This is a genomic window from Acinetobacter sp. CAU_H_60 (assembly GCF_058599385.1).
Map to the genome: position 1 here is coordinate 2479173 of NZ_CM178653.1, position 57671 is coordinate 2536843.

Sequence of the window (57671 nt, forward strand, 5' to 3'; positions counted from 1 at the left end):
AGCGTTTAATGTCAGCTCTCCTAAACAGGTCGGTGAAGTTCTGTTTGACAAACTGGGCCTGAAAGGTGGCAAAAAGACCTCTACCGGTCAGTACAGCACCAGTGAAAGTGTACTGGAAAAGCTGGAACACCCGATTGCTGAACTGATTCTAGAATATCGCGGTCTGTCCAAACTGAAAAGCACCTATACCGATGGTCTATGCAAGCAGGCCAATAATGAGACTCATCGTGTACATACCAGTTATCATCAGGCACTCACAGCCACTGGCCGTTTATCGTCTACTGATCCAAACTTGCAGAACATTCCAATTCGTGCGGAAATCGGACGTCAGATTCGTAAGGCCTTTATTGCGCCCGAAGGTCGTGTCTTACTCGCAGCCGATTATTCACAGATTGAATTGCGTCTGATGGCACATTTATCTCAGGATGATGCGCTAGTAGATGCCTTTAACCATGGACAGGACGTACATCGCCGTACCGCAGCTGAAGTTCTGGGCATCCCGCTCGAAGAAGTAACCAATGATCAGCGTCGTCAGGCTAAAGCCGTGAACTTCGGTCTGCTCTATGGCATGTCTGAATTTGGCCTGACTCGTCAGTTAGGTTTTACTCGTCAGGAATCCCAGGAATATATCAAACAGTATTTCCGTCGTTATCCGGGGATTTATGAATATATGCAGCGTACCCGTCAGGTGGCATTGGAACAAGGCTTCGTTGAAACCATTCTAGGCCGCCGTTTATACACACCTGATATCGATGCCCGTAACATGATGGTCCGCAAAGCCGCTGAACGTGCTGCGATTAATGCACCATTACAAGGTTCGGCTGCAGACATCATTAAAATGGCAATGATTGAGGTTGATAAAATGCTACCTAAAGATCAAGCCAAAATGCTGCTACAAGTGCACGATGAACTGGTATTCGAAGTTGATGAAGCGATTGCAGATGAACTGGCACCTCAACTGGCTGAAGTGATGCAATCTGTGATTGAAATCTCTGTGCCTCTGGTCGTGGAAGTCGGTAAAGGCATGAACTGGGATGAAGCGCATTAATACTAAAGGTCCTTCCTCCTTTTAGGAGGAAGGTTGGGATGGAGGTTATTTAAATTTATAGACCTCACCCTAACCCTCTCCTACAAGGAGAGGGAATTTTCTTGAAATAAAAAAGGACGCCTAAGTGTCCTTTTGATTTGGAATCTGATTAAAGACCGGTTAGCAACACAATTGCCACCTGGTTCATAATCATTTCAATTACGATCAGTGCCAAAATTGCCAGAATTGGAGACAGATCGATCATTCCCATATTCGGCATGATACGGCGGAACGGTGCTAATAATGGTTCTGCAAGTTCTTGAACCACTTCAATATAAGGTGAGCGGGATTGCGTAAACATCACCACCCAGCTCAAAATAATCGTTGCAAAAATCAGGTAACGACAGAAGCGGATCAAATCCTGCATCATGGTGACGAAGGTTAGAATAAGCAAATGGATTGGACCATTTGGCATTCCCCCGGACAAATACATGATGCCAAAAATTTTCAGCAAATACAGCACGACTAAAAGTGCCAGTGCAGCAGTATTCACCCGGCCTTTACCTGCGGTTGGGAAAATACGCCCAAACACATCTACAATTTTAGTCGCTTTGACAGTAGATAGAACGACAGGATTATAAGGACTCACCGCGGCCAATTGCATTAAAAAGCGGAAGAATACGAGCAAAATCGCGACGTTAATGATAATGCCAAAAATTAGCGCAGAATTTGCACCCATACTTGAACGTTCCTAAAAATTAAACTGATAGATTATTTGCTATTGTCACTGAGCTCTTGGGCCAGTTCCTGACTACGTTTTTGCGCAGCAGCAAGCGCTGCCTGAATATTCTGAGAAATCTGCGCGCGATCAAACACTTCCAATGCCGCTTGAGTTGTACCATTCGGAGATGTGACATTCTTACGCAGCTCTGCTGGTGTATTAGAACTGGTGATCGCCATTTGCGCTGCCCCCAAAGCAGTTTGCAATGTCAATGCAGTGGCTACTTTTTCATCCAGACCTAAATTCTTGCCTGCACGAATCATGCTTTCCATCATATAGAAGAAATAAGCAGGTCCTGAACCAGACACAGCAGTTACGGCATCAATCTGAACTTCTGAGTTTACCCAAATTGTCAGGCCGGTAGAAGCCAAAACCTGACTCGCCAGCTCACGGTCTTCTGCACCCACTTCTTCATTAGCAAATAAACCATGTGCACCTGTCTGTACCAGTGCGGGTGTATTCGGCATCACACGGACAATACGGTCAGTGCCCAATAGCGCAGATAGTGTTGCAATCTCGGCACCCGCAACGATTGAAATCACCAGCTTGCCATCAAGTAAACCTTGAAGTGGTTTTAACACACCAGCTAAAACCTGTGGTTTGACTGCAAACAGGACGATATCTGCATCTTTAATAGCAGCAATATTATCATCGGTGACATTCACTGCTTTTTCTGCAAGAAGTAAGCGTACTTTCTCAACCGGATCAGAAACTGTAATACGCGTTGCTGGCAACCCCTGCGAAATCAGCCCGCCGATCAAGGCTTGAGCCATATTACCGCCACCAATAAAACTAATATTACAATTTAAAGCTGCACTCATGTTTAATGCTCGTCGTTGAATTCTAAAGTTGAAGAAACCGAAATGGGTAGCCACCCCCCTGCTTCACAATATGCAGATTGAGCTAACCAAAATCCTTTAGGTGTAAACACGCCTAGCATAACATTATCTGTGCTTAATATTTGAATAGTATGCCGAGTCCAGGGAAATATTTGCGCTTCCTGAATGGCTTTTTTGAGCGGCCAGTGCCCCACCCGGCCATAGAGATGAATTTTTTCACCCCCCTTCCGTTGCCGCAAATACAAGGGTTGTCCTAATAAAGTGGGAGATAATCCTATCTCAGCCCTTTGAATCCCGAATTGACCAGAAGGAAGATGAATCTGATCTTTATTCTGTAAAATGATCTGCTGTTCGGCTACGTTTAGCTGTTGGTCAGCCAGATAAACTTCAGCTTTTAGTCGATGCAACTGCTGCTGATAACGCACATAGTAATAACCCGACCAATGTAGCGCTGCCTGAGCATCTGGTTTCGCTTCGATTACTTCGGCCTGTACACGCTCCACCATGTCCAGAGAGGGACGATATTGTCCCTTGCCTTTCATCCAGACCGAGAGTAACTGGCGCTGCCGTGCTTTGGATAAACTTGAGAGAGGAGATAAATTGAGAATTTCGTCGTTACCACAGAGTTTCAGATCCTGCTCCAATACTTCTTGCAGAATATTTTGTGCATCCTGCATCAGTTCACTAGTACGTGCCAAGGCAGATTGCATTTTCGGGTAACGATGACTTAATACTGGCCATAGCACCTGACGTGCCCAAGCCCTATCATAATGAGTATCCTGATTGGTCGGATCTTCAATATTCTGGATATTTAAATCTGCTGCCCATTGGCAAATCTGCTCACGGGAAATATCCAGCAGTGGCCGCCAAATGGTTAAATCGTGGCGGATATCGATCGCTTTCATCGCAGCCAGACCATCAATCCCTGCCCCAGAAAGTAAGCGCAACATCAAAGTCTCTGCCTGATCCTGCTGATGGTGAGCCAAGACCAGAATTTCATTAGGTTGGAGATGCTGTAGATAAGCTTGATAACGCGATTGGCGAGCCTGAGATTCCAGATTACCACTGGCAATATGGACGGGCTGAATGATGCAAGGAATATTTAGTTGCTGACACTGATGCTGGACAAAAGTGCCCCATTCAGCACTAACACTTTGCAGTTGATGATCAACATAGATCGCGCGGATTTTTTCCGGGCACAAAAAAAACATCAGATGCAGCAACAGCATAGAATCCACGCCGCCACTGCATCCGATTAAAAATTTTGTTTCTACAGGAAATTCCTGCAGTTGCTTTAAGATGCCAGACCTAAATTGTCGCTGCCAAACTTCATTAAACGCTGGTAACGTGCTTCGCATCGTGCTTGTGGTTCCATTGCTTGCAGTTCATTTAAAGCTTCTTTCAGGACTGCTTTCAGTTGGTACATGACTTCATCCGGATCCAGATGTGCACCTTCACCTTCATCAACGACGTATTCAACAATGCCCATCTTTTGCAATTTTTCTGCAGTCAATGCCAAAGCTTCACTGGCCTGTTCGGCTTTTTCTGCAGTTTTCCACAGAATTGAGGCACAGCCTTCTGGTGAAATCACTGAATAAATACTGTGAGAGAGCATCACCACACGATCTGCCACACCAATCCCAAGTGCACCACCGGAACCGCCTTCACCCAGAACAGTGGCAATTACAGGCACTTTCAGATTAGAAAGTTGTGCCAAACTTGACGCAATCGCTTCAGCCTGACCACGCTCTTCTGCACCCACACCTGGGTAAGCACCCATGGTATCAATAAAGGTAAAGACTGGCAGATTAAAACGTTCCGCCATATCTAACAGACGCTGAGCCTTACGGTAACCTTCCGGGTTACTCATGCCAAAATTATGCTGTAATTTTTCACGGGTACTACGACCACGGTGCTGACCCACGATCATCACTGGTTGTCCATCGAAACGTGCCAGACCACCGATCATTGCGCCATCATCACCATAGAGACGGTCGCCATGCAAAGCATCAAATTCAGTGAATATTTCACCTACATAGTCCAGAAATTGTGGACGTTCCGGATGACGAGCAATCTGTACTGTCGTCCATGCTTTTGATGGGGTAGCTTTATTTTTCATAGGTCAACCGTTTTCATCCCTATAAAGGTATTAATTAACAAATTGTTCAGATTGAACCGAGAGCTCGATCTCCCAATTTTTAAACTGCACCTGTTCATCATGCAGTTCAGCAATCAGTAATGGCCATTGTTTGGCATCACCAGAAATGCTGAGCTGCCATTGTTGCGCATTCTTGACCTTAAGTTCAATGGCAGGAAGCATCTCATCGCTACGGCTGTGATTGACCAAAACCGCCAGACGTAACAGCAAACACAGCTGTAAAAGTTTAGTTCCGCCGACTTTCATCACATCATGCTTGGCATCAGCGCGCAATTTACGGCGATGATGTGCGACCAAATGTGACAAATAATTCTGATCTACCTGCGAAAAACCGGCAATGTCAGAATGTTGCAATAAATAGGCACCGTGGCGGTGATAACCGCTATGACTGATCGCCAAACCAATTTCATGCAAATAAGCGGCGCGACGGAGTAAATCACTATCTTCACTATATAGACCAAGATCAGCTGCTACATCATCAAACAGTTTTTGTGCAGTCTGCACTACACGTTCGGCCTGCTTGGCATCGGCATTATAACGACCAATTAAGGCATGAACAGAACGATCACGGATATCTTCATGCTTGAAACGACCCAAGAGGTCATACATCACGCCTTCACGCAATGCGCCATCTGAATAGACCAGATGTGGGATATTCAGTACATCAAATACTGCATATAAAATGGCAATTCCTGCAGGTAAAACTGCACGACGGTCATCTTTCAGACCTTCAAACTCCATGTCCGAAACATGCTTATATTTGAATAATTTATCTTTAAGTTTTTCCAGACCTTCACGGGTGAGCTGTTCTTTATCATTGCTCCAGCCCATATTGACACAGATCTGACGACAGGCTTTGATCGTACCACTCGAACCAACGACTGCATCCCAACCGGCAGATTTATAAGTATTGGCAATGCCTGAAATTTCTTTACGTGCCGCAGTCACTGCCTTATCAAAGGCTTTATGGGTGATTTCACCATCAGCAAAGAATTTCTTGGTAAAAGTCACACATCCCATCTGCACAGATTCGGTATGAATGGGTTCGAATTCTTCCCCAATAATCAGTTCAGTCGAACCCCCACCGATATCTACCACCAGACGACGGCCAGTATTGGCCATGGTATGTGACACACCGAGATAAATTAGACGCGCTTCTTCGCGACCAGCAATAATTTCAATCGGTTTTGGTAAAATTTCAGCTGCTTTCTGAATAAATTCATGACCATTTTTGGCCTGACGCAAAGCATTCGTTGCCACAATCCGTAAACGGTTCGGTTGTACCGATCCCAAGCGTCCGACAAAACGGGCCAGACAAGCCAAACCGCGCTGCTGTGCGGCTTCAGTCAAATTTTTATTTTCATCCAGTCCCGCAGCAAGTTGAACCTTTTCTGACATTGATGCGACTTTTTTCACTTCGCCATGATCCACCCGGGCAATCGCCAAATGAAAACTGTTTGATCCCATATCGATGGCTGCGAGTAATTCTTCATCAATCAAAAAATCAGACATTCTAGAAATAAACCTTTTAAGAATTGTGCTTAGAGTAATTCACAACCATGCAATTTAAAAGCCATTTGTCAGGACAATTTCGCGTAATTATTTTTTTCATTTATAGGACAATTGTATGAGGCGATGGTGACTATCGTGATCATCCATTAGACAAAACAACATTAAAGCTTGAAAATTTACAGATTCCCCTACATTGTTAAAGATGGCTATGTAATACTAATAATTATAGTTATCTTTATAAAATTAATTCTGGAGCACTCCATGTCTGGCAACATCGTAAACACTACTGACGCAAACTTCGAAGCAGACGTTCTTCAATCAGACGTTCCTGTACTGGTTGATTTCTGGGCTGGCTGGTGTGCGCCATGTAAAGCTATTGCCCCTGTACTTGAAGTATTGGCTGATGAATATCAAGGCAAAGTAAAAATTGTCAAAGTTGACGTAACATCTTGCGAACAAACTGCTGTGAATTTCAATATCCGTAACATTCCAGCTTTATTGATGTTCAAAAATGGTGAAGTGGTAGCGACTCAAGTCGGTGCAGCACCAAAATCTAAATTAACTGCATTTATTGATCAAAACATCTAAGCATAAAATGCTCAACTAAAAATACGCGACCAAAGGTTGCGTATTTTTTTCGTCTATAAATTGACAAAAACCCGTTTCTCTCTTATATTTCAACTTCAAGAGATAAAGGATGCTAAATCCTGTCAGTTTCTTACAAGACACATTACATAACATGCCGCTCGGCAATAGAAATTGTTTTCACATTTCTCTTTGAAACAATCAAACAGACCTCTGAATTGTTCTTGTGCAAATTCAATTGCTTTCGTTTGAATGCTTATATGCGGCCGAATGTTACTCCCTTTCTAACCTATACCTTAGAACTTTGATTCTATCTGACCACCTATGAATTTAACCGAACTCAAGAAAAAACCGATTGGCGAACTCATCAAGATTGCCGAGTTTATGGGCCTTGAAGGTATGGCTCGTAACCGTAAGCAAGACATTATTTTTGCCATCTTAAAACGCCATGCGATGAATGGCGAAGAGATTTTTGGTGATGGCGTTCTAGAAATTTTGTCAGATGGTTTTGGCTTCTTACGCTCTGCAGCAGGTTCTTATTTGGCAGGTCCTGACGATATCTATGTCAGCCCATCACAAATTCGCCGCTTTAACCTGCGTACTGGTGACACCATTACGGGAACCATTCGTCCGCCTAAAGAAGGTGAACGTTATTTTGCTTTGCTTAAAGTCAATCAGATTAACTACGATACCCCGGAAAATTCACGTAACAAGATCTTGTTCGAAAACTTGACTCCATTGTTCCCTACTGAACAATTAGTGATGGAACTTGGTAATGGTACGACTGAAGATTTAACTGCACGTGTGGTCGATCTAGTGGCACCAATTGGTAAAGGTCAACGTTCGATTATCGTAGCACCACCAAAAGCTGGTAAAACCATGCTGTTACAAAACATCGCTCAATCGATTGTTCGTAATAACCCTGAATGCTTCCTGATTGTCCTTCTGATTGACGAACGTCCTGAAGAAGTCACCGAAATGGAACGTACTGTTCGTGGTGAAGTGGTCGCTTCTACCTTTGATGAATCGCCTGCCCGTCACGTTCAAGTGGCTGAAATGGTGATTGAAAAAGCTAAGCGTTTGGTCGAGCACAAGAAAGATGTGGTGATTCTGCTGGATTCGATTACCCGTCTGGCACGTGCATACAACACTGTGATTCCTTCATCAGGTAAGGTATTAACTGGTGGTGTAGATGCACATGCACTTGAACGTCCAAAACGTTTCTTTGGTGCGGCACGTAATATTGAAGAAGGTGGTTCACTAACTATCATTTCTACAGCACTGATTGAAACCGGCAGTAAAATGGATGAAGTGATCTACGAAGAATTCAAAGGTACCGGTAACCAGGAAATCACGCTGGATCGTCGTATTGCAGAAAAACGCGTCTTCCCTGCGATGAATATCAAAAAATCGGGTACGCGTCGTGAAGAACGTTTGATGTCCGAAGACAAACTGCGTAAAGTTTGGATTTTACGCAAACTTCTGCATACCCAAGATGAACTGGTCGCGATGGAATTCCTGCTTGACCGCATGAAAGAAACCAAAACCAATGATGATTTCTTTGATCAGATGAAACGCAAAGCGTCGAATTAAAATTATCGGAAAGGTCACCATTCAAGGTGGCCTTTTTTATGGTTGACGTATGTTACACAATGAAACAATGTACTGAGATATCTGTAAACTTATTTTTAAGTTTTTGATTATTAAAATAAACAGATAAATAACTGTATAATTTTTATAAGCTTAATAAGCCTTTCTCCAATCTATATCTTTCAATTAATTGTTATTTTCTGTTAAAAAACCCTTAATTTTTATCGTTTTTTCACTGTTTTTGATGTTCCCCTAGTAGCAATTAAAAATGCGCAGTGATAGCATATTTGCAGACCAGTTAGACTGCTCCTGCGTTGTTAGTCCCTAACACTATTAGGAATAATAAAAGCATATTACAGCCTGACTTTGGTTTTTTTTAATCTCAATTTTTTAGAGAGTGATGCCATGTTATTCAAAAAAATCGCTATTGCTGCTGCAGTTGCTACTACTTTAGCTTTCGTTGGTTGTGCTAAAAAAGCTGACGACGCTGCTGCTGACGCTAACCAAGCTGCTTCTGAAGCTGTAGAAGCTGCTTCTGAAGCTGAAGCTGCTGCTGACGCTGCTGCTGTAGAAGCTACTTCTGAAGTTGCTGCTTCTGACGCTGCTGCTGTTGCTGAAGCTGACGCTGCTGCTGCTGTTGCTACTGACGCTGCTGCTGACGCTACTGCTGCTTCTGAAGCTGCTGCTCAATAATCTTTACGATTATTCAGTACAAAAAAGAGAGCCTTTGGCTCTCTTTTTTTATGTAATAAATAAAAATTTTAGGTATAAAAAAAGCAGATCAATTGATCTGCTCATTCCCCACACGTTGACGGAACTTCTGCCCCGCGCGGAACGTAACAACACGGCGTGCAGAAATCGGAATCTCTTCACCCGTCTTCGGGTTACGGCCTGGACGTTGGCGCTTATCACGTAACTCAAAGTTACCGAAACCCGATAATTTTACTTGTTCGCCCGAGATTAGCGCTTGGCTAATCTCGTCGAAAAACAACTCGACCATTTGTTTAGCTTCACGACGGTTTAAACTCGTGAGCTCACTTAAATGATCAGCCATTTCTGCTTTTGTTAATGCTGTCATGAAGCCCTCAATGTCGCTTGGTAAGTGTTTTCCAACACCTGAAGGATATTATCCATACCTGATTTAATTTCAGCATCTTCCAGTGTACGGCTTGGATGCTGCCAGAGAAGTGCAAATGCCAGTGAGCGTTTCCCTTCTTCTACTCCTTGTCCAGTGTACACATCGAACAACCATGTCGAGCCTAGAAGCTCTCCACCTGTTTTTTCGATAAGTCCCTGAATTTCGCTAACATTAATCTTATCACTAATTAAAAGCGCAATATCACGTCGAACCGATGGAAAACGTGATAATTCTGTAAAATTAGATACATAAGTTTGCAAAACAGCCGATTGATCTAATTCAGCGACCCAAGTCGTCGCCAAATCGAGCTCGTCTTCAAGTGAGGGATGTAAACGACCTAAATAACCAATTGACTGACCATTCACTAAAATTTCAGCAGATTGACCAGGATGTAACCAGCTACGTTCAGAACGTACATATTCCACATTCAGACGCGCAGCTGCCAGAATTTCCTCAATATCACCTTTGAAGTCAAAGAAATCCATTGACTGCGCTTTACCATGCCAAGTTTCAGGCGTACGTGAACCAGTAGCAATCAAGGCAAAAGTTGGAATCTGTTTCAGATCATGAATTGAAGCCGCATCCTGATAATCAAATCGCAAACCGAGTTCGAAGAAACGTACACGGTTCTGCTGACGGTTAACGTTGTACTGTACGCATGGAATCAGGCTAGACAGTAAAGTTGAACGCATCACCGCCAAATCGCTTGAAATTGGGTTCGCCAAAGCTAATGGATTGACTTCTGGATTTAACTGTTTTTCCAGTTTCAGGTCGGCAAAACTGAAGCTGATCGCTTCCTGATAACCCAAGGTTACGGCTGTTTGACGAAGCTGAGTCAGTTCGAATTGGTCTTCATATTTCGCCAGTTTCACATCGATCACAGGCAAGCTGATTTGAATATTGTCATAACCGTGAATACGGGCAACTTCTTCAATCAGGTCTTGGTAAATTGCCATGTCATAACGGTGTGACGGAGGAACCACTGACCACTGACCTTCAGCTTTTACAGTGACGCTACAGCCTAAACGCGTTAAAGCATCTGTAATGAAATCTGATTCAACTGTATAACCTAATAGTTGATCGACCTGCGCTTGTTCTAACTCAATCGCTTCACGCTTTGGTAACAGCTCTGTTTTTTCAGCTACAATAATTGGACCAAACTCACCGCCTGCAAGCTCAGCAATCAACTGAGAAGCACGATGCATTGCAATCATAGGCAATTCGAAATCGACACCACGTTCATAACGTTGTGACGCATCAGTATGTAGACCGAAACGACGGGCACGGCCAGCAATATGCAATGGCGCGAAGAATGCTGATTCTAGGAAGATTTCAGTAGTTTCATCAGTTACTGATGAAGACAAGCCCCCCATAATCCCTGCAATCGCTAATGCTTTTTCAGCATCTGCGATCACCATCACGTCGTCTTGCAGTTCAACTTCCTGTTCGTTAAGCAGAACAAGTTTTTCACCTGCTTTGGCTTGACGTACATGCACTGAACCCTGAACCTTGCCACCATCAAATGCATGCAGAGGTTGACCCAGTTCCATTAATACATAGTTAGTGATATCGACCAAAATGCTGTGTTGACGGATGCCAGCACGTACTAAAGCTCGTTCCATCCACTCAGGGGTTGGTGCTTTGGTATTGACGTTTTTGATCACACGACCGAGGTAACGTGGACAACCTTCAGTTTCAACAACGACTTGCTTTTGATCGGCGATGGTTGCAGCTACTTCTTTAATTTCAGATGGAGTTACCGGCAACTGGTTAATCACACCAATTTCACGTGCGATCCCGCGAATGCTGAAACAGTCACCACGGTTCGGGGTGATGCTGATATCAATCACGTTGTCATCAAGGTCTAAATATTCACGAACATTTACACCGACTGGTGCATCTGCAGGAAGCTCTAACAGACCATCAATTTTGTCTTCAAGATCGATTTCTGAAGCGCCACATAGCATACCTTGTGATTCAACACCACGCAGTTTGCCTTTCTTGATTTTAAAATCGCCTGGTAATACTGCACCGATAGTGGCTACGGGCGCTTTCATACCGGCACGTACGTTAGGTGCACCACACACGATTTGCAAAGGCTCACCTGAACCAATGTTTACAGTGGTAACACGTAAACGGTCTGCATCCGGATGCTGTTCGACTGTCAGGACTTCACCAACAACCACACCTGTAAACGGTTTTGCCGCAGGTGCAATTTCATCCACTTCAAGACCAAGCATAGTCAGTTGGTCAGACAGTTTTTCGCTATCGATGGCTGGGTTAACCCATGTGCGCAGCCAATTTTCGCTAATTTTCATTTATAAAAACCTGTAATTTCAATCTCTAGAATCCCCCTCTGACTCCCCCTTTTTCAAAGGGGGAGAACTCCTATCTTTTCTCAGAGTCCCTCTCCTTTTTTAAAGGAGAGGTTAGGAGAGGATTAAATAAAAGTTTTAAGCAAACTGGCGTAAGAAACGCACATCGTTTTGATAGAACATACGCAGGTCATTAATGCCATAACGCAACATTGCAAAACGTTCTACACCTAAACCAAATGCAAAGCCTTTGTATTTGTCTGGATCAATGCCCGCAGCGCGAAGTACATTTGGATGCACCATACCGCAACCCAAAACTTCTAACCATTTGCCACGCTCATCCATAATGTCCACTTCAGCACTTGGCTCAGTGAACGGGAAATAAGACGGACGGAAACGCACTTTCAAATCTTTTTCGAAGAATTCGTTTAGCAGGTTTACCAATAAACCTTTTAATTCAGCAAAGCTGGTATTTTCAGCAACGTATAAGCCTTCGATCTGATGGAACATTGGTGAATGTGTCTGGTCAGAGTCACAACGGTATACACGGCCTGGGCACACGATACGAATTGGTGGCTGCTGGGTTTCCATGGTACGAATCTGCACACCTGAAGTATGCGTACGCAATAGATGGTTTACATCAAAGTAGAAAGTGTCATGCATGGCACGTGCAGGGTGATGGCCTGGAATATTCAATGCTTCGAAGTTGTGATAGTCATCTTCAACTTCTGGACCAGTCGCTACTGTGAAACCTGCTTTGGTAAAGAATTGACAGATACGTTCTTGTACTTGGGTCACTGGGTGGATGCTGCCCACCTGTTGGCCACGACCGGGCAAGGTAATATCAATTGTTTCACTAGCAAGCTTTTGCTCTAGTGCAGCTTTTTGCAGTTCAGCCTGACGTTGTGTCAAAGCACTAGTGATGGCTTCACGAACTGCATGAATTTGTGCCCCGAACGCTTTACGTTGTTCAGGATCCATTTTCCCCAGCGACTTAGATTGTTCCGCGAGCTGGCTTTTTTTCCCCGTAAATTGCACTCGTACTTGATCAAGTGCAGCAAGGTCTTGAGCTGCTGCAATCGCAGCGAGCGCTTCAGTGGTCAGGGCTTCCAGTGACATAGTAACTCTCAAAGCAACAGGTTAGAAATATTTTTAAAAACCCCATATTCTAACAGTTTTTAGGCGAGTTGATGAAGTGCGCTTTTAATGAAAATTAGAATAGCATCATGAATTATAAAAAGTATAAGATAAACATAATATCAATCAGATCAAATCACTATGGCACTCGATCAAATTTGGAAACAGCAACTGACCCTCGTCACTTATGGCAATGAGTTTTTAACTCAGGATCTCAGTTTCAGCCGCTGGCTGAATCACTCCATTTTTAATCAGCACCATTTAACTTTCCGTGATCTGATTTCCCAGCATTTACTGGCACAGCACTTTCAAATCTGGCTAGAAGGACTGAAAAAACAAGGGGTTCGTCGTATTAGTCTGCATTCTTCACATTTACTGGAAGATGAAAATAACCCTAATGCCAATGTCGAACTGGTTCCTTTGGCTCATGTGATTATCAGTCATCATGCTCAAGGTAAAACCGCCTGGATGATCGGTAAGGAACTGGCTGAATGGTATACCGCTGATAATGATTATGAAGCACCGGAAGCCCAACAGTCGCCTTTACGTCATGAAGTATTCTGGCGTTATGAACTGAATAATAAACTGGCCAAAAGAATTGATGCTGATCTGGTACAACCAAACTGGGATGATATTCATACCTATACCGAACAGGAATTATTTGAACATCATTTAGCTCAAGGATTCACTGAGCCTGCTTATACTGGTTTGCCTTATTACGATACTACCCCAACGATTCAGTCTCATGCAGAAAATCCGAGTCATCTTGCTTTAATACCAACGGATTATTCATCTGATTATGCTCATCAGACCTTGTACCGTCTGGATGCATTAAGTGATTTTATTCAGACGAAGATTCAACACCCTTATAACGATGATGGTCAGGTACTGAATCCAGAGCAGCAATTAAATCTGCGCCACTTTGCACAAAAAATCGATGAAATCAGTGCCAAGTTTATTGTGAAAGTGGCCAATCATTATAAAACTGCACAACTCACTCCTAAAGTGGCGCCTGATCCTTTTGCGGGCATGAATACTGAAGATCGCGCGGTTAAAGTCTCTAAAGCTGAACGACCACAAAGTCATCATAAAACCGGTGCTTCAAGTGTGATCAAACTGATTCTGATCACGATTGTGATCTGTCTGATTGGCTACTATTTCGGGCTTTAATAAAATATATTGTCTATAATAAATAATCACTTTGGCTTGGTGGAGAATTAATCTCCACCAAATCAATAAATAAATGATTTAAAAAATCAAAGATCCCACTGATTTTATTTAAGCATAAAAAAAAGACCGCTTTTAGCGGTCTTTTTTCTAAGTCATAAAGACTTATGCAGCCAACGCATCTTTAGCTTTAGAAGCTAGAGCTGCAAACGCAACTGCGTCATGCATAGCGATGTCAGCAAGTACGCGACGGTCGATGATAACCTGAGCTTTTTTCAAGCCAGCGATCATACGGCTGTACGATAAACCGTTTTGACGTGCACCAGCGTTGATACGCGCAATCCATAGAGCACGGAATTGACGTTTCTTCTGACGACGGTCACGGTAAGCGTATTGACCAGCTTTGATTACCGCTTGGAACGCTACGCGGTAAACGCGTGAACGAGCACCATAGTAACCTTTAGCGCGAGCAAGAATTTTTTTGTGACGGCGATGAGCCTGTACACCACGTTTTACACGAGCCATTTATAATCTCCTTAGATGTACGGGCACATACGACGAACTGAAGCAACGTCACTTACGTGAACCATTACACAGCCGCGCAATTGACGAATACGCTTAGCAGATTTTTTGGTCAAAATGTGGCGTTTGAACGCTTGTTTACGCTTAAAACCGTTAGCAGTCGCTTTGAAGCGTTTAGCTGCACCACGGCGAGTTTTCATCTTAGGCATAACAACCTCTTTTGAACACCTGTTCGGCACGTCTGCACCATTGCAAGAACGCCCTGCAGGTAAGGGAGCCGATATTCTAATGCATCTTTGCTTAAAACAAAAGCACTAGTCTTTTTTTCTTGATGAATCTGCAAACTTAGCATTTTTTACGATAAGAATTGAATGATGAATTTATATACTGCTTGCGATATCACTTTATAATTTGTCAATTTTTTCAGTTGCAGCTCTTTATGCACATTCAGCCCGATGCGTTTGCCGCACTCCGTTATCGAGACTTTTCTATTGTTACCTTAAATCAGTTTTGCCTGACTTTAGCCATTCTGATTCAGGAAATTATTGTTGCCTATTCTCTATATCAGATTACCAAAGACCCGCTAACCTTAGGACTGATTGGTCTGGCAGAAGCCATTCCTTTTATTTCCCTCTCCTTATGGGGCGGATATGTCGCGGATCGCTTTAATAAACAGACTATTATGAAAATCTGTTTATTTTTCGCCATTCCGATGCCTCTCATTCTCTGGTCACTGTTTCATTATCACGGCTTGGGAAACCTCGGCACCAGTCAATTATCTTGGGGAATTTATGCTGTCATTTTCTGTCTGGGTACCATTCGTGGCTTTTATAATCCTTCAGCAACTTCACTGAAACCCTTTCTGATTCCACGTGCACTCTATGCCAATGGTGCAACCTGGACCACAATTGGCTGGCAAAGTGGGGTAATTATCGGACCAATGCTCGGTGGTTTTATGCTGGCATTTTTAGGTCGGGAAACCAGTCTTCTAACTGTCGCAGTACTGGTCAGCATCTGTTTTATTCTGATTAACTTACTGCAAAAGCGCGATTTTCCTAAAATTGAAACTGAAAATGTCCTGCATAGTCTGGGCGATGGTTTCCGTTTTATCTGGAACAGCAAAATTGTACTGTGGTCGATTTCCCTAGATCTGGTTTCGGTACTGTTTGGTGGGGTGATTGCCCTCTTACCGATTTTTGCAGAGGATATTTTAAAGGTTGGCCCGGAAGGTTTGGGGTATTTACGGGCTGCCCCGTCCATTGGCGCACTGATAACCATGATTGCCCTAACCCGCTTTCCGCCTACGCAACATGCCTGGCGTAATATGCTGCTTGCAGTCGCAGGTTTCGGTGTCTTTACCTTGCTATTCGCTTTTTCCAACTCGATGTGGCTATCTCTGTTTGCTCTTGCCATGACTGGTGCATGTGACAGTATTTCAGTAGTGATTCGCCAGACGATTTTACAGATTTACCCACCCGATAATATGCGTGGTCGGGTTGCTGCAGTAAACGGCATGTTTGTCTCATCCAGTAATGAACTGGGTGCTTTTGAGTCTGGTCTGGCTGCGAAATATATGGGCACGATTATGGCTACAGTGTTTGGTGGCAGCACGACCCTACTGGTGGTTGCCATCAGCTGGGCGAGAACCAAGGATCTGTTTGGAGTTGATATTACCAAAGGGACTGAAAAGTAATTTTTAGTTCTGATGCACGTAGGATCTTTAATCAGGAAAATCCTGCGCGCTAATGATGAATACAAATAAAAAGAGGCTTTATGCCCACTGCTGTCCCATAGTTTGCTTTAAATAAAAAAACCTGAGCCCTAACAGTTAAAATATGAGTGCAAACAAACACTTTAACGACCAGGATTCAGGTTTTGTCACATCAGAATACCGTATTTCATGAGCTAATTAAACCTGTTGTGCGACAGGATTTTGAACAACTTGCTAAAGTACACCATGTTGGACAGAAATTTAGAGCAGCTTCCCGGTGGGATCAGTTTATTGCCATATTGATGTCTCAATTCTCTTGTAGGCAAAGTCTGAGAGATATTCAATCCAATTTGGAGTGCCAACAGGAAAAGCTAAGTCATCTCGGAGCAAAGTCTATTCCCCGAAGCACGCTGGCACGAATCAATGAGCAGCAGCCTGCTGCCTTGTATCAACAGCTATTTTACAAGTTGCTTAAATACTATGAACACTCAAAAGTCGCTCATAAATTTCGCTTTAAGAATCCCTTGTATTCCTTGGATGCCAGTCATATTGACCTGTCGCTTTCCTTATGTGAATGGGCCAAAGTTCACGACTCAAAAGCCAGCATGAAACTCAGTATAGGATTGAATCACAGCAATGATATTCCTGAGTTTGTTGCAGTTGAAAATGGCAAAGAAAATGACATGGTACAAGGCCGCAAATTCCAGTTTCCTGCTGGCAGCATTGTAGTTTTTGATAAAGGCTATGTCGATTACCAATGGTATGCAAATCTGACTGCTCAAAACATTGGATTTGTCACACGTTTTAGGCCTAAATCTGTGTATCAGGTGATCCAGCAACATCCAGTGCTTGAATCCAAAGGTATTCTAAAAGATGAAACCATTCAGCTGAATAGCGCACATGCCCTAAAAAGAAAAGCCCCAGTGTTAAGAAGAATTGAATATAGAGATCAGCAAAGTGGCAAGCACTTTAGCTTTCTCAGCAATAACTTTCATTTAGCCGCCTCCACCATTGCGGCGATTTATAAAGATCGTTGGAAAGTTGAGCTGTTCTTTAAGGCGATTAAGCAGAATCTCAAATTAAAAGCGTTTCTAGGCCGCAGCAGGAACGCAATTCAGACACAAATCTGGATTGCGATGATCGCCTATTTATTGGTGAGTTTCGCTCAACATTTAGGAAAAACAGGTTGGACAGTTCAACGTTTACTCAGAATAATTCAAGTGAATTTGTTTGAAAGAAGAACTTTAAAAGCTTTATTTTCACCCGATAAAATACCCATAAAACAAGAGGAAGCTCATTTGAGCTTCCTCTTGTGAAAAATTGTGGGACAGCAATGGCTTTATGCCTCTTTTTTTAAAACATCGCATACGCCCAATAGACAAACAGATAACGTCCAATTTTGGCAATACTGACTATCAAGATAAAACGGGTAAAATTTTCCTTGAGCAAGCCGGCAATTAACGTAATTGGATCGCCAATAATCGGCACCCAGCTCAGCAATAATGACCAATAACCATATTTCTGATAAGTACGTTGAGCTTTAAGCATCTGCTGCTCAGAGACTGGAAACCACTTTTTATGCTTATATTGTTCAATCTTGAATCCCAGATACCAATTCACACAGGAACCCAAGATATTTCCAGCACTTGCGATCATGATGAGCAAGGCCGCCGAATAGCTCCCTTGCCATAATAAACCCAGCAAAACCGCTTCCGACTGCAGCGGTAATAAAGTGGCTGCACCAAAAGCGGCAAGAAAGAGCAGAAACAGGGACATCCCGAGACTAACGGCTTAAACCCAGTTTTTTCTTGGCTTTAAGATATTCCCAATTAGCCCAGACTATAGCCATAACCATGACCAAAATACGTGACCATTGATATTTCTGGGTAATCGGCTCAAGAGCTGTATTTAAAATCTGACGATCTTTGGTATTCAAGGCACTGATCACCTGATCCACATGCACAATTTCAGCAACGAACAGCAGCAGACAAGCTGCGATACCGAAAATAATACTCCAGTAAATTCGAGGATTCGTTTCCACGATTTTAGTAAAGTTCAGGAAAAAATCTTTCATATACTCACCCAATAAAAAACCACCCAAAGGTGGTTTAATCTACTTTTATCTAGTTTAGCACAAAGGCCAGACTTATCTGACCTGTATTGCTAACGCTCTTTGCACCGCTGGACGCGCAGTCAGGCGTGTCACATATTCCTGTACTTCCGGATAATCAGCCAGATCAATCTGCTGCCATTCATGACGTAGCACCCATGGCAAAATAGCCATATCCGCAATCGAATACTCACCAGCTACATATTTCTGACCAATCAGCTGTTTGTTCAGAACCCCGTATAGACGCTTGGTTTCATTGACATAGCGATCAGTGGCATACGGGATACGCTCAGGAGCAAAACGGCTAAAGTGATGATTTTGCCCCAGCATTGGACCCAAGCCACCCATTTGCCACATTAGCCATTGCTCAACTTCAACACGTTGCTGCTCATCATCCGGATAAAACAGGCCGGTTTTACGACCCAAATATTGCAGAATCGCGCCAGATTCAAAGACTGAAATCGGTTCACCACGCGGGCCATCCTGATCCACAATCGCAGGAATTTTGTTATTTGGAGAGATACGTAAAAAATCAGGTTGAAACTGGTCATTTTCCAGAATATTGATCGGGAAAATTTTATACTCCAAGCCCATTTCTTCTAATGCGATGGTAATTTTATGGCCATTGGGCGTTCCCCAATAATAGAGATCAATCATGTTATTACCTGTTACCTTTTCGTTTTTACATGACATTATTGAAATTTGATCTAGTTATAGCATGATTTAAAGCCTTACTTCCGCATATTTTGTTATCGATTCAGCAGTAAAATCGCTAAATTCAAAGCATTATTTTTAGCTCAAGATGGGTTCAAATATTTTTAAATCTTGAGGCTTGAAAAGCTTCGCCTCAATCCTATATTAGAAATAGAGCAATGATCTATTCAGGAGATTGTTTCTAATCACTGAGTTCATATTGAAGAATTGCATGTTGTTTAAAAAAACTTTTCTGAGATCAGGAGGTAAGATCAATGAGCAATTTTAGTCTTAGCCCACTATTCCGTCGTAGTATCGGTTTTGACCGCTTTAATGACCTTTTTGATTATGCAATGCAAAGTGAGGCACCGAACTATCCACATTACAACATTGAAAAAACCGGTGACAACAATTACCGCATTGTGGTTTCTGCTGCCGGATTCAATGAAGACCAGCTAGAGATCAATCTGGAAAATCAGGTTCTGACCATTAGCGGTAAAGCGGTGGAAGAAAATTCAGATACGACTGTGGAATTCCTGCATAAAGGCATCGCCCACCGTTCATTCAAACTGTCTTTACGTCTGGATGAACATGTAGAGGTACAACAAGCTGAATTTGAAAATGGTTTATTGAAAATCGAATTGCAGCGCAATGTACCGGAAGAAAAATTGCCTCGTCAGATTCCGATTGGCAAAAAACTGTTAGCTGAAAAAAATGAATCTAACGAGCAGCAAAGCTAATCACCTGCCAAAAGAAAGACCCGAATGGGTCTTTCTTTTTTAGGACAGAATCCTTAAGCTTGAAAGTGTTCAATTTTCACTCATTATAAAAATAATAATATGAGCACATCAGATATTATTCTGTTTCATCAAAGTGCCCAGACGATGAAACATATGGGACTTCTCCTTCTTTGCTATCCCATTGGAATTTTGATGACCTTATACCTTCATACTCCAGATCCTCCTTCCAGTTTTATTCGAGGATTGGTATTTTTATGGCAGGAGTCTCCAAGCTTTTATGGCTATATGCTGGGTTTCCTGATGCTATCGCTCTTGGTATATAGCATTAAACTAAAAATCACCTCGCGGACAATTTATTACACTTTGGCAGGTTACCGGATCAGCCTGTGTTTATATCGTGAAGCCGTCCATTATAGCTTTATCAATCCTCAATATGATTCAATTAAAGCCCGTACCAAACGTTGGCTAACCAGACTTCCCGCTCATCAAATTAATCAGCGGGATGGCACTCTCGATTTTATTCTTTGTCAGCCCAGTTGGCGCGACCGACTCTGTTTAAGATTATTCCGGATTCATTTATCGATGTTTTCCCGCCAGCAAGCCAAGGAAATTATTCAAGCCATGTACAGTGCTTGGAATTTAAGATCATAAAGGCTGATTCAAAAGCAATTTTAATCATGAAGTTTAAGCTGAAAGAAATTTATCTCATCAGATTTCAAAGCGCGGATTCAAATCCCAAGTGCGACACATTTGTAGTTAGTTGAAAAAGTTACGTGTATTAGAATCATTAGACTTTTTCAACTCGCAATTGGAAAGCACACAATGAAGCAATACACCCAACTTTCTCAAGAAGAAAGATACGAAATTTATGCTGCCTTGAAAAGTAAATCTTCAATCTCTACTCTTTCCAGAGAGCTTGGTCGTTCCAGATCAACCCTCTATCGTGAGATCAAAAGGAATACAGGGGAACGCGGCTATCGGGCTAAACAGGCTGATCGGTTTTCAAGTCAACGACGATACCGTTCTTCATCTCAGATGACAGACTTCGCCATATTTTACATCCGTTATCTGATTGCTCTGGATTGGTCGCCTGAACAGATTTCCGGGGCATTGAAACAACGTGGCTGGCTAGATGTCCCATCACATGAGTGGATCTATCAGTACATCTATCAGGATAAATCTAAGGGTGGAGAACTGCATCAACATTTAAGACACCAGAAAACCTATCGCAAGCGGGGTTATAAAAACACAGACCGTAGAGGCCAACTGGTTGATAGAACAAGCATTCACTGTCGCGACGAGGTCATAGACAAGCGTCAACGTCTTGGTGATTTTGAAGGTGATACCGTGATAGGCAAGAATCATAAGGGGGCATTATTAACCCTGGTTGATCGCAAGAGTCTGTATCTACATATCGCTCATTTGGGGAAAACTAGAACCTCAGCTAAAACGATCACGTGTGCTTTAGAGTGTTTGCGCCACAGTCATGCATATAGTGTGACCTTTGATAATGGCAAGGAATTCTCAGAGCATTGGCGGATAAAGGAAGCAGGTATAGAAACTTACTTTGCAGATCCGTACAAGTCGATTCAACGTGCCAGAAATGAAAATAGCAATGGTCTGATCAGGCAATATCTGCCAAAATCCTCATCGTTTGATGATGTTTCAAAAGAACGGATAGAACAGATAGAATCTGCTCTAAATAATCGCCCCAGAAAGACACTGGGATGGTATACGCCCAGTGATGTTATGGCTGGTTTTTATACTGTTGCACTTGCCGCTTGAATCCGCCAAGGATAAAAAGCAGTTATTAAAAAATGGTGTTCTGGTTGGGACTTTCCCCTATCACCACATATAGTTGATTTACATAAAATTTCGGCTATGCTTTTCTGAAACAGAATAAAACATTCAATAAATACCATAGATAAAAAAATCTGCCGTAGGTGCACTATGAATTATGTCCGTCGCAACGCCCTAAGTCCATTCATGCTATTGGGCTTGCTCTTCTTTTTATTGATTGTCATTTTACTGCTATTGTTTGGCTGGCCACATTATAAAGTTTGGAAACAAGGGATGGATGGTCAGGCAGCATTGGCTGAAGCAGAACAATCTAAAATGATTCAAGTGCAAGTTGCAAAAGCGGAACTGGAAAGTGCCAAACTGCGTGCAGAAGCTATTAAACTCGTTGGGCAGGCAGCTAAAGATTATCCTGAATATCGCAAGCAGGAATTTATTGGTGCATTTGGTGAAGCCCTACGTGAAGGTCGTATTCAACAAATAATTTATGTACCCACTGAGGCCAATATTCCGATTGTAGAAGCAGGAAAATCCTACCCTATTCAATAAAAAATTAAGTTACCTCATAAAAAAGCCCTGCAAATGCAGGGCTTTTTTCATCAAGAGATGCTTACTTTTTCTTTTTAGGACCAAGCAGCATACCCATTTGACGACCTTCCATTTTTGGCGCTTGTTCAACTACACCATATTCAACGACGTCTGCTTCAACTTTTTGCAGTTGAGCCAGACCCAGTTGTTGGTGAGCCATTTCACGACCACGGAAACGCAGGGTAATTTTTACCTTGTTTCCTTCTTCAAGGAATTTGATGATTGCACGTAATTTTACGTTGTAATCACCTACATCTGTCGCAGGACGTAGCTTGATTTCTTTCACCTGGACTTGATGTTGTTTTTTCTTCGCTTCTTTCTGCTTTTGTTTCAGATCAAACAAATGCTTATTGAAGTCCATGATTTTGCAAACAGGTGGCTCAGCATTGGCTACGATCTCAACAAGATCAAGCTCAACATTTTCTGCTGCGCGCAATGCTTCCGCAAGGCTTACAATACCTTTTTGCTCACCATTTTCGTCTACAAGACGAACTTCTTTAGCACGAATTTCATCATTCAAGGCAGGACGGTTTGATTTATTACCGCCCTGTTGATTACGGTCAGGCTGTTTAATCGCTGTTACTCCACAATGTACCGGCCGCGTTCGGCAACGGCTGCTTTTACTAAGTCAACGAAAGCATCGATTGACATAGTACCCAAATTTTTTCCTGAGCGGGTACGGACATTCACCGTACCTTCCTCTACCTCACGGTCCCCAAGTACCAATAAGTAAGGAATACGCTCTAAAGTACGTTCACGAATCTTAAAGCCGATTTTCTCATTTCTCAAGTCAGAAATTGCACGAATTCCGTTTTCTTTAAGTTTCGCGACGACTGACTCACAAGCCTCGGCTTGAGCATCAGTAATATTCATGACACACGCTTGCACTGGTGATAACCAAGGTGGCATAAAGCCCGCGTAGTGCTCAATCAGTATACCAATAAAACGTTCGAAACTGCCAAGAATTGCACGATGCAACATTACAGGCTGATCACGATCGTTGTCTTCAGTAACATAAGAGGCATCCAGACGTTCTGGAAGGTTGAAGTCACATTGAATGGTACCACACTGCCAGATTCGGCCTAAGCAGTCTTTCAATGAGAATTCGATCTTCGGACCGTAGAATGCACCTTCACCTGGTTGTAAATCCCAATCTAGGCCAGCAGCATCTAAAGCATCTGCCAAAGATTTTTCTGCCATATCCCAAAGTGCATCATCACCCACACGTTTTTCAGGACGTGTAGATAACTTCATTTGTACTTCTTCAAAGCCAAAATCTTTGTATACGTCTAGTGTCAATTTGATAAAGTCTGCAACTTCAGTACCGATTTGTTCTTTAGTACAGAAAATATGCGCATCATCTTGGGTAAAACCACGTACACGCATGATGCCGTGTAAAGAACCCGATGGCTCGTTACGGTGACATGAACCAAACTCCGCTAAACGGATTGGAAGATCACGATATGATTTTAAGCCCTGGTTGAACACTTGCACGTGACAAGGACAGTTCATCGGTTTCACGGCATAGTTACGGTTCTCTGAATGAGTCGTAAACATGTTTTCAGCATAGTTTGCTGCGTGACCTGATTTTTCCCAAAGCGTGAAATCCACCACTTGTGGTGTACGGATTTCAAGATAGCCATTTTCTTGCTGAACTTTACGCATGTATTGTTCAAGCACTTGATAAATGGTCCAGCCGTTCGGATGCCAGAACACCATACCTGGTGCTTCTTCCTGCATGTGGAACAGGTCTAAAGCTTTACCAATTTTACGGTGATCGCGTTTTTCAGCTTCTTCAATACGTTTGATATAAGCTGCAAGCTGTTTCTTATCAGCCCAGGCTGTACCATAAATACGTTGTAGCTGTTCGTTCTTCGCATCACCGCGCCAGTAAGCACCAGAGATTTTAGTCAGCTTGAATGATTTTAAGAATTTGGTATTTGGTACGTGCGGACCACGGCACATATCCAGATAGTCCTGATGGTAGTACAGGCCCATTTGAGTTTCTTCAGGCATATCTGCGATCAGGCGCAATTTGTATTCTTCACCACGGGCTGTGAATTCTGCAATCACTTCATCACGTGGAGTCATTTTTTTCACGACGTCATAGTCTTGATCGATGAGCTTTTTCATACGCTCTTCAATCGCAGCCATGTCATCTAAAGTAAATGGACGTGGCATCCAGATGTCATAGTAGAAACCTTCTTCAATGACTGGACCAATGACCATCTTTGCTTCTGGGAACAATTGCTTAACGGCATGACCCACCAAGTGTGCGCAAGAGTGACGAATAATTTCGACACCTTCTTCATCTTTAGGCGTGATGATGTGTAAGGTTGCGTCTTCAGTAATCAGATCGCACGCGTCCACTAGACGATCGTTTACACGACCTGCAACGGTATTTTTTGCAAGACCAGGACCGATGCTTTGAGCAACTTCCATCACAGATACGGCGTGATCAAACTGTTTTTGATCGCCATTTGGCAAAGTGATAATTGGCATATGAAATCCTTAAGGAGTGATGCCCCGTACCATGGAGCATGTCACCGCGAGATTATGATCGAGGGAGAACCTCAAAAGATAAAAACGGTGGATAAATAAAAAATCGCCTAGAATTTTACACGGCTTGAGCCAATGATTAAACCTTTTCCCTAATAAAAATAGGATTTATCACCAAAAAGTTCTTTTGAGCTGCAACGAGTTAAGATCATTATTCGCTCAAGAATTATTTATTCTCTAAAGGTTTGCCACGCTTCAAATTGCCTTTCGATATAGACATACAATTGAGAAAACTGGGGAATGATGGCTTCGCTTTGGGTCGGTCTTAAAAACACATAATCATCGACTTTCAGTTCGCAAGATTTCGATACCAGAACCATTTCCTGATTGCTACTGCGTCCATATAAAATATGCGGCTGGCTTTTTTCTGGAAAATAATAGTCCGCCTGCCAGTAGCCACCATAAATAAATAATGCTTTATACTGATGCGGTAGATAATTAAATACTTCCAGACCGGGAATCTGGCCATAAGGCAGCACTTTTAAAATCGGAGTGGCGATCCACAAGGCAGATTTTAAAGCAGAGAGATTGTCCAGATCGAAATCGCTGGGTTTAAGTAGCATGGAACCAAAAGCCAGATCATTACAGACACTCTGCTGGCAATGCTGCATAAAGGTCGGACTGCCGCCACCGTTAAAACATAGGTTTTCATGCCATAAATCAGGAAATTGCTGCAGCGTCATCTTGAATTGTTGATAAATCTGCTGTGATTGCTGATAACTTTTTTCAGGACTTTTGAGAATCTTTGGCAGTTTGGCTACATGCGCATCATAGCCCATTAATCCGGAAAATTTTAGATTCAGAGGATGCTGCTGAATCAGCTTGAGTAGGGCTACAAACTGTTCCTGACTGCTTACTCCTCCGCGATGCAGCCCCACATCAATTTCAATATTTATATTCAGGCAGAAATTCAGGTTTTGGGCGAGTTGCAGATACTGCTCCAGCCGTGCCTGACTATCGATCAGCCATTGAATATTTACTTGAGGATTTAAGTCCATTTGACCAAACCAGCTTTGATAAAAGCGCTGCGCTGCATGAACCGGCATTGGCTTACCGAGTAGAATGTCCGCTTGCTCAAATACTCCGATAATTTCCCGAAGATGTGGCAGATGAAATACCATAAAACGCTGGGTATTCAGCTTTTCACTGGCTAATTGAAGCAACTCAGTACTGGACAGAGATTTCACCACCAGACGAGGCTTTAACTGCGGAGGTAGTTTTGCCTGCACAACATCCAGATTATGCTGATACTGAACCAAATCCAGAATCAGTTGTGGTGTACCTGTACCCTGCTGTTTTAGGTCTTGAGTCAGTTGCTGAAAATAAGTTGATCGCATCTTCTACTCCTGCTACTTAGCCAGAAACAGTTGTTTCAAGTAGGGATTCAGCCATTTTTGCTGCGGATCCAGCTGCTGACGTAGCGCTATAAATTCAGGCCATTTTGGATATAAATCGCGCAGTGATGCAGCATGCATGCTATGCAATTTGCCCCAATGCGGTCGCCCCTGATATTTCTGAAAAATCAGTTCAATTAGATTAAAAATGACATGATAATCCTGCTTATGAAACTGATGGATAGAAATTGAAACTGAATCCCGCTGATAAAATGGACTGAGCCAGATGTCATCCGCTTTGACATAACGAAACTCGATCGGAAAGAACATCGGCACACGATGCTGCCTTAAACAATGCAGCACTTCTTCCAGACACTGCAAGCCCAGTTCGACCGGAATCTGGTATTCCATTTCATTAAATCGGGTATTACGCGGTGTGGGGAAAATCTGACTGGACCAATCCACAAAACAGGTCGGTTTGACAAAAACACCGAGCAGCTTTTGCAGATAAGGATTGGTAAACGGCAATAACCGTGTCAATTCAGAGCACAACATCAATAAACTATCTTCTGATGGCCAGCTTTCTTTTCTCGGCTGAATGCATTCATCCGTTTCATCTAGTGTTTTCAGCATGACCTGATCAGCATACAAAAAAGCCCAAAACTCAATATGACGATGCTGATGTTTCCATTGATCGATATTGGAAAATATGTCTTTTAATGGACACAACCGGATCTGTTCTTTTAATTTATAACGCGGCCGATTTTGCAGGGTGATTTTGGTGAGTATTCCGAGACTGCCCAGTGCTACCCGCCCTGCCTGAAAAATTTCCGTATTTTGCTGCTCATCACATTGCAATAATTCGCCATCTGCAGTCAGTAATTCAAAGCCTTGAACGAAAGCAGATAGACACGGTAAATCAATTCCCGTGCCATGCGTACCGGTCGAGATTGCACCCGCCAGACTTTGCTGATCAATATCACCTTGGTTGATCAAAGCCTGATTAAGAGAGGCTAGATATTCACCCAACTCATATAATCTCGTTCCTGCCTGTACAGTACATTGAGCTGTCGCTTCATTTGCATCTATCACGCCATTGAAATGATCCAGACTAATCAATACCTCATCGGTTTTGGCTAGCGCACTGAATGAATGTCCTGCACCCACCACACGAATCTGCGCATGTGACTTCACCAGAGTTTGTAATTCATTGATTTCTTTAGGCTTGAAAATTTGAGGAGAACTGTACTGGCTTCCCGACCAGTTTCGCCATGTTGCATCCGCCTGTTGTATTTTCATTATTATTCCTTGGCTGAGGCTATTTTTAACACCCATTTAGAGTAAAATACCTAAAAAGGCAAATATGGGAACCCATAGGTTCAAAAAAATCAGTGCTTAAAAATAATTTTATTAATATTCAATTATTTAAATTTTTAAAATTATACATTCGCACTCGACTAAAGCATAACTGCAAGACTTCCAAGAATTGCATATCTTTTTTAACAGGATATGAAAAATAAATATAGAACGGAGTTTTACAATGGTTAAGGCATACGATGAATTACCGCGCACCCCTGCCAATTTTGTAGCGCTGTCACCTTTACGCTATCTCGATCGCGCGGCTTATATCTACCCGAATCAAAACGCGATCATTCATGGTAAGCGTCGTATTACTTGGCGTGAAAAATACAATCGTTGCCGTCAGTTTGCCCACCAGCTCCAGAATTTAGGCATCGGTAAAAATGATACCGTTTCAGTTTTGCTGCCAAACGTACCTGCGATGATCGAAGCACACTTTGCTGTGCCAATGGCGGGTGCGGTCCTGAATACCTTAAATACCCGTCTGGATGCCAAAACATTGGCGTTCATGCTGGAACATGCTGAGACCAAAGTACTGCTGGTCGATCCAGAATTTTCCGCAGTTGCAACAGAAGCTTTGGCACTCGTTCCACAGCAGGACATTTATGTGATTGATGTGGCTGATGAAGAATTCGAGGGTGAAGATACCCGTATCGGCCAAATTGAATATGAAGACTGGCTGGCTCAAGGCGATGCCAATTTTGAATGGCATTTACCGGATGATGAGTGGAATGCAATCAGCCTGAACTACACTTCTGGAACCACAGGCAATCCGAAAGGCGTAGTTTACCATCACCGTGGCGCCTATATTAATGCAGCCAGTAATATCATTGCTTGTGGCATGATGCCGCGTGCCACTTACTTATGGACCTTACCGCTGTTCCACTGTAATGGCTGGTGTTTTGCCTGGACTATGGCAGCCAATGGCGGTACGAATGTCTGCTTACGCAAGGTTGATCCGGAACTGATCTTTAAACTCATTTCTGAACATAAAGTGGATTATTTCTGTGGCGCACCCATTGTACTATCGATGCTGATTAATACCCCTGAAGAGAAAAAGACCAAGTTTGATCATCGTGTCGAAGTGATGGTAGCCGGTGCTGCACCTCCTGCTGCAATCATTGAGGGCATGCGTAATATCGGCATCAATGTGACTCACGTCTATGGTCTAACTGAGACCTATGGTCCTTCTGCGCTCTGTGCATCTCAGGCAGGCTGGTCAGATCTTTCAATTCAGGAGCAGGCACAACTGCATTCTCGTCAAGGTGTACCATATCCATTGCAAGATGGCATGAAAGTACTTGATCCTGACACTATGCAGGAAGTGCCACATGATGGTCAGACCATGGGTGAAATCATGTTCCGTGGCAACATCGTCATGAAAGGTTATTTAAAGAATCCGGAAGCAACTGCAGAAGCCTTTGCCGGTGGCTGGTTCCATACTGGCGATCTAGCAGTATGCCAACCTGATGGTTATGCGAAAATTACCGACCGCTCTAAGGACGTGATTATTTCAGGTGGTGAAAACATTTCATCGCTAGAAGTGGAAGAAGTGCTCTATCAGCATCCTGCTATTCTCACGGCAGCCGTGGTGGCAAAACCAGATCCACGCTGGCAGGAAGTACCATGTGCCTTTGTCGAACTGAAAGCAGGACAAACTGCTACAGCAGAAGAGATTATCGAATTCTGCAAGCAACATCTGGCGCGTTTTAAAGTACCTAAAGATGTGGTGATTACCGAGATTCCAAAAACTTCAACCGGGAAATTGCAGAAATTTATCCTGCGTGACTGGGCCAAAGAACGCTCAACGGGTGAATTTTCTTAATTTATTAAGACTGTAGTATCTAGGTATCTAGCTCCACTTTTGAATTTTATTTTTGATAGTGAAAAAGAAAAATTTGATGAGTGGGGCTTTTTTATATCCAGAATACAGACAACTCATTTATTTAAGTAGCTGAATTTAAAGTGCTGATTAAGGTACTTATTCTGAAAGATGCCTTACAAAACTAAAGATAAAGAATGCGATCAATAAAAGAAGTTCACATCTATATGCTTATTTTTAAGCAATAAAAAACCCCAAGACTTAATATGCTTGGGGTTCTTTAGAATCTTGGTCCCGAGGGTCGGACTCGAACCGACACGTCATCTCTGACAGCGGATTTTGAGTCCGCCGCGTCTACCAATTTCACCACCTCGGGAGTGGATGACGGCTATATTACTCTGTTTCAAAAACTTGTCAACGCAGAAAAAATACATTTGCCTAATTTTAAAACAATTCTTATTTTTTTGTTTTATAATCGAGCAATTCCCGCCATAAAAAAGAAAAAAGTTTATACTAGCCGCAGTTTTTTTATCGTAAATTGTCATGCAACTTTCTGATTTTAGTTTCGATCTCCCTGATGAGCTGATTGCTCGCTATCCTCTTGAACAACGTAGTGCTTCTCGCCTGTTACACCTTGATGCACAAGGCCAATATCACGATCACCAGTTCACCGATATTCTGGATTTATTGAATGAAGGCGATTTGCTGGTTCTGAACGATACCAAAGTGATGAAAGCACGCCTGAAAGGTAAACGTGCCTCTGGTGGTGCAGTAGAAGTGCTGGTTGAGCGGATGATGGATCAGTTCATCGCGCATTGTCATATCAAGGCTAGCAATACACCCAAAGCCGGTGCAGAATTATTTATTGGTCCAGATGAAGTCAAAGTCACTGTTCAAGGCCGTCATGAAAATCTATTTATTGTCGAGTTTTCTCAGCCGATTCTGGATGTGCTGGATCAATACGGCGCACTACCAATTCCACCTTATTTCAACCGTGAAGCCGAAGAGATTGATACAGTTCGATATCAGACTGTCTTCAATGATCCGACAAAACTGGCCAGCGTTGCTGCTCCTACCGCTTCCCTGCACTTCGATGAAGAGTTGCTGAAAAAACTGGCAGAAAAAGGCATTCAGAAAACCTTTGTGACCTTGCATGTTGGGGCTGGAACTTTCCTGCCAGTTCGTACCAATGATATCGAAAATCACATCATGCACAGCGAATGGTGTCAGGTATCGGATGAATCCATGGAATTGATCAAAGCCACCAAAGCACGTGGTAATAAAGTGATTGCTGTGGGTACGACCGCAACCCGTGCGACCGAAAGTGCGGCTCAGGCCAATGGTGGTGAACTGAAAGGCTGGACCGGTGATACTCAAATCTTCATCTATCCGGGTTATGAGTTCAAAGTAGTGGATCGTCTGATTACCAACTTCCATTTACCGGAATCTACCCTACTCATGCTGGTTTCAGCTCTATCTAACCGCGAAAACATCCTGAATGCTTACAAACACGCGGTTGAAAGCAAATACCGCTTCTTCAGTTATGGCGATGCCATGCTGATTGATCAAGTGCAATAATCAGTAGGAACCCTCCCCATGCCGATCGAGTCTGTGCAGCACTCCATTCATATTCGACGTAAGAAAAATGAAGTAGTGTTTCGCAATATCGCCCGGCTCTGGGATCTGGGTCGTCAGGCCAAAAGCCATCAGGAATTATTGAATGGCTTGCATCCATGGAACGGCCCAATTAGCTTAAAATTTGAAAATAATTTACCGCTTGCTCTGGCCGGAATCGGACTCTTTCTGATTGGCTGCATCTTTGTGGCACCGGCCAATATCTGGATGCAAAGCGGTGTTTTCTTTGGATGCCTACTGGTATTCTGGGCTTATATCAGCTATGAACATCGCCAGCCACTAGATGAAGTCATTCGCTATCTGGAAGATGAGGCGCTCGCCAAAAAATACCAGCTGGCTTTTCAGAAACAGCCACAACATATTTCTATTCCACTCAATCCCCTACATTTTATTAGCTATTTAAAACGTCTGTTCCCGGTATTTAATCAAGGTTCTCTAAGTAATGAGATTTCACGCTATGCCAGCACTGTCTGGGAAGATGAAGATGGTCAACAACATCAGGTTCTGGTCTTTCAATATCATTATGTGCACGAAGTTCAGGTACGCAATAAGGAAGGTCAGCCGGTCAAACTGACCCAGGTACATAAAGACCTTTGGGGGGTATTTGTTTTTGATGTTCAGATTCAGGGGCTAGCCGTGACTACCTCCAGAAAGAAATTTTATTATCCTTATGCTCATCCTTGGCACAGCAGCGACATTCGCACCAATCAGAAATTAAATTTCTTTGGCAGTGATCCGATGCAAATGGCCAAAATGCTCACACCCGGTTTTGTACTTCGACTGGCGGACTTTTTTGAACAGCGTCAGGGCGATTTACTATTTCACCCGGAAAGCCATATGCTCTGCTATCTGGGACCACATGATTTATTTCAGGTATCCAGTAAACACGATAAAATTAACGATATTTCCACATTGCGTGGCCATCTCAGAACGTTTAAATTAATAGAATTGGAAAAGTTACATACTGATCTGACGCAATTTTTAAAATAATTATTTTTTCCTGGGGACTATTCTTATGGGATTTTTTGTTTTTGTCATTATCCCGCTTCTGGTCATTATTGCCATTATCATGATTCGTAACAGCATTGTGCGCCATCATAACTCCACTATTCGTGCATGGTCCGATGTCGCTAGCTATGAGCGGCAAAAACTAAAAATCCTGGATGGTCTGCAACCTCTGGTTGAGCAATATTCCAGTTTTGAAAAAGGGACTTTAGAGAAAGTTACTGAACTGCGCCAGAACATTATGAACCTGAATATTCAGGATGCCGATATTGCCCAGTTACAACGAGTTGAAAACCTGAATAAAGAACTGATGCGCAGCCTGAATGTGGTGATTGAAAACTACCCTGAACTGAAAGCCAATGATATTTATCTGAAAATGATGAATGAAATTGAAGAACAGAATGAAAATGTCGGTGCTGCGATTACCATTTACAATCGCAATGTTGAACTCTTCAATAATCAGATCCAGATTTTCCCGCACAATATTATCAATAACATGTTCCTCAAAAAGAAAGCAGTACGCCCTTTCCGTGACCAGACCGTGAGTCAAAACTTTGACTATCGTCCGAATTTCCACTGAGAAAAATCATTACATTTTATAGTTTTTGATTTGCAATACATTGGCTTATGATGCAATAGCGAGAGATAAAGCAATACACTTATAAAACCCAATAAAAAGAATAAAAAATCATGCTGGATTATTTAGAACACTTGCAACAGACGCTGGTCAAGGAATTTTATCAGCTGTATGACCGCTATCAGGATGATGAAATCTATGCCTGTAGTTTGGTCTTTGATGAATTTTTGCTGCTAGATGATCTGGCGATTTCGACTGAACGTAGCATTTTTCAGGACCCTGAAGATCAACAGCAATATCTGGCCGAACGGGATCGCTGGAATGTACGAAAATGGCGCTATAGAACTCAAGCCTCTTCACAATCTAAACTCGTGCCTTTTAAAACTTTGCTGGCAGAGTATTTTAAAACCCAGCATAGTTTTGGCCATCCTGTCTTAGCCCAGCAAAAACAACTTTCTGCTACTCACTTGGATTTATTGCTAGAAACTTTTAAGCAAGCTAAACATCGACTTTCTGAAGCTTATGGTCTGGATCTAGATTCGATTATCTTTTTTCTCAGCGTTCCGACCCAGACCGAATGTGAATGCCGATCTGCACTTGAACTCAATTCCGACAGTCGCTTATTGCAGGACTTTTTAGCTTCCCGACAAGCTCAGCCTTTGCCTGCATCCCATAAACGCTTCAAGCTTTCGCAAAGTGACAAAGACATCCTGATTGACCTGGAACAAATGCTGGCGATGGAGCCTTATGACTATCTACAAGTGGCGCAGGATGCCTATTTACTGACGCTGGAATCTTATTTTATCGACAGCAATATCTATATCCAGAAACTGATCCTGCATATTGCTGCCATGGCGGCTGAACCTGATGGTAGCTGTGCCTTGAGCCGGGAAGAAATCATGCAGCGTTTACAGCAGTTTTCTGCAAATTCACCCTTTTCACCTGATGTTTCCTCTATTCATCGATAAATAAAATTACAGAGTGAATTCTCTACAATGCTGGCGTTTAAGGTCAGAATCAAGGAAAATAGCGCCCTTTAATTCGCATTAGTAATCAGCGAACTGTTTTTTCGCCTTGATTTGGGACTCTTATGAAGTTTGAAAAATTAGGTCAGTCGGGTCGTGCCCGTCGTGGTCGTTTAACGCTTGAACATGGCGTAGTAGAGACGCCGGTCTTTATGCCAGTTGGTACTTATGGCACGGTTAAAGGCATGTTGCCACGTGATGTTGAAGGCATTAAAGCACAGATTATCCTCGGTAATACCTTCCACCTGTACCTGCGCCCGGGTCTTGAAGTCATCAAGCAGCATGGTGGCCTGCACGGTTTCATGAAATGGAATAAACCGATTCTGACTGACTCAGGCGGCTTCCAGGTCTTCAGTCTGGGTGCAATGCGCAAGATTGAAGAAAAAGGCGTGACCTTCCGCTCCCCGATTGATGGTTCAAAAGTTTTCCTTTCACCTGAAATTTCAATGGAAATTCAGCATACGCTGAACTCTGACATTGTGATGATTTTTGATGAATGTACGCCTTATCCTGCAACCCATGAAGAAGCGCAAAAATCTTTGCAACTGTCTTTACGCTGGGCTGAGCGCTGCAAGAAACATCATCATGATGAGCTCAACAATAAAAATGCCCTGTTCGGGATTATTCAGGGCGGGATGTATAAAGACCTGCGCGATGAATCCTTAAAAGGCCTGCTTGAGATTGACTTCGATGGTTATGCGATTGGCGGTCTGTCCGTTGGCGAACCAAAAGAAGAAATGATCAAGGTACTGGATTATCTTCCGAACAAAATGCCGGAAAATAAACCGCGCTACCTGATGGGTGTGGGTAAGCCAGAAGATATCGTTGAAGGCATCCGTCGCGGTGTAGACATGTTCGACTGCGTCATGCCAACCCGAAATGCACGTAACGGTCATTATTTCGTGACTGATGGTTTGGTGCGTATCCGTAATAGCCAATACCGTCATGATCAAAGCCCGCTTGATCCACATTGCGACTGCTATACCTGTCAGAACTTTACCCGCGCTTATCTGTTCCATTTAGAGAAATGTGGAGAAATGCTGGGTTCTATGCTCGGTACCATCCATAACCTGCGTTATTACCAGCGTTTTACCGAAGATATCCGCAATGCGCTGGATAACGGAACTTTTGATGAATTTGTTCAGGACTTTTACGCTCGTCGTGGCCTGGAAGTTCCACCTTGTCCACAAGATTAATCTTTCAGCATTTGCGCTGAGGAAAAAGACAGGGTAAATTGCAAGAATATGTCAATTTATTATCAAGTTGATCACCAGTTTTTTATTTTAGGAAAATGAAATGAGCCTATTTATTTCGACTGCTCACGCTGCAGGTGAAGCTGCACAACAACCAAGCTTGATGGCTAACCTTTTGATGATTGCGGTTTTTGTTGCAATCTTCTATTTCTTGATCTGGCGCCCTCAATCAAAACGTGCCAAAGAGCACCGTGCTCTGGTTGACAGCCTTGGCGTAGGCAGCGAAGTCGTTTTTGCAGGCGGCTTAATGGGCAAAATCACTAAAATTGAAGGTGATTTCGCAGTCGTTGAGCTGAGCCGCGGTGTAGAAGTCAAAGTTCAACGTGCGAGTGTGATCTCAGTTCTGCCTGAAGGCACTTTAAATAACATTTAATCAAAATTAGTCGTGCTCCCCGCACGACTTTTTCATTTTAAGAAGAAAACGAATGCGTTACCCAGCATGGAAATATGTGCTGATCCTGGTGGTCCTGGTGGTCAGTACTTTATATGCCCTGCCAAGTTTGTATCCTGATGAACCTGCTGTACAGATTTCGGGTGCCAAAGCCGGTACTCAGATTGACGCAGGCATCGTACAAAAAGCAGAGCAGATTTTAACAACTGAAAATATTGCAACTCACGACAATAGCTTTAGTAATAACGCTGCTTTATTACGTGTAAATTCAAGTGAAGCGCAGCTGAAAGCCAAAGAAGCTTTACGCCGTGGTTTAGGTGATGAATACGTAGTAGCACTTAACCTTGCTCCAACCACCCCAGAATGGCTACAGAAAATTGGTGCCAAACCAATGAAACTGGGTCTGGACTTACGTGGTGGTGTTCACTTCCTGCTCGAAGTGGATATGGATAAGGCGATTGCACAGCGCATGGACACCTCTGCAACTGACCTACGTCGTCAGCTGCGTGATAATAACCTGAAATTCAATAGCCTGAATTTAAGCAATAACACCATTGTTGTGCAGTTTGCCAATAATGATGATCGTGCCGCCGTGATGGATTTCTTGCGCCGTAATGGCAATGAATTCAATCAGCAGGCAGTGGCGACTGAAACTGGTTCGACTTTACGCCTCAACTATACCGATACGCGTAAGCAGGAAATCGAATCTTATGCGGTGAACCAGAACTTAACTACTTTACGTAACCGTATTAACGAGTTAGGTGTGGCTGAAGCACTGGTACAAACTCAAGGTAGCAACCGTATTGTGGTTGAACTTCCGGGTGTACAGGATACCGCAGAAGCAAAACGTGTCTTGGGCCGTACGGCGAACCTGGAATTCCGTCTGGTGTCTGATCTGAATGATCAATATATCGATCCTTATACTGGCCAATTAAGTGGTACAGCTCCAGCAGGTACTCAGGCATTTGCTTATGAATCTCTGGACAGTGGTCGTCAGTTATTGCTGAACCGTAACCGTATTTTGACTGGTGAACGCGTACAAAATGCATCTTCTGGCTTTAGCCAGGACACTGGCGGTGCTGAAGTTAATATTACTTTGGACAGCGCTGGCGGTAAATTGATGGCAGATGCCACACGTAATGCCGTAGGCAAACGTATGGCGGTACTGTTCATCGAGAACAAGCAAAAAATCAGCTACGTAGAAGATCCGGCAACTGGTGCACAAACTGAAGTGCGTACACCATATACCGAATCTGTGGTCATTAACGCTGCAACCATTCAGGCAGTATTGGGTTCTCAATTCCGTATTACCGGTCTGGACTCACCTCAGGAAGCTTCTGAGCTTGCCTTGATGCTACGTGCTGGTGCTCTGGCTGCGCCAATGTACTTCGTTGAAGAACGTGTGATTGGTCCAAGTCTAGGTCAGGAAAATATTGATAAAGGCGTACTCTCTACTCAAATCGGTTTCATCTTAGTTGCAATCTGGATGGTCGTATTCTTCCGTCTGTTCGGTGTAATTGCCAACTTCGCACTGGTTGTTAACCTGGCAATGATTCTGACAGTGATGTCATGGATTGGCGCTTCCCTCACCCTGCCGGGTATTGCAGGTATCGTGATTACTATCGGTATGGCGGTCGATGCCAACGTACTGATCTGTGAGCGGATACGGGAAGAAATGAAATGGGGCGCCTCGCCGAAACAGGCAATTGTGGCCGGTTATGATCGGGCCTATAACACCATTTTCGACTCGAACTTAACTACCTTCCTGGTAGCGTTCATTCTGTTCGCAATTGGTACTGGTCCGATCAAAGGCTTTGCTGTCACCCTGATGATTGGTATTGTCTGCTCGATGTTTACGGCGATTACCGTAACCCGTGCGATCGTACAGATCATCTATGGCAAAAAACGTAACTTGAAAAAGTTGAGCATTTAGGAGATCGATGATGACTGAAAATACTCAACTGAATCAAAAACAGTATGGTCGTCCTGAAGACGAACGCGTCATTCCGTTTATGAAGATTGCATTGCCTGCGGCAGTGTTCTCTATCATCCTGACGGTTGCCAGCATCTTCTTTATTGCGACTAAAGGCTTGAACCTCGGTCTGGACTTTACCGGTGGTGTATCAGCAGAGCTGAACTACACCAATCCAGTAAAACCTGATGATGTAACTCAGGCACTCAGCAAAGCTGGCTTTGATGATGCTGTCGTGCAGACGCTGGGCTCGGAACGTGACCTGATGGTACGTATGCCGGTTCAGGAAGATATTGAAGCAGAAGACCTTACCAAAGCCGTTACTGCAGCAGTTCAGCTGCCAGGCAATGCGGCTCAGGTACCTAAGGTCGATGTAGTCGGTGGACAGGTCGGTAATGAGCTGTATGTGCGTTCTGCGGGTGCAGTTGCTCTTGCCCTCTTGCTGATGCTGGTCTATGTCACTATCCGCTTTGAGTTCAAACTGGCGATGGGTGCGGTACTGTCATTGTTCCACGATATCGTGGTGACGATTGGTATTTTTGCCATGATGCAATGGCCATTTGACCTTACGGTTCTGGCTGCACTACTGGCGATCATCGGTTTCTCACTTAACGATAATATCGTGGTCTCTGACCGTATCCGTGAGAACTTCCGTAAGATCCGGGGTGCCGAACCTGTTGAAATTATCAATATTGCCTTGACTGAAACCTTACGCCGTACCATTCATACTTCTATGACTTTATTACTGGTTGTAGTGGCCATGATGATCATGGGCGGTGCTGGTCTAAAATGGTTCTCGATTGCGATGTTTGTGGGTGTCTTTGTTGGTACCTATTCTTCGATCTATATCGGTACAGCCTTCGCCCTATGGCGTGGTCTGAATCGTCAGGACTTTATTGTTCAGGTGAAACCAGAATTTGAGGACGAAAATCAGCTTCCATAAGCCGCCCGTTTTCGATTTCACTATTCAGCCCATCTTATGATGGGCTGAATTATTTCTAGTCTAAGAAAATTGAATGCTGAGGCACTATGGCAATCACAGGGTGGATTTTAGCTACATCAGATTTCTGAAAACTGACCTTGCGGCTTTCATCCAGATTTTGAATCTGATAGCTGTCCTGGTTTTCCGAAATCAGCTCAACAATGAGTTGTAGTCCATTAATTAAATATAGGCACGCCAAGCCAGATGACTGTAATACGGCTTGCTCATCACAGACCAACCACCAGCCTGCTTTTAGGCTCGGAAAATAATACTGTCCTGTCACCTGAATGGCATAATGCTGAGGTTCTGATTTAAACCACGGTAAAAGCCCTTCTACCGAATCTATAGCTTTCATTTTAAAGGCTTGCTGCTCAACAACCTGCATCTGGAACAAAGTTATTTTTACACAACTAGATGCCACTTCAATGACAGGTACTTCAGCACGATCCAATATTAAACTTTCCAAACCAAGTTGCTGTTCAAGTTCTCGTGCAGCCTTTTCTCCAATCTGGCGCTTACTGTTCAATAGCTGGGTAATATAAGCAGCAGACAGACCAAAGTGCTCGCAAATTTCTTTACCATTGTTAAACTGCTGGCTATCAATCAACTGATCGATTACTTTGGCCAGATTATTTCGTCTCAGTTCAAATATTTCCGTGGCACTCATGTTTGTTATTTGCTCTTTTCCCTCTTCAGCACACCTTATAACAAAAAAGCCCGCAATTGAATTGCGGGCTTTTCTAATCGTGCCTAAAAAGAATCAGTTGCCTTGTACCAGACGGCGTGCACTGATAATTCCCGGCTGCTGTTCAAGACGGGCCAGCAATTTGGAAAGTTGAGCCAGGCCTTTAACTTCGATCAACAGCTTCATATTGGCAATACCATCTGCTTCAGAAATGGTATTTACCTGACGGATGTTGATCTGATCCGAGAAAATCACCTGAGTCAGATCTTTGAGCAGGCCACGACGGTCATAGGCTTCCACCACGATCTGTACGCTCTGACCGCGAGTCGGCTGCATTTCCCAGTCGGCTTCTACTGCACGTTCGGGTTCTTGGCTGATCATACGTACATAATCCGGACAAGCCACCTTGTGGATGCTTACACCACGATTCAACGTGATATAACCCGCAATCGATTCACCATGCACCGGCTGACAGCACTGGGCTACATGCAGTTCCACGTTATCCAGACCATCAATCAGAATACCATGTGCAGATAAAGTATGGCTGGCACGCGGATTCAAGGCTGGTTTCAGCACCAGTTCAGGCTCATCCTGATCCAGATGCATATGGCGATTGACCTGATTGATCAGGGCATGCAGGCTGATATCACCATTCACCAGACCAATCAGAATGTCTTCACCACTCTTCACATTAAAATGGTTGCAATAATCACCCAGATCAATTGATTTTGGATGAATTGCTAGACGTGCCAATTCTTTATTCAGAATTTCACGACCCACTTCCAGGTTCTTACTGCGATCCTGCTGACGGAACCAGTGACGTAACTTGTCACGGGCACGTGCAGTCTTGATATAACCCAGTGAATTAACCAACCAGTCCCGATTCGGTTCACGGTCTTTCTTGGTCAGAATCTCAACCTGTTCCCCGGTTTTCAAGGCATAGGTTAAAGGCACATAGCGCTGGTTGACCCGGGCTGCATAGCATTTGTTGCCGACTTCCGTATGCACGTGATAGGCAAAGTCGAGCACAGTTGAACCCCGCGGCAACTCTTTAATATCACCATCACGGCTGAACACATAGATTTTTTCAAAGCCTTCAAAATCTTGAATGTGTTCAAAATTTTCAACTTCCTCTTCTTCATCCTTATGTGCGCTGGCTTCATTGCGTTCTTGATAATGCTCAATCACTGCACGCAGGGAGTGCAGACGATGATTAAAGGAAGTATCGGTATTTTTCGAGCCTTCCTTATAGTTGAAGTGCGAGCATACGCCAAGCTCGGCCTCTTCATGCATCGTATAAGTACGAATCTGCACTTCAAGTGACTTGTTTTCAGCAATCACAGCTGTGTGTAAAGAGCGATAACCATTGGCTTTCGGATTGGTAATATAGTCATCAAACTGATGCGGAATATGTCGCCACAATTGATGTACGATCCCGAGCGTGTGATAGCACTCAGGCACACTTTTCACCAGTACACGCAACGCACGGATATCATAAAGCTGGTCGAAGCTCAGGCTCTTGCTTTTCATTTTCCGATAGATCGAATAAATGTGCTTCACCCGGCCGTTAATTTCAGCTTCAATGCCGTGTTCTGCCAGCTCTTCACGCAATTTATCAATCACGAACTGAATATATTGTTCACGTTCCAGACGCTTTTCATTCAGCAAAGAGGCAATTTCTTTATAGCGTTCCGGCGCCAGATAGCGGAAGGCCAGATCTTCGAGTTCCCATTTCAACTGGGCAATCCCGAGACGATGCGCTAGAGGAGAATAAATGGTGAGGATTTCTCGTGCGACCCGTTCTTGCCGTTCACGTGAAGAATTGGCCAGCTCACGCAGTGCATAGGTACGTTCTGCCAGCTTGATTAACACGACGCGGACATCTTCTGTCACTGAAATCAGCATCTTGTAAATGCCAGACAGATGTTCACGCTGGTTATTATTAAAGTGATCTTCCAGGCGTTTATTTTTTTCAATCAGCTCAGACAGCTTACCCATGGACAGCGTGCCTTTGACCAGACTGTAGACCTGTTCACCGAATTTTTCCTGCACTTCTGCCAGTGGCATGACGCCTTCACGTACTGCGCGGTAAAGCATGGCAGCGGATAAGGTATCTTCATCGACATAGAGATGCGCGAGAATATCCGCCATTTCAATACCGGTATAGAAGGTATTAGAGCGATGCTGAACCGTACTTTGTAGCTCTTTTTCTAAGGTTAAACGGGCAACTTCTTCGAGCTGCTTCAGGGGAGCCCCGTCTAATATGCCACGAACCCGATCTAACCATTCAGTCAGATCCTGCTGTGCTTGTTCGGCATGTTCTACAGTCGCCTCCTGTGACAACTCATTGAGCCGCCCAGGCAGTTGCTCACGTACTGTGACCATACCCTTCTCCTACTTTTAGATACATCATCTCTTTGATCGTTTATTTAATTTTCTTTTTCGAACAAGGCAATCGACTCGACATGTCCGGTATGTGTAAACATATCCATCACACCGGCTTTCGTTAGCTGATAACCCTGTTGTACCAGTAGCCCTGCATCTCTTGCGAGCGTAGCGGGATTACATGACACATAAACGATTCTTTTGGCACCAAACTGAGGAATATAATGCATGACTTCTTCTGCTCCAGCACGTGGCGGGTCGATTAATAATGCATCAAATCCTTGATTTGCCCAAGACTGGTGCGAAAAATCTTTGGTTAAATCTTGTGAATAGAACGAAACTTGTGCAATACCATTATTGTTAGCATTTTCTGCACCGCGTTGCACCATTTCCTCACTCCCCTCAACCGCAACCACCTGACCAGACGCACCAACACAGCGCGCCAGTGGCAAAGAAAAGTTTCCTAATCCACAAAACAGATCCAGAACTCGTTCGCCCTGCTGTAATTGAAGCAAATCACATGCCAAGCGAACCATCTGCGGATTGATCGTTGAATTGACCTGAGTGAAGTCCAATGGATTAAAACCGAATTCCACATCAAAGTCATCAAGACCATAGTGTAAGCGTGCTACCTGTTCAGGCTCATCAATCCGCTTCAAATAATCTTGGCCTGCAGGTTGCAAATAAAGCTGCCAACCTTTCTCTAACGTAAATTGGCGTAATCGGTTGACATCTGTTACCGATAATTCTGCAGTTTCACGAATAAGCAACGCAATGTCATGATCACCCATAGCCAATTCTATATGACCAATATCTGCCTGACCATCGAGACTTTGGAGCAATTGTTTAAGACGTGTAACCGATCCAAACTCGCGATCCAGAATCATGCAGCGGTCAATCGAGGTCAGCTTATTGGACTGATTTTCACGAAAACCGACCACCAGCTTGTCTTTTTGAGGCAGATAGCGCACCCCAATCCGGGCTTTACGACGATAATCTTCACGTTGTGAACGTAGCGGTGACAGCCATTCTTCAGGCTGTATCCCGGCAAAATGCTGCAAATGTGATTTCAGAACATTCTGCTTAAGTTCAATCTGTGCATCTGGATGGATATGCTGCATATTGCAGCCGCCACATACGCCAAAGTGTGGACACACAGGTTTGACCCTGATCTCGGAAGCCTCACTGAGCAATTCAAGGCTATCCGCCTCTTCCAGTTTTTTGACTTCACGGGTAATGCGGGCACGAACGGTTTCACCCGGCAAGGCATATCGAATAAAAACTTTCTTGCCATGCTTTTCAAGCGGGTGATCCGGATGTGAACCATAGTGAGCGATGCCACGTCCTTCATGTGAGAGTGATTCAACCTGAAAAATATACTCGGATTGCGGTGCTGGACGTGGTTGTGCTCGACGTTTCATGAAAACCTAGGATGTGGAGATGGGAAAATCAAAACGGGTAAATTCAGTTCTTTGTGAGGTTTCACGCCAGACTGATAAAAAATCTGCATGTTGCGGCTGAGTATGCAGATATTGAATCGTACTTTGCACCAGATGCTGATAATCAGGCAACATCAACTGGCCTTTTAGCAACAGCCAGCGAATATAGACCAACCAGGTATTGAGCACATCACCTTCGCAATAGCTGGTGAGTTCGCTCCATTGCTGGTTACGTACATATTCAGGTACATGATAGCCACCATCACCACGCTTGCCTGGATAACCCAATAAATGAGCAACATCATCCAGTTTCTGAAAATGACGGGCATGAAACATGGCCATGACATCCATCAAATCGACATGACGCTGATGGTAACGATTCTGGTAGTTATTATAACGCTTTTGCGTATCAATTTCGCCCTGATCGAACAGACTTGGGGCAGATAAACCATGATACATGGCCCGATAAAGAATAACCGGCAGATCAAATTGTGAGCCATTCCAACTGACTAGCGTCGGATGACGCTTGTCAAAAATGGATAAGAATTTTTTTAAAATTTCTGCTTCGCTGTACTGTTCACGGCTAAAAGAAAACAGGCGCATGCCCTGTTCATCCATCCATAAACCAGAAATACAGACAATTTCATGCAAAGGCAGACGCTGAAAGTCCGAGCCTGATTCCTGACGGCGTAATTTGGTCAGGGCCTGATCCAGATCAGCCTCGGGCAGATCCAGACCAAACAGATGCGCGCCTGATTTAAGATCGGTTTGGGTTTCAATATCGAAGGTTAAAACAGGCAGGCGCATAAAAGATTTCTCAAAAATTATTCAGGATCTTGTACAGAGAATAAGCCTGTAGACAGGTAACGGTCACCACGGTCACAGATAATACATACAATCACTGCATCCGGATTTTCTTCTGCAAGCTTGATCGATGCCCAAACTGCACCGCCAGAAGATGTTCCGGCACTGATGCCTTCTTTTTGCGCCAGTTTACGCATGGTGCGTTCCGCTTCAATCTGTGGAATATCGATAATACGGTCGATACGGCTACGATCAAAAATTGTTGGCAAATATTCTTCTGGCCAGCGACGGATACCGGCAATGCTAGAACCATCAGATGGCTGCAGGCCCACAATCTGAATATCCGGATTCATTTCTTTCAGATATTTAGATACGCCCATGATCGTACCTGTAGTACCCATTGAGCTGACAAAGTGAGTAATCTTGCCGCCTGTTTGCTGCCAGATTTCAGGACCTGTGGTCAGGTAATGCGCTTCGACATTGTCCGGGTTACTAAACTGGTTTAACACCAGACCTTTACCTTCAGCCTGCATTTGCAAGGCCAGATCACGTGCACCTTCCATGCCCTGCTCTTTGGTCACTTCAATCAGTTCAGCACCATAAGCACGCATCGCGTCCTTACGTTCCTGACTCATGTTATTCGGCATAATCAGCTGCATCTTGTAACCGCGCATGGCCGCAACCATTGCCAATGCAATCCCTGTATTTCCGCTGGTCGCCTCAATCAAGGTATCACCCGGTTTGATCTGTCCGCGCTTTTCCGCCTGCATGATCATGTTATACGCTGGACGGTCCTTGACCGAGCCTGCCGGATTATTTCCTTCGAGTTTTGCGAGTACTGTGGCTTGAGTGTGACTAGCCAGACGCTGCAAACGCACCAGTGGCGTTTTGCCTACATAATGGTCCAGTAAAAATTCGTCTGCTTGAAAATCAGGGGTGGTATTACTCATTATTTGCACCTATATCGAGGTGCGGCTATTGTATGAAAAAATGCATTTCCCTGCACCCATTTATAGCAGTGCTTTTGCATAAAACTGTATAAATCACAATCGGCATGGCCAATTCATCCCGTTTTAGCTTGATAAAACTCCTCAATCGTGACAGTGACTTAGCTCACCTCTCCTCCTGAAAAGACTTACTCAAACACCCATAATGGCTGTTCAGCATAATAGTTCTTATTTTCTGCCTTAATCTGGAGCTTTAGAAAAATAATGCTGAAATTTTAACAGTAGATTTAAAGCATGCTAATATGCAAAGCATAAGGAAAATACTGCTTGAATCATGTCAAATATCAACAAAAAGCTGTTTAAACGCCTACACTTAAATCATGCTTATGGACAGCTGATTGCACTGATTTTTGTACCCATTACTATTCTGGCCTGTGTCGGCGCTGCTCTGGTCATTTCAGAAACTTCCAATGCCGCCCGTGCCCAGCAAAAGCAGATGGCCATTGCGATTCTGACCCGTTTTCAGGCCACTTCTGAATATGCGCTGGACATTTTGAGCCTTTACCCATGGCAATATGAGCAGGCTCATGACGCCATGCAAAATATGCTGAATGAAAAGCATCTGGTTCGTGCGGCTATTCTGGATGAAAATGGCAAAAGTAAACTCGGCATTGGGTTTCAGGAACAGGCGCCTTGGCCTGACTTTAAAAAAGATGGCAATTTCGTTGGCCCGATCTTAGACAAAAACAATCATATTTATGCAGTCAAAGTAAATGAAAATGGCATGAATGCAGGCTGGCTGGCGATCGAACTGGACAATCAGCCCTTAGAAATTGCCCGCTACCGGGTCCTGATCGTTTTGATTGCGACCGGCTTATTGACCTTATTACTGTTGTTGTTATGTCTGAATTTCTATTCTCGTCGCTGGATTGCGCCGATGTATGAGATTCGCATGCAGCTACAACGCCTGAATGCCGATACCCTAGATCAGCATATGGTGATTAACAGTACCGGTGAACTGCGTCTTTTGCAGCGTGATATTGCCAATGTGGTGAAACGTCTGCATTTCAGTTTTCTGGAATTGCGCGAGCATACCGAACAGACTGAAGACGATTTGCGCCGTACCCTAGATACTTTAGAAGTTCAAAATATTACTTATCGTCAAGCACGTGACCAGGCGATCTCTGCCAACCAGGCCAAGTCGGTGTTTCTGGCCAATATTTCCCATGAATTACGCACACCCTTAAACAGTATTGATGGTTTTATTCACCTGCTGCTGCGTCAAGGCAATCTTAGCAATGAGCAAAGCCTGTATTTGCAGACCATCCGCAAATCTTCTGCGCATCTGCTGGCCCTAATCAATGATGTACTGGATTTCTCCAAGATCGATGCTGGCAAACTGGAACTGGAAACTGCACCTTTTGATCTGGAAGAAGCTATCTTTGATGTGATGGACATGCTCTCGCCACTGGCTGCACAGAAGCATATCGATATGGCATTCTATTTTGCAGACAATGTACCAAAACATGTAATTGGTGATGTACTACGCTTCAAGCAAATTCTGACCAACCTGATTTCCAATGCAATCAAGTTTACTCCAGACGGCGAAATCATTGTTCGGGCACGCATGGAGCACGATGATATTGGGCAATGTCTGCTGCATTTTAGCGTTCAGGACAGTGGTATTGGCCTGAGCGGAACTGACCGTAAAAAACTGTTTGAATCCTTCTCGCAAGGCGATACCTCGGTCACCCGCCAATTCGGTGGTACGGGTCTAGGATTGGCCATTTCCAAGCAGCTGGTCCACCTGATGCATGGTCAGATCGGCTTTGAAGATAATCAGGAACGCGCTCCAACAGAAAAAGGCTCAACCTTCTGGTTTACCGCCCAATTCCCAGTGGATGAAGATATTATCCATGAGCACCCGGATTTCAGTGATCTGACGGTTGTATCTTATCTTGCCCATCCGGCAACAGCGAATGTATTAAGACATTATCTGGAAAATTATCGCGTTAAACATATTGAATCGACGTCCATTCTGGATCTGTTCAGTCGTCTGAACCATTTACAAAATATCGAGAATACCTGGCTGATTGTCGACCATAGTGGCGATAGCCAGGCTCTACTGACAGAAATTCGCTCTCGCTATCAGGGACATCTGGCTGTGTATGGTTATCAGATGCAGCTTGATCCGAACATGCTGAATGATCATCGTGCCCGCGCCCTGCATCAGCCACTCAGTCGTAGTGCCTTGATCCAACTGCTCGGCAATCAACCCGTATTTGATCAGGAACAGCATGAAGACTTTAATGGTCAGGGACTGCATATTCTGGCCGTTGATGACCATCTGCCGAACCTGATTGTTCTAGAAGCCTTGCTGGCCGAACTGAATGTCACCACAACAAAAGCCATTAGCGGACAGGAAGCGATTGATATCATCCAGAGCCGTTATGAACAGGGTCTGCCATCTTTTGACCTAATATTTATGGATATCCAGATGCCGGTGATGTCCGGTATCGATACCACCCGTGCGATTCGTTCACTGGAATCAACTTTCGAAAATCATCAGCGTCTACCGATTATTGCCCTGACAGCACATGCCCTTTCCGATGAGAAGCAAAAACTGTTGCAAAATGGCATGGATGATTATGTCACCAAGCCTATTCAGATTGATCAGATCGTGCAGATTCTGACGCAGTGGACGACTGAGAGTTTTAAAAAGATTCCGGTGCTGGAACGTGCCAATGTCATTGATGCGCTGGATCCGAATATTCTGGATTGGCAACAAAGCCTGCAACTGGCAGCCAATAAAGAAGATCTAGCGGTCGATCTGCTCAGTATGCTGGTCGACAGTTTTGAAAAGGAGCTGGATGAGATTGAGCAACTGATTGAACTGGAAGATTTTCCGCAGCTGGAACATGTCTTGCACCGTCTCTATGGGGCTACCCGTTATGTCGGCACACCGACTCTGCAAAAAGTTACCGGAAGTTTTGAACAGTTTGTCTCGACCTTGCGTAAGGAACGCCGTAAAGCCGATGACAGTTTTGTTCAGGAAGTATTGAAATACCTAGATGAGCTGAAAGCCGTGATTGAGCAGGTAGAACAGGCAGCCCAGCAGATCTTAAACAAGCATAGTGGTTAAATCATTGCTGTTTAATCACTCATATCTGTATGACTGCACTGTCATGCAAGCACAGATTGCTCATGCTATGCTCGCTTACAGAAAAATTAAGGATGAATACCATGTCACTTGTGCGCTTTGAAAAAAATAATGGAATTGCCACGGTTACTCTCAGCCGTCCAGACAAACGTAATGCCATGAGCTTTACCCTGCTGCGTGAACTGGTGCAGATTGCAAACCGGATTAAAAAAGACAAGTCGGTGCGTTGTGTCATTTTAACCGGTGAAGCGCAGGTCTTTAGTGCCGGCATTGACTTGGCCGATTTAAACAATCCTAAAAATCGTGCCTATGCGGCCTGGGAACTGATCCGTCCTGGACAGAGCTTATTTCAGAAAGCTTTTCTGGTCTGGCAGGAATTGCCTGTCCCAGTAATTGCAGCCATTGAAGGTTTCTGCTTTGGTGCAGGTATGCAACTTGCGTTGGCTGCGGATATCCGGATCGCCCACCCTGCGACCAAAATGTCAATTATGGAAACTCGTTGGGGCCTAGTACCAGACATGGGACTAACGCGTTCACTCAAAGGTCTGATCGGGATTGATCTAGCCAAAGAGCTGACCTTAACCGCACGTATTTTTGAAGGTGCCTATGCCAAAGAAATTGGCCTGATCACCCATGTTGATGAACAGCCATTAGCAAAAGCACAGGTTTTGGCTGAAGAAATGTTACAACGCTCTCCAGATGCCTTGATGGCCTCTAAATTTGTGCTGGATGCGATGGAACACAAACCCAAAAAGTCACTGCGTATGGAAAAAATCTGGCAACTTAAACTGTTACTCGGTAAAAACAGCCAACTGGCACGTAAAAAGGATAAAAATCCGGATGTGCAGTTTGTGCCACGTCAATATCGATAATTATAGCTGAAGCAAAATCAAAAGATGAGAGATAAGATGCAATTCGATCGTGATAGCAAAATTGCCTTTTTAGGTATGGGACTCATGGGCAGTCGTATGGTAACCCGCTTGCTAGAAGCAGGTTTTCAAGTTGCAGTCTGGAACCGTACGGCCAGTGCCTGCGATCCTTTGCTTGCCCTCGGAGCCACTCCGCTATCTCTAGATCAAATTGCAGATTATCCGGTTATTTTGACCTGTCTGGCAGATGATGCCGCAGTGCAATCGGTCTTTGGGCAGATTCAACCACATCTGGTAGCTAGTCAGATCATTGTCGATTTTTCCAGCCTTTCTGTACATCAAACCAAAACTCTAGCTGAACAGGCCCAAGCTAAACAAGCGATCTGGATTGACTCTCCTGTGTCTGGCGGTACAGCCGGTGCAGAACAAGGCACGCTAGTCATCTTCGCGGGTGGTGATGCAAAAACTATTACCGCACTTGATCCCATCTATACCGTGCTTTCACAACGTGTCACTCGCATGGGTGATACGGGAACCGGTCAGGCGACTAAAATCTGTAACCAGCTGATTGTAGCGGCGAACAGTACCCTGATCGCTGAAGCAGTGGCCCTGGCCGATCGTGCCGGTGTGGATACAGCCCTACTAGCACCTGCATTAGCCGGTGGTTTTGCTGACTCCAAGCCTTTTCAGATTCTGGCCCCACGTATGGCCAGCCAGACTTTTGAACCCGTGCAATGGAAAGTGCAGACACTATCTAAAGACCTGAACAATGCGGTGCAACTGGCTGCTACTTTATCTTTGGATATCCCTGTGGCAAGCCAGGCCCTATCTCAACTCAAAGCCCATCAGCAAGACGGATTTGCAGAAGCCGATCTGGCCACTGTAATCAAGCACGTAGACCGTTAAATATTCGATTTCAATATTCTATCTTGAGCAAGGAAAAGCCCATGACCAAACTCGCCGTTAACCTTTCCATGATTTTTACGGAAGTACCGCTGTTAGAACGTTTTGCCTTGGCTCATGCGCATGGTTTTAAACATGTGGAAATCCAGTTTCCCTATGAACTGAGTATTGAGCAGATTCAGCAGCAGCTTCAGTTGCATGATCTGGATATCTGCCTGATTAATGTGCCTACCGGCGATCTGATGCAAGGTGGACATGGTCTGGCCGGCATCCCTGGACAGGAAATCGAGTTTCGTCATGCCGTAGAGCAATCCATTCAATATGCGACTGCTTTGAATGTGCCGAGTGTCAATATTCTGGCCGGCAAACAGCCACTGGATTGTGACCTGCTTCCTTGCCTGAACAGCTTGGCGAGTAATCTGAAAGTTGCCTGCTCCATGCTCTCTGATTATCAGATTCAGCCGGTTTTTGAAATGATCAACGGTCAGGATATGCCACGCTTTCTGATTCAGAATGTGGCTCAAGCTCAGGAGATGCTGGAAGCTGTCAATCATCCTTCCTTGAAAATGCAATATGACTGTTATCATATGGCCATGATGGGTGAAGATGTACTTGAAGCCTTAAAAGAAAATATTGCAGAGATTGGTCATATCCAGTTTGCAGACTGCCCGGGGCGTCATCAACCAAATACGGCTTCCATTCCATATTATGAGATTTTTCAATGGTTAGAGAATAGCCAATACAATGGTTATGTCGCAGCCGAATATAAACCTCTGGGGACTTCGGAAGAATCCTTTGACTGGAAAGAACAGTTCTTCCCAGAGTATGACTAAAGCGGCGGAAGGTGCATTTGAAATTTTGGGCTAAAACCGCTATATTAGATCATGCATAATTGTTAGGAAATTATACTCCCTATGAATTTAGAACCATCGCCCAGCGCTTCTAATTCTCACGATCACACTATGAATTCTCATGCACAAGCAGTAAATGCATGCTTGAAAGTTGTACATGCAGCCCTCGAAGATGTAAAGGCTAAAGAAGTTGTTCAGCTTGATGTTGCTAGCATCAGTAACGTGGCAGATGCCATGGTGATTGCAAGCGGTACATCAACCCGTCATATCAAATCACTTGCAGATAATGTTGCTGAAGAAGCACGTAAAGCAGGTTTTCGTCCGCTTGGTATCGAAGGCGAACGTGATGCAGAATGGATCCTGATTGATCTAGGTTTTGTTGTAGTGCACTGCATGCTGCCTACAGCGCGTAAATTCTATGATCTAGAAAGCCTATGGCGCAATCCTACAGATTCTGTAGCATAAATATCGAATATTCAAAAAAAGCGACCTATGTAGGTCGCTTTTTTTATATTGTTTAACTTGAATCGAAAAAGAAATTTATGGGTCAAAAACTTTAATGAATTCGTTTTTTGATCAGATTTAATCATTCAGCCTATTCTTTAAACGTTTTGTTGCAATTTTATCCAGACCAATTTTCTAAAAATAAAACACCATAGCTAATTTTACTTTGTAATTCTTTTCGATTCAGCTTTTATATAGGAAGGAGAATTTATCTGTAATTTAAATGGAAAAATCCCCCTTTTAAAAGGAGGATTTAAGATGATTCAGCGAATGGAAAGTCTTAGTGACCTGTACCATTAATCGCTTTAGTCATATCTTCCACAACTTTCTTCGCATCACCGAAAATCATCATGGTCTTGTCGTTATAGAACAAGTCATTGTCCAGACCTGCATAACCGGTCGCCATAGAACGCTTGATGACCATGATGGTACGCGCCTTGTGAGCTTCCAGAATTGGCATGCCGTAGATCGGTGAGTTCGGATCGTCTTTTGCAGCCGGGTTTACAACGTCGTTTGCACCAATAACCAGTACTACGTCAGTTGCCGGGAAGTCTGAGTTGATCTCGTCCATTTCCAGAATATCTTCATAAGGAACATCAGCTTCTGCAAGCAATACGTTCATATGACCAGGCATACGACCAGCTACCGGGTGAATCGCAAAACGTACAGTCACGCCCTGCTCTTTCAGCAAGTTTGCCAGCTCTTTTACTGCGTTTTGTGCACGGCCTTGTGCCATACCATAACCCGGTACAATGACAACGCTGTCTGCATTCGACATTAAGAAGCCAGCATCATCCGCAGAACCTGAACGGTAGTTACGTTGCACTTGTGCACCCGCAGCTGCTGTCGGCGCAGCTGCACCACCCATCGCACCACCAAACAATACATTGATGATCGAACGGTTCATCGCTTTACACATGATGTAAGACAGAATCGCACCTGAAGAACCAACCAGCGAACCCGCAACGATCAGCATGTTATTTTCCAGTGTGAAACCAATCCCTGCTGCTGCCCAGCCTGAGAATGAGTTCAACAGCGAAACTACAACCGGCATATCGCCGCCGCCAACTGGTGCAATCCATACCCAGCCAAATGCCAGTGCAAGACCAGTCATTGCCCAGAAAGATGTCATGCTACCTGTCAGGAAGAAGTGAATCCCTGCTGCCAGCATTGCAATAAAGATCAGAGCCTGAACCGGTTTTACCCAGCCACCTGAAATGGTTTTTGCCCATTTCTTTGCAGCCAGCTTGCCGTATGCAAATACAGAAGCAGTAAAGGTAATCGCTCCCACAAAACAGCCCACAAACAGTTCAAACAGGTGAACCTTGCTCATTTCATGGAAAGTCACACCATTTGCAGCTAACAGGTCTGGACCTAATTCAACCAGCTTGTTGTTATGGATAATTGCTGCAACTGCAATCAGTACCGCAGCCAGACCCACCAGTGAGTGCATAAGTGCCACAGTTTCTGGCATCTGGGTCATTGGTACAGTACGTGCACGCGCAATACCCACCACTGCACCCGCAGCCATTGCTGCAAGAATCATCCAGACTACTGGATTTTCAGCAACAAAGAATGTGGTCACTACAGCAATCGCCATGGCGATCATACCGTAGCGGTTACCTGCAATTGCAGTTTTAGGACCAGACAAACCACGTAGCGTTAAGATAAAAAGAACGGCGCCAATCAGGTAGAACCAATCCGCATACTCTCGAATAAATTCCATGGTTTAACCCTCTTTCTTCTTTTGCTTAGGTTTGAACATTTCCAGCATACGTGCAGTCACGGCAAAGCCACCGAAAATATTAATGCTCGCCAGAAATACTGCGATTGCCCCCAGTACACTCACCACGTTAATGGTCTGGAAATCCACGCTGCCTTCAACGCCCACCATTGGCAGGCCAACAGTTTGAATCATTGCGCCCACGATAATGATCGAAGACAAGGCATTGGTCACCGCCATCAATGGCGTATGTAGTGCTGGTGTTACCCCCCAAACCACGTAGTAACCCACGAAGATGGCCAGGACGAAAATCGTAATTGTTTCAACCATGAGTCTGCTCCTTAACCACGTTTTAACAGCACTTGGCCGCCGTGAGTGACAAGTAGGGCTTTTTGAATTTCATCTTCCTGATTCAGGACAAAGTTCTTGTCTGCATCAAAAAGTGTTTCAACAAAGTTATAGACGTTACGTGCATATAGCGCTGATGCTTCAGTCGACACCGTTGATGGAATATTTGGCACACCCAGAATCTTCACACCATTTTCAGTCACAACAGTTTCACCGCATTTAGAACCTTCAACGTTACCGCCTGATTCCACTGCCATATCCAGAATCACTGAGCCTGGTTTCATCTTGGCAACGGTTTCAGCGCGGATTAAGCGTGGTGCATCACGACCTGGTAACAATGCAGTGGTAATCACGATATCGGCATTCGATACCGCTTTATCGACAATCGCTGCCTGATCCTTGATGTACTGTTCACCTGGCATCCAGCCATAACCGTTTTTAGCTGCTTCATCAGCACGTGCCTGCTCTTCAGGAGACATTGGCACGTCTAGCCATTTACCGCCTAAAGACTCAACCTGATCTTTGGCAGTCGGACGAAGGTCGGTTGCTTCTACGACTGCACCCAGACGTTTCGCTGTTGCAATTGCTTGAAGGCCTGCTACCCCGACCCCCATGATCACGACACGAGCCGGTTTCACCGTTCCTGCCGCTGTCATCAGCATCGGGAACATGCGCTGATATTCAGCAGCAGCTAAAAGCACTGATTTATAACCTGCTAGGTTCGCTTGCGAAGACAATACGTCCATGTTTTGCGCACGTGACAAAGTACGTGGCAAAAGCTCAAGAGCAAATGCAGACACATTCTGTGCCGCGAATAGGTCAAGCTCGGTATTGCGGTATGGGTCAAACATCGCTACAACCGTGGTGTTAGCTGACAGCTTTTGAATTTCCTCACCCTTCGGTGCACGAACTTTCAAAACTATCTGGCTACCGGTGTAGGCATCATCCGTAATTTTGGCACCAACTTGCTCATAGGCACTGTCGATGTAGGCAGCTTTAACACCTGCTCCACGTTCGATCACCACACTATGACCAGCGCTGATCAATTTCTTTACTGTCTCAGGCGTCGCAGCGACGCGATTTTCACCGACGACAGTTTCGGCTGGAATTCCAATCTGCATGAGCGTCCCTCAAGCTAATTTTTTCTTAAGTAAACACCGTGATTTACGGTGCTTCCCCTCAGGATGTGTTTTTGTTGAATTTTTGGATTCTAATTAAACTTCTAGAAATTACTACCTATTATTTATTTAATAAATACCCATATTTTGAACTGACGATTCATAAAAATGATGCTGTCATATAGCATTTATCAGTTCAGCCTGATTATTTTGATTTGCTGAATTTATAAACGATATTCATTCTCTTGAACGATGACTGTTTTCCTGGTTATTTTTTATTAGATTACTTTTTGTTTTATTTTGTTACATTGATCATTCTGACAAATATTTCATTTTTCTTGCTAGGCAAATCTTTATTTCAAATGAACTGATAAAGCCTAAATTAAGGCACTTTTCTAGGGCAGTTTTCTGTTTTTGACCTTTTTGACAAATTTGATCTACTTTGGAATATTCATTTTTAAGATCTAAAAATACTGTTTTCCTATAACTTTTTCATTTTTGACTCATAAAAAATATGAATTGATGATGAAAAAATTGATTGGGGATTCACTTATTTGACTTATTCAGCTCAAGTCTTAAGACTTATCTGAAATAGGTGAAAAAAATATTCTGCAACATTTATTATATTAATACTCAGCCCACTGTCAGATTTACAAATTCTTCATTTTGCACCAATTTTGGGCAATCACTGATTCAGATTGATCTCTGTCACTTGGTCTTAAATGAGATGACTTAATACAAAGCGCTTCCACGTACATTTTCTTAAGTGAAAAAGTTAAATTTCTAGCGAATTTTCATCTCTTCTCAATTCAGAAACGTACTTTTTTGTGGCATTTCTCTTATATTAGTTCGAGCACTTTGCACTATTTTTCTACTTTTATCCTGACGGGTTTTCGCCTATAGTGCCTGCAACTTACGCATCATCTTTGATGTTCTTTATAAAAATTCTCCCTGAGCTTAAGGTACTTGCCATGACTCCTCCTCTCGATATCAGTCAAAATAAATCCCTGTTATGGCTGATGGCGATCGCATGTGGTTTATGTGCAGGTGCAAACTATTATTGCCAACCGCTTATCTCCTCAATTCAGCAATATTATCAGGTACCAGAATCCCAAGTGGCGCTGACCGTGACCTTTGCGCAGGTTTCTTATGCCTTGGGCCTGCTGTTTATTGTGCCTTTGGGAGACATGCTGAATAAGTCCAGACTCATTCCTTTTTTGATGTTTGGTGCCGCCTTAGGTTTGCTGATCTGTGCCACAGCAGTCAACCTGCCGATGCTCTGGGTGGGGACTATTATTGCCGGGCTATTTTCTGTTGCTGCCCAGATTCTGATTCCTTTAGCTACGATGGCTGTCCGACCTGAAAAAACCGGAGAAGTGGTCGGTTTTCTCATGAGTGGCTTATTAGTCGGTATCTTATTGTCGACCAGTATTGCCGGATTGCTTTCAGACCTGTTTCACTGGAAAACCATTTATGCGCTCAGCAGTATGGCACTATTGGTTTTGGGCTTTTACTTAAAAGGACAATTACCCAGCATGCCGCGTATGCGAATCAGTTATGCAGCGATTTTTAAATCCATGGGTACGCTACTGCGTGAGGAACCGCGACTGGGCTTACGCTCCCTGATTGGTGCATGTGCCTTTGCAGCCATGAGCATGCTGTTTTCAACCATTGCCCTGCTACTGACCCAAAAACCTTTTCATCTTTCTGATGTGATGGTGGGCCTGGTGACCCTAGTTGGTGTTTTTGGTGCGCTATCCACTCAGGTTATTGGTAAATGGGCGGATCGTGGTTATATCAAGATCCTGACCTGGATTGGCTGTTCAATTCTGGCAGGAAGCTGGCTATTTTTATATTTTGGTGGCGTATCTCTGCTCAGTTATATTCTGGGTTATGCCCTGATTAACTTAGGTCTGGCGATTACTCATAGCTGTAATCAGAACGTGATTTTCCGCTTGCGCCCGGATGCCAAATCACGCCTGAACTCTATTTACATGACGCTGTATTTCATTGGTGGTGCCTGTGGTTCTGCCTTGGGGGTATATGCCTGGCATCATGGTGGCTGGAGCATGACCTGTCTGTTTGGACTTGGCTTGGCGCTATGCGCTATCCTGTTCGTGCTGATGGATCAATGGCAGCAGCATCGAGCAAAAGCTTAAACAAATTTAGCTGACTTGTACGACTGGGTAATAAGGTTTACCCGAATCCCAAGTTGCTGCATTTTCCAAAAGAATGCAGATAAAAGTGGGCAGCAACCCGGCCAGAACCCGGCAACTGTCTTGGAGCTGCTTTATATTAAATGAACTTTGATAAGTCGCACCGCCCTGCATAAGCTGATAATGCAAGGTGGAAAGACGGTTAAAAATCACCAATAAGATTTCACTTAAATTCTGTTCCTGTACAGCCTTTTGTATTTTTTGTTTTTGCTGGTCTAATGCTTCACGACAGCTTTCCAGACTGACTTTATGATGACGATAATCCCAGAAACCTTGATCGGTATAAGGGCTATCCAGCAGCGCAGAAATTGGCTGGCTATATTTTTCCCAGACAATATGCTGAAGTTTTTGTTCCACATCTTTTTGACAAAGAGTTTCTAGAAATTGATGCAGGCTTTGTTGATCCTGACGAACCTCTGTTTCTTGTGCATAAATCGAATTAAAACTGATCCACAGGCTAATAAACTTAAACTCTAGTTCCTCATCCAGCTCTAATGCTTTTTTAAACCAGCTAAGTCCCCGTTGAATCCGTAAATTAAAATAGTCTGAATGCTGAGGTTTTTTGCTTTTATAAATCTCCTCCAACATGAGCATCGTTATTCTCCTTATTTATCTCGTTTTCTTTATCTTAATCTTAAATATCTCAAAATATAGCATTGCAGAATGACTGGGAGTTTATTTTTTCAATTCCCACAGTTTCTCTTGTTAAATATCTTTATTGGAATGACAGTTATAGATCCTCATGCAGTTCAGCCTTTGGTCATGCAAATTTTATGCTAGTATTACGCCCTCTTTTTGTAGTACTGCTTTTTTTTGAGCAGATTTCCAGCAACTCCTGCTTATTCTAGTACTGCTATTTCTCTTCCATTTCATTTAAGGCGTGATTTTGAATGACTGATCTCAGCACCATTGAAAACAAACTTCAACCTCGCATCAGTGTTGCGCCGATGATGGACTGGACCACCAAAGATTATCGTTTCTTTGCGCGCCTGTTTAATCCAAATGTCATTTTATATACCGAGATGGTGACGACAGGCGCCATCATTCATGGCGATGCCAAACGTCATCTGGACTTCAATCAAGAAGAGCATCCAATTGTGTTACAGCTCGGCGGTTCAAATCCTCAAGATCTGGCAACTTGTACTAAAATGGCTCAGGACTGGGGATATAACGAAGTTAACCTGAATGTCGGCTGTCCGAGTGATCGGGTACAGAATAATAAAATCGGTGCCTGCCTGATGGCCGAACCTGATCTGGTCGCAGAATGTATTGATACAATGCGTAATGCCGTTGATATTCCGGTGAGTGTGAAACACCGCATTGGTATTGATGACATGCATTCTTATGAAGAGATGCTGCATTTTGTGGATACGGTCGCCAAAACCGGTTGCGATA

53 protein-coding genes and 1 tRNA gene (2 of these 54 cut by a window edge) are annotated in these 57671 nt (G+C 43.8%); 27 read left to right on the forward strand and 27 right to left on the reverse strand.

Features of this window, described 5'->3' with window-relative positions; translation table 11 throughout:
* Positions 1-1048, forward strand: the 3' portion of a protein-coding gene (gene polA / locus AC4MBN_RS11695; RefSeq protein WP_419365708.1) for a DNA polymerase I. It extends 1718 nt beyond the left edge of the window; 1048 of the gene's 2766 nt are visible here — the last part of the coding sequence; the start codon falls outside the window, past its left edge; the stop codon is at positions 1046-1048.
* Positions 1049-1196: 148 nt separating this feature from the next.
* Here polA and AC4MBN_RS11700 read toward each other — a convergent pair whose 3' ends face one another.
* From AC4MBN_RS11700 to ppx, 5 genes are read right to left on the reverse strand one after another with little or no spacing between them, the layout of a single operon-like run.
* A complete protein-coding gene (locus tag AC4MBN_RS11700) occupies positions 1197-1766 on the reverse strand; it encodes a YggT family protein (protein WP_004783550.1) in 570 nt (189 codons plus the stop codon).
* 32 nt (positions 1767-1798) lie between these two features.
* Positions 1799-2629 (reverse strand): pyrroline-5-carboxylate reductase, encoded by an 831-nt coding sequence (proC, locus tag AC4MBN_RS11705; RefSeq protein WP_419365707.1) that lies wholly within the window; start codon positions 2627-2629, stop codon positions 1799-1801.
* A gap of 2 nt (positions 2630-2631) precedes the next feature.
* A complete protein-coding gene (gene tilS / locus AC4MBN_RS11710; RefSeq protein WP_491880252.1) occupies positions 2632-4005 on the reverse strand; it encodes a tRNA lysidine(34) synthetase TilS in 1374 nt (457 codons plus the stop codon).
* Complete coding sequence (locus AC4MBN_RS11715; RefSeq protein WP_004783557.1) at positions 3942-4766, reverse strand: acetyl-CoA carboxylase carboxyltransferase subunit alpha; 825 nt, start codon at positions 4764-4766, stop codon at positions 3942-3944. Before AC4MBN_RS11715 ends, tilS begins: the two co-directional genes overlap by 64 nt.
* A 30-nt stretch (positions 4767-4796) precedes the next feature.
* Positions 4797-6317 carry an exopolyphosphatase gene (gene ppx, locus AC4MBN_RS11720; protein WP_491880253.1) on the reverse strand — a complete coding sequence of 507 codons (1521 nt, stop codon included), beginning with the start codon at positions 6315-6317 and terminating at the stop codon, positions 4797-4799.
* A gap of 261 nt (positions 6318-6578) precedes the next feature.
* Here ppx and trxA point away from each other — a divergent pair, with 261 nt between their 5' ends.
* The 3 genes from trxA (at position 6579) to AC4MBN_RS11735 (ending at position 9185) form a co-directional block, all read left to right on the forward strand.
* Complete coding sequence (trxA, locus tag AC4MBN_RS11725; RefSeq protein WP_005233946.1) at positions 6579-6905, forward strand: thioredoxin; 327 nt, start codon at positions 6579-6581, stop codon at positions 6903-6905.
* Positions 6906-7226: 321 nt separating this feature from the next.
* The gene (gene rho, locus AC4MBN_RS11730) at positions 7227-8495 is read left to right on the forward strand and encodes a transcription termination factor Rho (RefSeq protein ID WP_004783562.1); all 1269 of its coding nucleotides are present in this window, start codon (positions 7227-7229) and stop codon (positions 8493-8495) included.
* Between the two features lie 402 nt (positions 8496-8897).
* Entirely contained in the window at positions 8898-9185 is a 288-nt protein-coding gene (locus AC4MBN_RS11735; RefSeq protein ID WP_005233936.1) for a hypothetical protein, read from the forward strand.
* Positions 9186-9273: 88 nt separating this feature from the next.
* Here the strand turns inward: AC4MBN_RS11735 and AC4MBN_RS11740 are convergent, their stop codons facing one another.
* From AC4MBN_RS11740 to pheS, 3 genes are all read right to left on the reverse strand, one after another.
* Complete coding sequence (locus tag AC4MBN_RS11740) at positions 9274-9570, reverse strand: integration host factor subunit alpha (RefSeq protein WP_004783565.1); 297 nt, start codon at positions 9568-9570, stop codon at positions 9274-9276.
* Positions 9567-11948, reverse strand: a complete 2382-nt coding sequence (pheT, locus tag AC4MBN_RS11745) for a phenylalanine--tRNA ligase subunit beta (protein WP_419365705.1) — start codon at positions 11946-11948, stop codon at positions 9567-9569. Before pheT ends, AC4MBN_RS11740 begins: the two co-directional genes overlap by 4 nt.
* A 135-nt stretch (positions 11949-12083) precedes the next feature.
* On the reverse strand, positions 12084-13064 hold the full coding sequence (gene pheS / locus AC4MBN_RS11750; protein ID WP_034703065.1) for a phenylalanine--tRNA ligase subunit alpha: 981 nt from the start codon (positions 13062-13064) through the stop codon (positions 12084-12086).
* 159 nt (positions 13065-13223) lie between these two features.
* Here pheS and AC4MBN_RS11755 point away from each other — a divergent pair, with 159 nt between their 5' ends.
* Complete coding sequence (locus AC4MBN_RS11755) at positions 13224-14252, forward strand: hypothetical protein (RefSeq protein ID WP_491880254.1); 1029 nt, start codon at positions 13224-13226, stop codon at positions 14250-14252.
* Positions 14253-14414: 162 nt separating this feature from the next.
* Here AC4MBN_RS11755 and rplT read toward each other — a convergent pair whose 3' ends face one another.
* The gene (gene rplT, locus AC4MBN_RS11760) at positions 14415-14774 is read right to left on the reverse strand and encodes a 50S ribosomal protein L20 (protein ID WP_004647525.1); all 360 of its coding nucleotides are present in this window, start codon (positions 14772-14774) and stop codon (positions 14415-14417) included.
* Between the two features lie 11 nt (positions 14775-14785).
* Positions 14786-14980 carry a 50S ribosomal protein L35 gene (gene rpmI, locus AC4MBN_RS11765; RefSeq protein WP_004278281.1) on the reverse strand — a complete coding sequence of 65 codons (195 nt, stop codon included), beginning with the start codon at positions 14978-14980 and terminating at the stop codon, positions 14786-14788.
* Positions 14981-15210: 230 nt separating this feature from the next.
* Between rpmI and AC4MBN_RS11770 the strand changes: the two genes are divergently transcribed.
* Positions 15211-16464: an MFS transporter gene (locus AC4MBN_RS11770; protein ID WP_419365703.1), complete on the forward strand. Its 1254-nt coding sequence runs from the start codon at positions 15211-15213 to the stop codon at positions 16462-16464.
* A 182-nt stretch (positions 16465-16646) separates the two neighbouring features.
* Entirely contained in the window at positions 16647-17798 is a 1152-nt protein-coding gene (locus AC4MBN_RS11775) for an IS4-like element ISAbe18 family transposase (RefSeq protein WP_058951619.1), read from the forward strand.
* 37 nt (positions 17799-17835) lie between these two features.
* On the opposite strand, the gene AC4MBN_RS11780 is transcribed toward AC4MBN_RS11775, so the two are convergent.
* The 3 genes from AC4MBN_RS11780 to AC4MBN_RS11790 all read right to left on the reverse strand — a co-directional run bounded on the left by AC4MBN_RS11780 (position 17836) and on the right by AC4MBN_RS11790 (position 19249).
* Positions 17836-18258 (reverse strand): YqaA family protein, encoded by a 423-nt coding sequence (locus tag AC4MBN_RS11780; protein ID WP_419365702.1) that lies wholly within the window; start codon positions 18256-18258, stop codon positions 17836-17838.
* Between the two features lie 7 nt (positions 18259-18265).
* Entirely contained in the window at positions 18266-18556 is a 291-nt protein-coding gene (locus AC4MBN_RS11785; protein WP_159123055.1) for a hypothetical protein, read from the reverse strand.
* A 72-nt stretch (positions 18557-18628) separates the two neighbouring features.
* Positions 18629-19249: a glutathione S-transferase N-terminal domain-containing protein gene (locus AC4MBN_RS11790; protein ID WP_004783581.1), complete on the reverse strand. Its 621-nt coding sequence runs from the start codon at positions 19247-19249 to the stop codon at positions 18629-18631.
* Between the two features lie 311 nt (positions 19250-19560).
* Between AC4MBN_RS11790 and AC4MBN_RS11795 the strand changes: the two genes are divergently transcribed.
* The 4 genes from AC4MBN_RS11795 to AC4MBN_RS11810 all read left to right on the forward strand — a co-directional run bounded on the left by AC4MBN_RS11795 (position 19561) and on the right by AC4MBN_RS11810 (position 22371).
* A complete protein-coding gene (locus tag AC4MBN_RS11795) occupies positions 19561-20025 on the forward strand; it encodes an Hsp20 family protein (RefSeq protein ID WP_004783582.1) in 465 nt (154 codons plus the stop codon).
* 99 nt (positions 20026-20124) lie between these two features.
* Positions 20125-20676, forward strand: coding sequence for a hypothetical protein (locus tag AC4MBN_RS11800; RefSeq protein ID WP_166135695.1), 552 nt, complete (start codon positions 20125-20127; stop codon positions 20674-20676).
* Positions 20677-20847: 171 nt separating this feature from the next.
* Complete coding sequence (locus tag AC4MBN_RS11805) at positions 20848-21810, forward strand: IS30 family transposase (protein WP_086043916.1); 963 nt, start codon at positions 20848-20850, stop codon at positions 21808-21810.
* A gap of 165 nt (positions 21811-21975) precedes the next feature.
* Positions 21976-22371, forward strand: a complete 396-nt coding sequence (locus AC4MBN_RS11810) for a hypothetical protein (RefSeq protein WP_491880255.1) — start codon at positions 21976-21978, stop codon at positions 22369-22371.
* 61 nt (positions 22372-22432) lie between these two features.
* Here AC4MBN_RS11810 and infC read toward each other — a convergent pair whose 3' ends face one another.
* The 4 genes from infC to AC4MBN_RS11830 all read right to left on the reverse strand — a co-directional run bounded on the left by infC (position 22433) and on the right by AC4MBN_RS11830 (position 27602).
* On the reverse strand, positions 22433-22984 hold the full coding sequence (infC, locus tag AC4MBN_RS11815; RefSeq protein ID WP_081400954.1) for a translation initiation factor IF-3: 552 nt from the start codon (positions 22982-22984) through the stop codon (positions 22433-22435).
* Between the two features lie 5 nt (positions 22985-22989).
* A complete protein-coding gene (gene thrS, locus AC4MBN_RS11820) occupies positions 22990-24912 on the reverse strand; it encodes a threonine--tRNA ligase (RefSeq protein ID WP_159123058.1) in 1923 nt (640 codons plus the stop codon).
* Positions 24913-25139: 227 nt separating this feature from the next.
* Complete coding sequence (locus tag AC4MBN_RS11825; protein ID WP_491880256.1) at positions 25140-26306, reverse strand: alanine racemase; 1167 nt, start codon at positions 26304-26306, stop codon at positions 25140-25142.
* Positions 26307-26318: 12 nt separating this feature from the next.
* Positions 26319-27602 carry a D-arabinono-1,4-lactone oxidase gene (locus AC4MBN_RS11830; RefSeq protein ID WP_491880257.1) on the reverse strand — a complete coding sequence of 428 codons (1284 nt, stop codon included), beginning with the start codon at positions 27600-27602 and terminating at the stop codon, positions 26319-26321.
* 241 nt (positions 27603-27843) lie between these two features.
* On the opposite strand from AC4MBN_RS11830, the gene AC4MBN_RS11835 reads away from it, so the two are divergent.
* Positions 27844-29487 carry an acyl-CoA synthetase gene (locus AC4MBN_RS11835; protein WP_491880258.1) on the forward strand — a complete coding sequence of 548 codons (1644 nt, stop codon included), beginning with the start codon at positions 27844-27846 and terminating at the stop codon, positions 29485-29487.
* Positions 29488-29773: 286 nt separating this feature from the next.
* Here the strand turns inward: AC4MBN_RS11835 and AC4MBN_RS11840 are convergent.
* A tRNA-Leu gene (locus AC4MBN_RS11840) sits at positions 29774-29860 on the reverse strand.
* A gap of 167 nt (positions 29861-30027) precedes the next feature.
* Here AC4MBN_RS11840 and queA point away from each other — a divergent pair.
* The 8 genes from queA to secF all read left to right on the forward strand — a co-directional run bounded on the left by queA (position 30028) and on the right by secF (position 38285).
* Entirely contained in the window at positions 30028-31062 is a 1035-nt protein-coding gene (gene queA, locus AC4MBN_RS11845) for a tRNA preQ1(34) S-adenosylmethionine ribosyltransferase-isomerase QueA (protein ID WP_491880259.1), read from the forward strand.
* 18 nt (positions 31063-31080) lie between these two features.
* The gene (locus AC4MBN_RS11850) at positions 31081-32109 is read left to right on the forward strand and encodes a hypothetical protein (protein ID WP_419365695.1); all 1029 of its coding nucleotides are present in this window, start codon (positions 31081-31083) and stop codon (positions 32107-32109) included.
* Positions 32110-32134: 25 nt separating this feature from the next.
* Positions 32135-32704, forward strand: a complete 570-nt coding sequence (locus tag AC4MBN_RS11855; protein ID WP_286716323.1) for a LemA family protein — start codon at positions 32135-32137, stop codon at positions 32702-32704.
* A 110-nt stretch (positions 32705-32814) separates the two neighbouring features.
* Positions 32815-33669 carry a DUF4303 domain-containing protein gene (locus AC4MBN_RS11860; protein WP_491880260.1) on the forward strand — a complete coding sequence of 285 codons (855 nt, stop codon included), beginning with the start codon at positions 32815-32817 and terminating at the stop codon, positions 33667-33669.
* 122 nt (positions 33670-33791) lie between these two features.
* Positions 33792-34922, forward strand: coding sequence for a tRNA guanosine(34) transglycosylase Tgt (gene tgt, locus AC4MBN_RS11865; RefSeq protein ID WP_491880261.1), 1131 nt, complete (start codon positions 33792-33794; stop codon positions 34920-34922).
* Positions 34923-35022: 100 nt separating this feature from the next.
* The gene (gene yajC / locus AC4MBN_RS11870; RefSeq protein ID WP_004783613.1) at positions 35023-35352 is read left to right on the forward strand and encodes a preprotein translocase subunit YajC; all 330 of its coding nucleotides are present in this window, start codon (positions 35023-35025) and stop codon (positions 35350-35352) included.
* A gap of 52 nt (positions 35353-35404) precedes the next feature.
* On the forward strand, positions 35405-37303 hold the full coding sequence (gene secD, locus AC4MBN_RS11875; protein ID WP_159123076.1) for a protein translocase subunit SecD: 1899 nt from the start codon (positions 35405-35407) through the stop codon (positions 37301-37303).
* A gap of 7 nt (positions 37304-37310) precedes the next feature.
* Positions 37311-38285: a protein translocase subunit SecF gene (secF, locus tag AC4MBN_RS11880; RefSeq protein WP_491880262.1), complete on the forward strand. Its 975-nt coding sequence runs from the start codon at positions 37311-37313 to the stop codon at positions 38283-38285.
* A 55-nt stretch (positions 38286-38340) separates the two neighbouring features.
* Here the strand turns inward: secF and AC4MBN_RS11885 are convergent, their stop codons facing one another.
* The 5 genes from AC4MBN_RS11885 to cysM form a co-directional block, all read right to left on the reverse strand.
* Entirely contained in the window at positions 38341-38991 is a 651-nt protein-coding gene (locus tag AC4MBN_RS11885; RefSeq protein ID WP_491880263.1) for a hypothetical protein, read from the reverse strand.
* Positions 38992-39084: 93 nt separating this feature from the next.
* Positions 39085-41394, reverse strand: a complete 2310-nt coding sequence (locus tag AC4MBN_RS11890) for a RelA/SpoT family protein (protein WP_159123078.1) — start codon at positions 41392-41394, stop codon at positions 39085-39087.
* 44 nt (positions 41395-41438) lie between these two features.
* Complete coding sequence (rlmD, locus tag AC4MBN_RS11895; protein WP_200228994.1) at positions 41439-42815, reverse strand: 23S rRNA (uracil(1939)-C(5))-methyltransferase RlmD; 1377 nt, start codon at positions 42813-42815, stop codon at positions 41439-41441.
* Between the two features lie 6 nt (positions 42816-42821).
* Complete coding sequence (locus tag AC4MBN_RS11900) at positions 42822-43640, reverse strand: 3'-5' exonuclease (protein ID WP_179992986.1); 819 nt, start codon at positions 43638-43640, stop codon at positions 42822-42824.
* A gap of 17 nt (positions 43641-43657) precedes the next feature.
* A complete protein-coding gene (gene cysM / locus AC4MBN_RS11905) occupies positions 43658-44587 on the reverse strand; it encodes a cysteine synthase CysM (protein WP_200228998.1) in 930 nt (309 codons plus the stop codon).
* 331 nt (positions 44588-44918) lie between these two features.
* Here cysM and AC4MBN_RS11910 point away from each other — a divergent pair, with 331 nt between their 5' ends.
* From AC4MBN_RS11910 to rsfS, 5 genes are all read left to right on the forward strand, one after another.
* Positions 44919-47726: a GacS-like sensor histidine kinase gene (locus AC4MBN_RS11910; RefSeq protein WP_491880264.1), complete on the forward strand. Its 2808-nt coding sequence runs from the start codon at positions 44919-44921 to the stop codon at positions 47724-47726.
* Positions 47727-47827: 101 nt separating this feature from the next.
* The gene (locus tag AC4MBN_RS11915) at positions 47828-48616 is read left to right on the forward strand and encodes a crotonase/enoyl-CoA hydratase family protein (RefSeq protein WP_491880265.1); all 789 of its coding nucleotides are present in this window, start codon (positions 47828-47830) and stop codon (positions 48614-48616) included.
* A 36-nt stretch (positions 48617-48652) separates the two neighbouring features.
* Positions 48653-49519, forward strand: coding sequence for an NAD(P)-dependent oxidoreductase (locus AC4MBN_RS11920; protein WP_419365690.1), 867 nt, complete (start codon positions 48653-48655; stop codon positions 49517-49519).
* 41 nt (positions 49520-49560) lie between these two features.
* The gene (locus AC4MBN_RS11925; RefSeq protein ID WP_491880266.1) at positions 49561-50349 is read left to right on the forward strand and encodes a hydroxypyruvate isomerase family protein; all 789 of its coding nucleotides are present in this window, start codon (positions 49561-49563) and stop codon (positions 50347-50349) included.
* Between the two features lie 81 nt (positions 50350-50430).
* Positions 50431-50832, forward strand: coding sequence for a ribosome silencing factor (rsfS, locus tag AC4MBN_RS11930; RefSeq protein ID WP_419365688.1), 402 nt, complete (start codon positions 50431-50433; stop codon positions 50830-50832).
* A 319-nt stretch (positions 50833-51151) separates the two neighbouring features.
* Here the strand turns inward: rsfS and AC4MBN_RS11935 are convergent, their stop codons facing one another.
* From AC4MBN_RS11935 to AC4MBN_RS11945, 3 genes are read right to left on the reverse strand one after another with little or no spacing between them, the layout of a single operon-like run.
* The gene (locus tag AC4MBN_RS11935; protein ID WP_159123084.1) at positions 51152-52597 is read right to left on the reverse strand and encodes an NAD(P)(+) transhydrogenase (Re/Si-specific) subunit beta; all 1446 of its coding nucleotides are present in this window, start codon (positions 52595-52597) and stop codon (positions 51152-51154) included.
* A gap of 3 nt (positions 52598-52600) precedes the next feature.
* Positions 52601-52924, reverse strand: a complete 324-nt coding sequence (locus AC4MBN_RS11940; RefSeq protein WP_004783638.1) for a proton-translocating transhydrogenase family protein — start codon at positions 52922-52924, stop codon at positions 52601-52603.
* A gap of 11 nt (positions 52925-52935) precedes the next feature.
* Positions 52936-54063 carry a Re/Si-specific NAD(P)(+) transhydrogenase subunit alpha gene (locus tag AC4MBN_RS11945; RefSeq protein WP_491880267.1) on the reverse strand — a complete coding sequence of 376 codons (1128 nt, stop codon included), beginning with the start codon at positions 54061-54063 and terminating at the stop codon, positions 52936-52938.
* A 968-nt stretch (positions 54064-55031) separates the two neighbouring features.
* Here AC4MBN_RS11945 and AC4MBN_RS11950 point away from each other — a divergent pair.
* Entirely contained in the window at positions 55032-56219 is a 1188-nt protein-coding gene (locus tag AC4MBN_RS11950) for an MFS transporter (RefSeq protein ID WP_491876540.1), read from the forward strand.
* Positions 56220-56225: 6 nt separating this feature from the next.
* On the opposite strand, the gene AC4MBN_RS11955 is transcribed toward AC4MBN_RS11950, so the two are convergent.
* Positions 56226-56870 carry a hypothetical protein gene (locus tag AC4MBN_RS11955; protein WP_419375146.1) on the reverse strand — a complete coding sequence of 215 codons (645 nt, stop codon included), beginning with the start codon at positions 56868-56870 and terminating at the stop codon, positions 56226-56228.
* 296 nt (positions 56871-57166) lie between these two features.
* On the opposite strand from AC4MBN_RS11955, the gene dusA reads away from it, so the two are divergent.
* Positions 57167-57671: the start of a tRNA dihydrouridine(20/20a) synthase DusA gene (gene dusA / locus AC4MBN_RS11960; protein WP_419375147.1), read on the forward strand. 518 nt of this gene lie beyond the right edge of the window; only the first 505 of its 1023 coding nucleotides appear in the window; the start codon lies at positions 57167-57169; the stop codon falls past the right edge of the window.

Coding starts and splice junctions, on each gene's coding strand:
- AC4MBN_RS11830 (WP_491880257.1), bottom strand. CDS start 27,602: ATGAAAATACAACAGGCGGATGCAACATGGCGAAACTGGTCGGGAAGC.
- queA (WP_491880259.1), top strand. CDS start 30,028: ATGCAACTTTCTGATTTTAGTTTCGATCTCCCTGATGAGCTGATTGCT.
- rlmD (WP_200228994.1), bottom strand. CDS start 42,815: ATGAAACGTCGAGCACAACCACGTCCAGCACCGCAATCCGAGTATATT.
- AC4MBN_RS11955 (WP_419375146.1), bottom strand. CDS start 56,870: ATGCTCATGTTGGAGGAGATTTATAAAAGCAAAAAACCTCAGCATTCA.
- AC4MBN_RS11860 (WP_491880260.1), top strand. CDS start 32,815: ATGCTGGATTATTTAGAACACTTGCAACAGACGCTGGTCAAGGAATTT.
- AC4MBN_RS11780 (WP_419365702.1), bottom strand. CDS start 18,258: ATGTCCCTGTTTCTGCTCTTTCTTGCCGCTTTTGGTGCAGCCACTTTA.
- ppx (WP_491880253.1), bottom strand. CDS start 6,317: ATGTCTGATTTTTTGATTGATGAAGAATTACTCGCAGCCATCGATATG.
- AC4MBN_RS11835 (WP_491880258.1), top strand. CDS start 27,844: ATGGTTAAGGCATACGATGAATTACCGCGCACCCCTGCCAATTTTGTA.
- AC4MBN_RS11855 (WP_286716323.1), top strand. CDS start 32,135: ATGGGATTTTTTGTTTTTGTCATTATCCCGCTTCTGGTCATTATTGCC.
- AC4MBN_RS11740 (WP_004783565.1), bottom strand. CDS start 9,570: ATGACAGCATTAACAAAAGCAGAAATGGCTGATCATTTAAGTGAGCTC.
- thrS (WP_159123058.1), bottom strand. CDS start 24,912: ATGCCAATTATCACTTTGCCAAATGGCGATCAAAAACAGTTTGATCAC.
- AC4MBN_RS11715 (WP_004783557.1), bottom strand. CDS start 4,766: ATGAAAAATAAAGCTACCCCATCAAAAGCATGGACGACAGTACAGATT.
- pheS (WP_034703065.1), bottom strand. CDS start 13,064: ATGTCACTGGAAGCCCTGACCACTGAAGCGCTCGCTGCGATTGCAGCA.
- AC4MBN_RS11790 (WP_004783581.1), bottom strand. CDS start 19,249: ATGATTGATCTCTATTATTGGGGAACGCCCAATGGCCATAAAATTACC.
- AC4MBN_RS11885 (WP_491880263.1), bottom strand. CDS start 38,991: ATGAGTGCCACGGAAATATTTGAACTGAGACGAAATAATCTGGCCAAA.
- AC4MBN_RS11915 (WP_491880265.1), top strand. CDS start 47,828: ATGTCACTTGTGCGCTTTGAAAAAAATAATGGAATTGCCACGGTTACT.
- pheT (WP_419365705.1), bottom strand. CDS start 11,948: ATGAAAATTAGCGAAAATTGGCTGCGCACATGGGTTAACCCAGCCATC.
- rho (WP_004783562.1), top strand. CDS start 7,227: ATGAATTTAACCGAACTCAAGAAAAAACCGATTGGCGAACTCATCAAG.
- tilS (WP_491880252.1), bottom strand. CDS start 4,005: ATGCGAAGCACGTTACCAGCGTTTAATGAAGTTTGGCAGCGACAATTT.
- AC4MBN_RS11920 (WP_419365690.1), top strand. CDS start 48,653: ATGCAATTCGATCGTGATAGCAAAATTGCCTTTTTAGGTATGGGACTC.
- AC4MBN_RS11850 (WP_419365695.1), top strand. CDS start 31,081: ATGCCGATCGAGTCTGTGCAGCACTCCATTCATATTCGACGTAAGAAA.
- AC4MBN_RS11795 (WP_004783582.1), top strand. CDS start 19,561: ATGAGCAATTTTAGTCTTAGCCCACTATTCCGTCGTAGTATCGGTTTT.
- tgt (WP_491880261.1), top strand. CDS start 33,792: ATGAAGTTTGAAAAATTAGGTCAGTCGGGTCGTGCCCGTCGTGGTCGT.
- secD (WP_159123076.1), top strand. CDS start 35,405: ATGCGTTACCCAGCATGGAAATATGTGCTGATCCTGGTGGTCCTGGTG.
- AC4MBN_RS11940 (WP_004783638.1), bottom strand. CDS start 52,924: ATGGTTGAAACAATTACGATTTTCGTCCTGGCCATCTTCGTGGGTTAC.
- AC4MBN_RS11925 (WP_491880266.1), top strand. CDS start 49,561: ATGACCAAACTCGCCGTTAACCTTTCCATGATTTTTACGGAAGTACCG.
- rplT (WP_004647525.1), bottom strand. CDS start 14,774: ATGGCTCGTGTAAAACGTGGTGTACAGGCTCATCGCCGTCACAAAAAA.
- AC4MBN_RS11935 (WP_159123084.1), bottom strand. CDS start 52,597: ATGGAATTTATTCGAGAGTATGCGGATTGGTTCTACCTGATTGGCGCC.
- AC4MBN_RS11900 (WP_179992986.1), bottom strand. CDS start 43,640: ATGCGCCTGCCTGTTTTAACCTTCGATATTGAAACCCAAACCGATCTT.
- AC4MBN_RS11910 (WP_491880264.1), top strand. CDS start 44,919: ATGTCAAATATCAACAAAAAGCTGTTTAAACGCCTACACTTAAATCAT.
- AC4MBN_RS11950 (WP_491876540.1), top strand. CDS start 55,032: ATGACTCCTCCTCTCGATATCAGTCAAAATAAATCCCTGTTATGGCTG.
- yajC (WP_004783613.1), top strand. CDS start 35,023: ATGAGCCTATTTATTTCGACTGCTCACGCTGCAGGTGAAGCTGCACAA.
- rpmI (WP_004278281.1), bottom strand. CDS start 14,980: ATGCCTAAGATGAAAACTCGCCGTGGTGCAGCTAAACGCTTCAAAGCG.
- AC4MBN_RS11945 (WP_491880267.1), bottom strand. CDS start 54,063: ATGCAGATTGGAATTCCAGCCGAAACTGTCGTCGGTGAAAATCGCGTC.
- AC4MBN_RS11735 (WP_005233936.1), top strand. CDS start 8,898: ATGTTATTCAAAAAAATCGCTATTGCTGCTGCAGTTGCTACTACTTTA.
- AC4MBN_RS11755 (WP_491880254.1), top strand. CDS start 13,224: ATGGCACTCGATCAAATTTGGAAACAGCAACTGACCCTCGTCACTTAT.
- cysM (WP_200228998.1), bottom strand. CDS start 44,587: ATGAGTAATACCACCCCTGATTTTCAAGCAGACGAATTTTTACTGGAC.
- AC4MBN_RS11825 (WP_491880256.1), bottom strand. CDS start 26,306: ATGCGATCAACTTATTTTCAGCAACTGACTCAAGACCTAAAACAGCAG.
- trxA (WP_005233946.1), top strand. CDS start 6,579: ATGTCTGGCAACATCGTAAACACTACTGACGCAAACTTCGAAGCAGAC.
- AC4MBN_RS11770 (WP_419365703.1), top strand. CDS start 15,211: ATGCACATTCAGCCCGATGCGTTTGCCGCACTCCGTTATCGAGACTTT.
- AC4MBN_RS11785 (WP_159123055.1), bottom strand. CDS start 18,556: ATGAAAGATTTTTTCCTGAACTTTACTAAAATCGTGGAAACGAATCCT.
- AC4MBN_RS11890 (WP_159123078.1), bottom strand. CDS start 41,394: ATGGTCACAGTACGTGAGCAACTGCCTGGGCGGCTCAATGAGTTGTCA.
- secF (WP_491880262.1), top strand. CDS start 37,311: ATGATGACTGAAAATACTCAACTGAATCAAAAACAGTATGGTCGTCCT.
- AC4MBN_RS11805 (WP_086043916.1), top strand. CDS start 20,848: ATGAAGCAATACACCCAACTTTCTCAAGAAGAAAGATACGAAATTTAT.
- AC4MBN_RS11800 (WP_166135695.1), top strand. CDS start 20,125: ATGAGCACATCAGATATTATTCTGTTTCATCAAAGTGCCCAGACGATG.
- rsfS (WP_419365688.1), top strand. CDS start 50,431: ATGAATTTAGAACCATCGCCCAGCGCTTCTAATTCTCACGATCACACT.
- AC4MBN_RS11810 (WP_491880255.1), top strand. CDS start 21,976: ATGAATTATGTCCGTCGCAACGCCCTAAGTCCATTCATGCTATTGGGC.
- AC4MBN_RS11700 (WP_004783550.1), bottom strand. CDS start 1,766: ATGGGTGCAAATTCTGCGCTAATTTTTGGCATTATCATTAACGTCGCG.
- proC (WP_419365707.1), bottom strand. CDS start 2,629: ATGAGTGCAGCTTTAAATTGTAATATTAGTTTTATTGGTGGCGGTAAT.